This window comes from Rhizobium sp. TRM95796, from assembly GCF_025779995.1.
Lineage (GTDB): Bacteria > Pseudomonadota > Alphaproteobacteria > Rhizobiales > Rhizobiaceae > Rhizobium_E.
The window spans coordinates 283,970-340,508 of the sequence record NZ_JAOXHE010000006.1 but is presented as its reverse complement, the minus strand read 5'-3'; the positions used below and the strand labels follow the sequence as shown (position 1 = coordinate 340,508).

Genomic DNA, 56,539 nt, shown 5'->3' with positions numbered 1-56,539 from the left:
GCCGGCCGGCATACATCGTCGCGCGAGGGCCGCGGGTGAAGGGCGCGAAGCCGGGCAGGGAGCCAAGATGGCCGAGATTTTCGACATCCGCTTCGGTGTAGAGCGGCTTGACGTCGATGCCCTCGGGCGTCTTCCAGGTCAGCGTCTCGGGCGAGGTCTTGAGTTCGCGCTCGGCGAGTTTTGCCCAGTCGGTAAGCGTCTTGGTGTCGGTCATTGGGCGATCCTCTTTGTCAGTGGAGTCAGGCATATGCCTGAAATACGTCTGGAATTGACCGCGATGCTACCGAGTAGTACTCTGCGGCTCTAGCAGGAGGGCATTCCCATGGCGGTAAAAGCGTCCGTGTCGATTTCCGAACAGCAGGAAAAGTTTGCCCGTCGTCTTGTCGCCGAAGGTCGCTATGCGAGCCTGAGCGCCGTTGTTCAAAAGGGGTTAGAGCTTCTTCGCGAAGAGGCTGAACAGAAAGAGGCCGACCTCGTCGCGCTGCGAGCCTTGATCGCCGAGCGGGAAGCCGATGAATTCCTGGATTTGGAACAAAGCGATCGGCAGATCGAGAAGATGATCGCCGCCAAGAAGGCCTCTTATGGCCTATAGACTTGTCCGGTCCCGCAAAAGCATCAGGGATCTCGACGCAATCTTTGATCACCTGATCGAGTCCTACGTCAATCTTGGCGACGCCCCGGTGGATGCCGCAAGCCGAGCAGCCAGCAGGATCTGGGCGATCAGAACATCTATGAACGCCATCGCAGCTGCGCCGCATCAGGGAACACGTGTTGAGAAGATTGCCGCAGGTTTGCGTTGCGTGACCAAAGAGCGGGCGATATTTTACTTCAAGGTTGACGATGAAGCGAAGGTCGTTCGAATTCTGGCGATCTTCTTCAGCGGGCAGGATCATCAGCGGCATATCCTGAGGCGCCTCGGCATAGATCTTTGAATTAAACGGCGCCGTCAGCCTCGTCATCCGAAATCCCATCTCACTCGAACTCCATGATCACCTCGTCGACGGCCAGACTCTGGCCGACCGACGCCTTCACCGCCTTGACCACGGCCCGGCGCTCCGCCTTCAGCACATTCTCCATCTTCATCGCTTCGACGGTGGCGAGGCTCTGGCCGGCTTCCACCGTGTCGCCGTCTTTCACCAGCACCTGGGTGATGACGCCCGGCATCGGGCAGAGCAACTGCTTGGAGGTGTCGGCGGCTTTCTTGACCGGCATGAATTGCGAGAGTTCGAAGACGCGCGGCGTCATCACCTGATGCACGAGATCGATGCCGCGGAAGCGCAGCCGCCAGCCGGTGGAGGACTTGGCGATCTTAACGCCATAGGACTGGCCGTTGATGAAAAAGCGGCCATGCTGGTCGCCAGGCGTCCAGTCCGATTGCACCGTGAAGGCGACGTCGTCGTCGAAACTCAGCGCCATCACGCCGGCCTCGAGGCTGGCGCCCACCGGCCAGTAATATTTGCCGCCGGTGGCGACGAAGCTCGTCCCCATGGCGCGGCTGTGGTTGGCGAGCGCGCCGGAGATCTTCGTCTTGCGCTGTTCGTCGGTGAGATGGGCGAAGGTGGCGATGGCCGCGAGGATGCGGGCCTGATCCATGTTGGGCTCGACGCCCTGGAAACCTTCAGGCCATTCCTCTGCGATGAAGGCGGTGGTGATGTTGCCGGAATAGAAGCGCGGATGCGCCATCACCGCCGACAGGAAGGGCAGGTTGTGGCCGATGCCCTCGACCTCGAAATCGTCGAGCGCCCGGGCCATGGCCTCGATCGCCTCGCCGCGGTTCGGCGCCCAGGTGCAGAGCTTGGCGATCATCGGATCATAATACATCGAGATCTCGCCGCCTTCGAACACGCCGGTGTCGTTGCGGGTGATCGTGCCGTCGGCGAGATGGCCCTCCTGCGGCGGGCGGTAGCGGCTGAGCCGGCCTATCGACGGCAGGAAGCCGCGATAGGGATCTTCGGCATAGAGCCGGCTTTCAATCGCCCAACCGTTGAGCGTCACGTCCTCCTGGGTCAGCCGCAGCTTTTCGCCATTGGCGACGCGGATCATTTCCTCGACCAGATCGATGCCGGTGATCAGTTCGGTGACCGGGTGTTCGACCTGCAGGCGGGTGTTCATCTCGAGGAAGTAGAAATTGCGCTGGCCGTCGACGATGAACTCGACGGTGCCGGCCGAATGGTAGCCCACGGCTTTCGCAAGCGCGACCGCCTGTTCGCCCATCGCCCGGCGGGTCGTCTCGTCGAGGAAGGAGGAGGGGGCCTCTTCGACGACTTTCTGGTTGCGGCGCTGGATCGAGCATTCGCGCTCACCGAGATAGATCACCTCGCCATGCTTGTCGCCCAGCACCTGGATTTCGATATGGCGCGGCTGGTCGACGAATTTCTCGATGAAGATACGGTCGTCGCCGAAGGAATTGCGCGCCTCGTTCTTCGAGGATTGGAAGCCTTCCCGCGCCTCTGCCTCGTTCCAGGCGATGCGCATGCCCTTGCCGCCGCCGCCGGCGGAGGCCTTGATCATCACGGGATAGCCGATCTCGTTGGAGATCTTCACCGCCTCGTCGGCGTCGGCGATCAGGCCCATATAGCCGGGAACAGTGGAGACGCCGGCTTCGGCGGCGAGCTTCTTGGAGGTGATCTTGTCGCCCATCGCCTCGATCGCGCCGACCGGCGGGCCGATGAAGGTCACGCCCTCTTTCTCAAGCCGTTCGGCGAAGGCGCGGTTTTCCGACAGGAAGCCGTAGCCCGGATGCACGGCGTCTGCTCCGGTCGCCTTGATCGCTTCGATGATCTTGTCGATGACGAGATAAGATTGGGCGGACGGCGCTGCGCCGATATGCACCGCCTCATCCGCCTGCTTCACATGCATGGCGTCGCGATCGACGTGGGAATAGACGGCGACGGTGGCGATGCCGAGCTTCTTGGCCGTGCGGATGACGCGGCAGGCGATCTCGCCGCGGTTGGCGATGAGGATTTTCTTGATCATGCGTCTTCGTCTCCCTCGCCGCGGCCGGGCTTGTTGTCGTTTTCCGCGCGAAATTTGCTGTCATAGGGCATCATCCAGATGGCCGAAGCGGTGACCGCCGCGCCGAAGGTTAGCGCGAGCGGCACGGCGATGAGGATGATGGGCAGGATGGGCGTCTCGGCGCGCGCGATGCGGCTGCCGATCCCGCCGATATCGAGCAGAATGAGAAGGGCCGCGATCATCAGGCCCAGAAAGACGCCGAAAGCGGCGTTCAGGCCCATGAAACGCAGCATGCGCCAGTGATCGGCGCGGGCTTCCGTGGGTGTGAGTTTCGGCTTGATGCCCATGATGGCGGTCCTCATCGCGACCCGCCTTGCGGTGCGCCGTCAGAAGGGGTCCCGGCCGGTTTCGCGTTCCTGATATTTCGCTTCATAGGGCAGCACCCAGATGGCGATGCAGACCGCCACGGCCCCGAAGGTGAGGCCCATGGGAACCGCGATCAGAAATACCGGAATGATTGGATCCGAAGCGCGCGCGAGCCGCGAGCCCAGGCCGCCGACATCCAACAGGAAAATCGAACTCGCGCAGATCAGGCCGAACAACAGTCCCAGCCCAAACCGCATCGCCATGAAGCGCAGCATCGCCTCGTGGTCCTTTCGCGCCTCCTCGCGCGTCAGGATTTTTCTCTCCGCCATCGCCATCCTCCCGAAAGCAGCAGGCGGACAGTGTGCGGCGGATTGTCGCTGCTGTAAAGCGTTCGCTTAAAAAACTTTGAGGCGCATCAAAGGCTTGACGCTTGTCAATTCTGCTGCGCGAAAGGCGGGGCTGGCTCATCGGGCTGATCCCTCAGAGCGGCATCGTGTCGTGCTTGCGCCAATGGCTCTCCTGCTTCTTGGAGCGCAGCATGGCGAAAGCGCGGGCGATGCGTTTGCGCGAGGAATGCGGCCAGATCACCTCGTCGATGAAGCCGCGCTCGGCGGCGACGAAGGGATTGGCGAACCGCTCTTCATAGGCGCGGGTGCGCTCGGCGATCTTTTCGGCGTCGCCGAGTTCGGCGCGATAGAGGATCTCGGTCGCGCCCTTGGCGCCCATCACGGCGATTTCGGCGGTCGGCCAGGCATAATTGACATCGGCGCCGATATGTTTGGAGGCCATGACGTCATAGGCGCCGCCATAGGCCTTGCGGGTGATCAGCGTCACCATCGGCACGGTGGCCTGGCTATAGGCGAACAGGAGTTTCGCGCCATGCTTGATAATGCCGTTATATTCCTGGGCCGTGCCCGGCAGGAAGCCCGGCACATCGACCAGCGTCAGCAGCGGAATGTTGAAAGCGTCGCAGAAGCGCACGAATTTTGCCGCCTTGCGCGAGGCGTCGATATCGAGGCAGCCGGCCAGCACCATCGGCTGATTGGCGACCACGCCGACCGTCTGCCCCTCAAGGCGGATGAAGCCGGTGAGGATATTGCGGGCGAATGCCTCGCCGATCTCGTGGAAATCGCCTTCGTCGGCGATCGCCAGGATCAGTTCGCGCATGTCATAGGGCTTGGCCGCGCTGTCGGGGATCAGCGTGTCCAGCCGCGCTTCCAGCCGGCTCGGATCGTCGTGGAAGGGCCGCACCGGCGGCTTTTCGCGGTTGTTGAGCGGCAGGAAATCGAAGAGATCGCGGATCTTGAGCAGCGCCTCGATATCGTTGTCGAAGGCGCCGTCGGCGACGGAGGATTTCGACGTATGGGTTTTGGCGCCGCCGAGATCTTCCGCCGTGACGATTTCGTTGGTGACGGTCTTCACCACATCGGGGCCGGTCACGAACATGTAGGAGCTGTCGCGCACCATGAAGATGAAGTCGGTCATGGCGGGCGAATAGACAGCGCCGCCGGCGCAGGGACCCATGATCACCGAAATCTGCGGAATGACGCCGGAGACTTCGGCGTTGCGGCGGAACACTTCGGCGTAACCGGCGAGCGAATCTACACCTTCCTGGATGCGCGCGCCGCCGGAATCGTTGAGCCCGATCATCGGCGCGCCGTTGCGGGCGGCCATGTCCATGATCTTGCAGATCTTCTGGGCATGCGTTTCCGACAGCGAGCCGCCGAACACGGTGAAATCCTGGCTGAAGACATAGACGAGGCGGCCATTGATGGTGCCCCAGCCGGTGACGACGCCATCGCCGGGGATCTTGTCCTGCTCCATGCCGAATTCGACGCAGCGATGGGTGACATACATGTCGTATTCTTCGAAGGAGCCTTCGTCGAGCAGCACGTCCAGCCGCTCGCGCGCGGTCAGCTTGCCCTTGGAATGCTGGGTGGCGATGCGACGCTCGCCGCCGCCCAACTTTGCAGCGGCCCGTCTGTCTTCCAGCTGTTCGAGAATCTCGCGCATGTGGCTCCCACCCTTCCCGCTCGGCATGTTCGTTTTCCTTTACGTCCGAACCGCGCCTGCTCCTAGAGTTGAACAGGCGAACTTGCGCTGTTTGCAATACGACGAACTGAGAATTGCGAATTTGCGAAAAATGCGCAAGTCTGACGACGACAATGGCGGAGAGATGCGACAATGGCGATCGGAAAACTCTATATCGGCCGCAAGGTTCGGGAGTTGCGGCAGATCAACAAGGCTACCCAGGCGCAATTCGCCGAGCGAATCGGCATCTCCGTCAGCTATCTCAACCAGATCGAAAACAACCAGCGCCCGGTCTCCGCCGCGGTGCTGATTGCGCTGGCGGAGAAATTCCGCGTGGATCTCTCCGATCTTTCGGCGGGGGAAGGCGACCGGTTGCTCTCGGCGCTGACCGAGGCGCTCAACGATCCCCTCTTCGAGGCGCAATCCGCGAGCCTGCAGGAGTTGAAGCTGGTTGCGCAGAATGCGCCTGGCGTCGCGCATGCGCTGATCGCCTGTCATCGCGCCTACCGGCACAATTCCGAACAGCTCGCCAGCATCGACGACACGCTGGGACGGTCGCCGGGCATCGCCGAGAACACGCCCTATGAGGAAGTGCGCGACTTCTTTCACTTCGTCGACAATTACATCCATGATCTCGATAGCGCCGCCGAACGTCTGGCCGCAGAGATCGGGCTCGGCGAAGCCGATCCGAGCGCGCCGCTTGCCGCTTTTCTGGAGCGGGCGCATGGCGTGCGCATTCGCAAGGCGCTCACCGAAGACGACATGATCCGCAGCTATGACCGGCAGGCCAAGATCATGACGCTCAACGCCTATCTGCCCGCCGCCACCCGCGATTTCCAGATGGCGCTGCAGATCGCGCAACTCGCGCTGCCCGACATGATCGACCAGATCGCCCGCAATGCCGGCTTCCGCACCACGGAAGCTTTCGAAATCTGTCGCATCGGCCTGCAGAACTATGTCGCCGGCGCGCTGATCCTGCCCTATCGGGTGTTCATGGAGGCCGCGCGGGCGCTCAGGCATGATCTCGATCTGCTGGCCATGCGCTTCGGCGCCAGCCTGGAGCAGGTCTGTCATCGCCTGTCCACGCTGCAACGGCCCGGCGCCAAGGGCGTGCCGATCTTCTTCGCCCGCATCGACCGGGCCGGCAACATCACCAAGCGGCATTCCGCCGCCAAGCTGCAATTCGCCCGTTTCGGCGCAGCCTGTCCGCTATGGAATGCGCATCAGGCTTTCGAACAGCCGGGCCGGATCATAAGGCAGCTGGCGGAGACGCCCGACGGTGTCCGCTATCTCTGTTTCGCCACGCAGATTTCCAAGGGCGGCCGCGGCTTCCGCAAGCCGCAGCAGCATTACGCGCTCGCGCTGGGTTGTGAGATTTCCTATGCCGACAGCTTCGTCTATGCTGACGATCTCGATCTGGACAACCGCGCCGCCTTCGATCCGATCGGCATCTCCTGCCGGATCTGCGAGCGCGGCCAGTGTCCCAGCCGCGCCATGCCGCCGCTCAAGGGGCGGCTGGTGATCGATCACGACCGCCGCGCCGCGCTGCCTTACGCGCTCAGGGAGAATTGAAGGTCTCTCACCTTCAATGCGCCTCGTCCCAGTTCTTCGCGGCGCGGGCGTCGACGGCGAGCGGCACGCTCATTTCGATGGCCGGGAAGGCGGCGTTTTCCATCACCTCGCGGATGACCGGGATGGCGCGGTCGGCCTCGTCCTCGGTGGTCTCGAAGATCAGTTCGTCATGCACCTGCAGCAGCATGCGCGCCTTGAGTTTCGCCGCGTCCAGCGCCGGCTCCATCTTGATCATGGCGCGGCGGATGACGTCGGCCGCCGAGCCCTGGATCGGCGCATTGATCGCGGCGCGTTCGTTGAAGGCGCGAACGGACGGATTGGACGAGCGGATCTCCGGATAGTGGATGCGACGGCCGAAGATGGTTTCGACATAGCCCAGCTCGCGCGCCTTGGCCTTGGCCTCTTCCATATAGGCCTTGATGCCGGGGAAGCGCTCGAAATAGCGCTTGATGTAATCGCCGGCTTCCGACCGCTCGATGCTGAGCTGATTGGCGAGGCCGAAGGCGGAGATGCCATAGATGATGCCGAAATTGATCGCCTTGGCGCGGCGGCGCACATCCGACGGCATGCCCTCGACCGGCACGCCGAACATTTCCGACGCCGTCATCGCGTGAATGTCGATGCCTTCGGCGAACGCTCGCGTCAGCTGCGGGATATCGGCGACATGGGCAAGCACGCGCAGTTCGATCTGGCTATAGTCGGCCGAGATGAGAACATGACCCGGCTCGGCCACGAAGGCGGTGCGAATCTTGCGGCCCTCGGCGGTGCGGACCGGGATGTTCTGCAGATTGGGTTCCGACGATGACAGCCGCCCCGTGGTGGTGGCGGCCATGGCGTAGGAGGTGTGCACCCGCTTGGTCTCGGGGTTCACGTAAGACGGCAGCGCATCGGTATAGGTGCTCTTGAGCTTGGTGATCTGGCGCCAGTCGACGATCTTGCGCGGCAGGTCATGGCCTGCGGCTGCGAGATCTTCCAGCACCTGCGCCGAGGTCGACCATTGGCCGGTCTTGGTCTTGCCGCCGCCGGAATCCAGACCCATCTTGCCGAACAGGATTTCCCCAAGCTGCTTGGGCGAGCCGATATTGAATCGCTCGCCGGCGAGCTGATAGATTTCGTCCTCGATGCGGGCGGCGGACTGGGCGAGTTCGCCCGAGAGACGCGAGAGAATCTGCCGGTCGATGGAAATGCCGCGCGCTTCCATGCTGGCGAGCACGGTGGCTAGCGGTCGCTCCAGCCGTTCATAGACGCTTGTCAGGCTCTTGGCGGCGAGCTGCGGCTTCAGTACGTGCCAGAGGCGCAGCGTCACATCGGCGTCCTCGGCGGCGTAAGCCGTTGCTTTGTCGATATCGACCATATCGAAGGTCACGGCGCTCTTGCCGGAGCCGGTCACGTCCTTATAGGCGATCGGCTTGTGGCCGAGCCAGCGCTCCGACAGCGTGTCCATGTTGTGCAGCGTCGCGCCGGCGTCGAGCACATAGGACATCAGCATCGTGTCGTCGTAACGGGCGACCTCGATGCCGTGGCGCTTCATCATCAGCCAGTCATATTTGATGTTCTGGGCGACGACGAGGATCGCCGGATCCTCCAGCATCGGCTTCAAGATAGCGAGCGCGTCGCGCAGCGGGATCTGGCCCTCGGCGATGCCGCCGCCGAGCAGATCGCCACGGCCGGATTTGTGGCCGAGCGGGATATAGCAGGCGCGGATCGCGGCGCCCGAGGGATCGGCGGCATTGTCGGCCACGGCGAGCGAGACGCCGCACAGTTCCGCCTGCATCGGATCGAGCGAGGTCGTCTCGGTGTCGAAGGCGACGAGGCCGGTGTCGCGGGCGAGCGTCACCCAGGCGTCCAGTCGGGCCGTGTCGCGCACGGTCTCATAGGTAGACGGATCGATCGGGCTCGAGGCGAAAGCCTGGACGCGGGCATCCGCCAGCGCCTTCGGGGTGAAGACGGGGTCGCCGCCGACGCCTGTGGCCGACGCATCGCCCGCAGGCTTGGCCGCAGTGGAGGTCTTGGCGGGCTTGCCGTCTGTGGCGGCCGTATCGAGATCCGGGCCGTGGGCTGCGCCGCTCCATTCGATCTTGACCGAGGCGGGCTCGATTTCGGCCGCGTCCGCGCCGGTTGCTTCGGCGACGCGGCGGGTCAGTGTGGTGAATTCCATCGTCTTGAGGAATGCAACGAGGCGCGGGCCGTCTTGCGGATGCAGCACGAGATCCTCGAGCGGCGCGAGATCGGGCACATCGGTCTTCAGCGTCACCAGCTGGCGCGACACCTGGATGAGGTCGCGGGCGGCGAGAATGCTTTCGCGGCGCTTCTCCTGCTTGATCTCGGCGGCGCGGGCGAGCAGCGTGTCGAGATCGCCGAACTGTTCGAGGAGAGACGCGGCCGTCTTCGGGCCGATGCCGGGCACGCCGGGGACATTGTCGGTGGAATCGCCGGTCAGCGCCTGTAGGTCGATCATCTTCTCGGGCGGCACGCCCCATTTCTCGATCACTTCCGGGATCGAGATCTGCTTGTCTTTCATCGCGTCATACATATGCACGCGCGGGGTCACGAGCTGCATCAGATCCTTGTCGGAGGAGATGATGGTGGTCTCGGCGCCGAGCGCCTCGGCCTGGCGGGCATAGGTGGCGATGATGTCGTCGGCCTCATAGCCCTCGGTCTCGATGCAGGGCAGGTTGAAGGCGCGCGTCGCCTCGCGGATCAGGCCGAATTGCGGGATCAGATCCTCGGGCGGCGCGGAACGGTTGGCCTTGTAGTCGGGATAGATCTCTTTGCGGAAGGTGGCGGAGGAATAGTCGAAGATCACCGCGAAATGGGTGGGCGTGACGCCGACATCGGTGTTGCGCGCATCGACGAGCAGCTTCCACAACATGTTGCAGAAGCCCGACACCGCGCCCACCGGCAGTTTGTCCGACTTGCGGGTCAGCGCCGGCAGCGCATGGAAGGCCCGGAAGATGAAGCCGGACCCGTCGACGAGGAAAAGATGATCACCGTTTTTCATGGGTCTGCTGTTAGCATGCGGCGGAAGAGTCGGAAAGACGAAGCGGTCGGCAGGGCGGAGAAATGGGCGCTTGCGTGATGCGCTGCGCTCTTGCCCGCGTCATCAGGTGTGCTATGTCCTTGCCCATCGAAAAAGGGGAAGACGCATGGCCTTCGCACCGCAGGCGGGACTGGTTCGCACGATCGCCGAGACGGTCGGAGACTATCGCTCGGGCTCGCCCGCCCTGGTGAAATTCGCCATGGAATGCGGCATCGCGCTCAACCGCCAGCCTATTATCAGCAAGGTCACGGTCAAGCCGACCATGCGCGACGAGCGCTTCCAGATCGGCGACGAGGCCTATAAGGGCAAATTCGCCTCCGACCGCGACGCCTTCTTCGCGGCCTTCGACGCCTTCATGGCCAATGGCGAGTTTCTCGCCTGGAACGGCCGCGCGCCCATCGCCCGCGGCGTGCCGCCGATGAAGGCGCTGAGCGAGAATTTCGCTCATCCCACTTTCCAGATCGACATGACCAGCCGCCGGCGTGGCGAGCCCAAGGAAACCCGCTACGCCATGTTGTTCGTCGGCTTTTCCGATGACGAGGCGGCCAAAGCCTATGCGGACAGGCTCGCCCATCTGGTGATGTGATCAGGCTTGACGATTTCTCGTAAATGGGATTATTTCTCGTTTATGGAAGAAATTGATCCCCTCGACGCCCAACTTGCCCAACGATTGAAAGCGCTGCGCGCCGAGCGCGGCTGGTCGCTCGACGACCTCGCGCAAAGAAGCGGGGTCAGTCGCGCCACGCTGTCCCGCCTCGAAAAGGCCGAGGTCAGCCCGACCGCCAATGTGCTCGGCCGTCTCTGCGGCGCCTATGGCATGCCGATGTCGCGGCTGATGCGCATGGTGGAGGACGCGTTTACGCCTCTGGTCCGGCCGGAAAACCAGCCTGTCTGGACCGACGCCAGCCTCGGCTTCGAGCGCCGTTCGGTCTCGCCGCCGGCGGCGAGCCTGTCGGGGGAGGCGGTGGAATGCCGGCTGAAGCCGGGAGCCCGCATCGATTACCAACTGCCGCCGCGCCCCGGCCTCGAACATCACCTGATCATGATTGCGGGCGGCCTGGCGCTGACCATCGAAGGCCGGACCTATGACATCGGGCCCGGCGATTGCCTGCGCTACAAGATATCAGGCCCCTCCAGCTTCCGCGCTTCGGACACGGACGGCGCGCATTATCTCCTGTTCATCGTCTGAGGTTTTGATATGAGCATTGTCCACCTCTCCGCCGCCGATATCGAGGCGCGTATCGCCGAATTGTCGGACCTCCTGCATGCCTGCGTGATGGACGGCGCGAGCGTCAATTTCGTGATGCCCTATGCGATGGAGGACGCCGAGCGCTTCTGGCGCAAGAAGGTGCTGGCGCGGATGGACGACGGCTTGCTGACCGTGCTCGGCTGGATGGAGGGCGGCCGCGTGGTCGGCTCGGTGCAGCTCGACGCCGACACGCCGCCCAACCAGGCCCATCGCGCCGACGTCAAGAAGATGCTGGTGCATCCCGCCTACCAGCGCCGCGGCATCGGCAAGGCGCTGATGGCGGCGGTGGAGCAGGTCGCGCGCGACAAGGGGCTCACGCTGCTGACGCTCGACACCCGCTCCGGCGACAAGGGCGAACCGCTCTATCGCGCCTCGGGTTTCGAGGTCGTTGGCGTCATTCCCGGCTATAGCCGCGATCCTTTCGCGGATGTCTATGACGCCTGCACGTATATGTACAAGCAGCTCGCCTGACATCTCGGACTATAAAACGCGCACAATGGATGCGCGTAAGCTCCTCTTGTTTTGTCGAAATTATAGCGCATGATGCCGCCACACAATAATCTACGGAGGAACATCCATGCGTCAGATCGGACATTTCATCGGCGGCAAGCAGGTCGCCGGAACTTCGGGCCGCAAGCAGGGCGTCTTCAACCCCGCCACCGGCGAAATCCAGGCTGAAGTCTCGCTCGCCAGCGCCGAAGAACTGAACGCCGCAGTCGAGAACGCCAAGGCCGCGCAGCCCAAATGGGCCGCCACCAATCCGCAGCGCCGCGCCCGCGTCTTCATGAAATTCGTGCAGCTGCTCAACGACAACATGGATGAGCTCGCCGCTCTGCTCTCTTCCGAGCATGGCAAGACGATCGAAGACGCCAAGGGCGACATCGTCCGCGGCCTCGAAGTCTGCGAATTCGTCATCGGCATTCCGCATCTGTCCAAGAGCGAATTCACCGAAGGCGCCGGCCCGAACATCGACATGTATTCGATCCGCCAGGCTGTCGGCGTGGGCGCAGGCATCACGCCGTTCAACTTCCCGGCCATGATCCCGATGTGGATGTTCGCGCCGGCCATCGCTTGCGGCAACGCCTTCATCCTCAAGCCGTCCGAGCGTGACCCGTCCGTGCCGATCCGTTTGGCCGAACTGATGATCGAAGCCGGCCTGCCGGCGGGCATCCTCAACGTCGTCAACGGCGACAAGTCGGCCGTCGATGGCCTGCTGACCCATCCCGATATTGGCGCGATTTCGTTTGTCGGCTCGACCCCGATCGCCCGTTATGTCTATGGCACGGCGGCGATGAACGGCAAGCGCGCCCAGTGCTTCGGCGGCGCCAAGAACCACATGATCATCATGCCGGACGCCGATCTCGACCAGGCGGCGCAGGCGCTGATGGGCGCGGGCTACGGCTCGGCCGGCGAGCGCTGCATGGCGATTTCTGTGGCTGTGCCGGTCGGTGAAGACACCGCCAACCGCCTGATCGAAAAGCTGACGCCGATGGTCGAATCCTTGCGCATCGGTCCCTATACCGATGACAAGGCCGATATGGGTCCCGTCGTCACTAAGGAAGCGCGCGACCGCATTCTCGGCCTGATCGACAGCGGCGTCGAAGCCGGCGCCAAGCTCGTCGTCGACGGCCGTAATTTCAAGCTGCAGGGCTATGAAAACGGCTATTTCGTCGGCGGCTGCCTGTTTGACCATGTCACGCCCGACATGGACATCTACAAGACCGAAATCTTCGGACCCGTCCTTTCGGTCGTGCGCGCCAAGACCTATGAAGAAGCGCTCGACCTGCCGATGAAACATGAATACGGCAATGGTGTCGCGATCTACACGCGCGACGGCGACGCCGCCCGCGATTTCGCATCCCGCATCAATATCGGCATGGTCGGCGTCAACGTGCCGATCCCGGTTCCGCTCGCCTACCACTCCTTCGGCGGCTGGAAGTCGTCGTCCTTCGGCGATCTCAACCAGCACGGCACTGACTCCATCAAGTTCTGGACCCGCACCAAGACGGTTACCTCGCGTTGGCCGTCGGGCATCAAGGACGGCGCCGAATTCGTCATGCCGACGATGAAGTAAGCGCAGCCGCGTAAATCAGACAAACCCGCCGGAAGCCCTGTTTCCGGCGGGTTTTTAATTTGAAGTTTTCTGGAGCTTGGGTTTACAATCTAGACGGGATGTGATTCCACTTCAACGGAGCTGGGAACAGTCATTCGCATGCGCATTTTTGATGAGGCGGAAGTTGCGGGGACTGTCCTTTTGGACAAACTGCCTACTTCAATGGATTGCGCATGACGTCAAAAGACTTGCAGCCGGCCGAAACGTCGCCGCTGCTCAAATTTGAATTCCGCGGATCGGCACGCGAATATTTTGGCATCTGGATCGTCAATGTTCTGCTGACCATCGTGACCCTCGGCATCTATTCTGCATGGGCGAAAGTCAGGCGGTTGCGCTATTTTTATGGCAACACGGTGCTTGACGGCTTCGGCTTCGATTATCATGCGAGAGGCAAGCAGATCCTGATCGGGCGCCTGATCACATTCGCCTATCTGGTCGCCTACAACGTCGCGATCAATCTCTCGCCTATTGTCGGCGGCCTTCTCGGGCTCGGATTTCTGGTGTTCCTGCCTTGGATCATCGTTCGCAGCCTGCGCTTCAACGCGCGGGTCACGAGTTATCGAAATCTTCGCTTCGACTTTGTCGGCGGCGCCTGGGGCGCCCTTCGTTCCTTTTTCCTTGGCGGGCTCGTTGCCGGACTTTCGCTCGGAATTCTCGCGCCCTTCGCCAGCCGCTGGGCCTATCGCTATGTCATCAACAATCTGCGTTATGGCGGCAAGTCGTTCTCGACCGATGTGAGGCTGGGCGAGATCTATCGCGGCTGGCTTTTGCCCGCCCTGATGTTCGCCCTCGGGATCGCGCTCCTCGGAGTGATCGGCGCTTTTGCTGTTTTCCCTTACATCGCCGAGGTCAAGCAAAGCCTTGCGGATGCGGATCAGAACCGCCGGGTGGCTGTCGTCGTCGGCCTCTTCTATCTGGCGATGTTGCCGGTGCTGCTTCTCTACATCGTCGCCGGGATTGTCTATCGCATCGGTGTGCGCAACATCGTTCTCTCCCGCAGCGAAATCGAGGGGGGGCACCGGCTGTCGAGCGCCGTGCCGAGATTCGGCTATGCCTGGGTGGCCATCTCCAACGTGTTCGTGACCTTGGCGACCCTGAGCCTTATGCGCCCCTGGGCGGCGGTGCGTGAATGGCGCTATGTCGTCGAGCACACGGGACTGCAGCCGAATGGTGAACTCACCACCGTCGTGACAGGCTTGCAAAGCGAAGGCTCGGCCGTAAGCTCCGAACTTCTGGACATCGAGGGCTTCGACTTTGGCTTCTGACGTCGTTCGACTGTCCGGTCACTGGCATCCGCCCGGCGCCAATTTGGCGACGCCGGCGGAGCTAAACGGCGGGACGGATCGCCTTGAGGTCAAGACCGACGACGGCGCGGTGCAGGCGGTCGCGCCGCTGGGCGACGTGCGCGTGTCTGACCGGATCGGGTCGGTTCCCCGCCGCTTTGCCTTCATCAATGGCGGTCTGTTCGAAACACCTGACAATGAAGGCGTGGATGTCTTCCTCAGAGCCGCGCGGGCCGATCGCAGCGGCTGGATTCATGGCCTGGAACGGTCTCGCCCCCGCCTGGCGTTCTTCGCCCTGGCCATCATTCTGCTGGCGTTCGGGATCTATCGCTATGGTTTGCCGGCGTTGGTCGAGGTTGCCGTCCGGGTGACGCCGCCTGTTGTCAACGATCTGCTGGCGGAGGGCGCGCTGCAATCCCTCGATCGGACCTTGCTATCCCAAAGCGCGCTGTCGGAAGACAGGCAAGACGAGATTCTGGAAGAATTTTATGAACTCGCGGCGAATGGCGATCGCGGCGTCGGCGGTTACAATCTTGAATTCCGCGACGGCGGCTATATCGGTCCCAACGCTTTCGCCCTGCCAAACGGCGTCATCGTGCTGACGGATCAACTGGTTGAGCTCGCCAGGGGCGACAACGATATGATTCTCGGCGTGCTGGCGCATGAGATCGGTCACGTCGACCACAAGCATTCCCTGAGACAGGTTTACCGCGTGGCTGGCACTGCGGCGTTGATCACGCTGATCGCCGGCGACATCGGCAGCGCCTCCGAAGATATGCTAACCAACGGCGCGGCGCTGCTGACGCTTTCGAATTCACGCGCTGCGGAGGAGGAGGCGGACCGGACGTCCGTCGAGCTGATGAAGAAAGCAGGACGCGATCCTGCGGCGATCGGACGGTTTTTCGCGATTCTCGAAGCTAATTTTGGCGATAGCGAGGGACCTAACATGCTGTCCACCCATCCCGCCACGCCGGAGCGGCGCAAGGCCGTCGAGGCTTACGCCCGTGAATTGAACAGCAAGAAATAAAGAAGGCGACCGGTTGCCCGGTCGCCTGGTTTCATCGCTCGACTTACTGCGACGGGCCGTCGTTGAAGCCGACTTTGTCGACGAGTTCGGACGCCTGCTTGCGGTATTTGGCGACGTCGGTCAGCGGCATCTGGTCGGGCTTGATGGTCCCGAAGCTCTTGACCACGGCCGACGGCTCGGCGCCCGGCAGCACCGGATATTCATAGACCTGCTCGGCATAGATTTCCTGGGCGGGTTTGGACGACAGGAATTCCATCAGCTTGATGGCGTTGTCCTTGTTGGGGGCGTATTTCGCCAGCGCCATGCCGGAAATGTTGACATGCGTGCCGCGATCGCCGGCATTGGGGAAGAGCACCTTCATCGCCTTCACCCATTCCTTCTGTTCCGGCTCCTTGTCGTTGGTCATCATGACGCCGACATAATAGGTGTTGCCGAGCGCGATGTCGCATTCGCCAGCGGCGATCGATTTCGCCTGGCTGCGATCCGAGCCGTTGGGCTTGCGGGCAAGATTGTTCTTGAGGCCGGTCAGCCAGGTCTCGGTGAACTCGGCGCCGTGATGGGCGATCATCGAGGCGAACAGGCCGATATTGTAGGAATGCTGGCCGTCGCGGATGCAGATCTTGCCCTTCCACTTGGGATCGGCGAGCTCCTCATAGGTGATGTCGTTCTGGGCGACGCGATCCTTGGAGGCATAGACGACGCGGCCGCGGGTGGTGAGGCCGAACCATTGATTGTCGGCGTCGCGATACTTGACGGGAATATCCTTGTTGATCGTCTCGTCGACCACCGCTTGGGTCACGCCGCCTTCCTTGGCTTCGGTCAGGCGGGCGATGTCAACGGTGAGGATGACGTCGGCCGGCGAGTTTTCGCCTTCCGCCTGGATGCGCTCGACCAGGCCCTTGTCGAGGAAAAGCACATTGGTGGCGATGCCGGTTTCCTTGGTAAAGGCGTCGAGCAGCGGCTGGATCAGCTCCGGCTGGCGATAGGAATAGATATTGACCTCGCCATCGGCATAGGCAGCGCCGGCGCTGAGCGCCACTGCAAAAGCCGCGAATACACCGGTCAGTTTCGATTTCCCGCGCAAGGCTTCCTCCTAAAGTTGACTATTTGCGTTTATTTTAGCAAGCTTCGGTAAAGGCTGGCGACGCAATATGTCAATACGTCGAAAAGTCTATAACATGATTGTGATTTTCACGTTTTTGGAATTGTTCCAAACTACGCGAAGGTCTATATAGGCTGAGAAACCAGCCAGGGAGCCTTTCGCATGCGGCTGACCAAGCAGACCAATTACGCGGTGCGCATCATGATGTACTGCGCCGCCAATGACCCCAATCTGAGCCGCATTCCGGAGATCGCGCGGGCCTACAACGTCTCCGAACTGTTTCTCTTCAAGATCCTGCAGCCGCTGCATAAGGCCGGATTGGTCGAGACATTGCGGGGCCGCAATGGCGGCGTTCGCCTGGGGCGCGCCGCAGACAAGATCACGTTGCTCGATGTCGTCCGCGTGACCGAAGAGAATTTTTCCATGGCGGAATGCTTCGACGACGGCGCGGCTGATTGTCCGTTGATCGACAGCTGCGGGCTGAATTCGGCGTTGCGTCGCGCGCTCAACGCCTTTTTCGAGGTGCTGTCGGAATACACCATCGACGACCTCGTCAAGGCGCGGCCGCAGATCAACTTCCTGCTCGGCCTGGAAGAAATGCCGCCCGCCAACGCCGCGGCCTGAGCAAATACCCAGTTGATGAGCAAATGCCAGAATCCAGGTCCGAAGGATCTGGATTTTTTTTGCGCGGTCATCTAAATCGTTTGAAGTGTTAGCGCGACCTTGGGAGGGACGAGAGATGATCCTGTGCTGCGGAGAAGCCCTGATCGACATGCTGCCGAGGCAGTCGACGCTGGGAGAAAACGCTTACGCCCCCTATGCGGGCGGCGCGATCTTCAACACGGCGATCGCGCTCGGACGGCTGGGCATCGAGACCGCCTTCTTCACCGGTCTCTCCAACGACATGCTGGGCGACGTGCTGCGCGAGACGCTGACGGCGTCGAAAGTGGATTTCAGCCTCTGCGCGCTGTCGGACCGACCGACCACGGTCGCCTTCGTCAAGCTGGTCAACGGTTCGGCCACTTACGCCTTCTATGACGAGAACACCGCCGGGCGCATGTTGTCGGTCGACGATCTGCCGATGCTGGGTGAGGATTGCGAGGCGCTGCATTTCGGCGCGATCAGCCTGATCCCCGATCCCTGCGGAGCGGCCTATGAGGCTTTGTTGATGCGGGAGGCCGATTCCCGCGTGATCTCGCTCGACCCGAACATCCGCCCCGGCTTCATCAACGACAAGCAGCACCATATGGCGCGCATCCTGCGCATGGCGGCGAAATCCGACATTCTGAAATTTTCGGACGAGGATCTCGACTGGTTCGGCATGCCCGGCGACCACGACATGCTCGCCAAGGAATGGATCGCCATGGGCGCCAAGCTGGTGGTGATCACCAAGGGCGCCGACGGCGCGGTGGGTTACACCGACACGCTTAAGGTGGAGGTTCCCAGCGAGAAGGTCACGGTGGTCGACACGATCGGCGCGGGCGACACGTTCGACGCGGGCGTTCTCGCCTCGCTTAAGCGCGACGGCCTGCTGACCAAGGCGTCGGTCGCCAATCTCTCGGAGCAGGCGGTGCGCAACGCGCTGGCGCTGGGCGCCAAGACGGCGGCGGTGACCGTGTCGCGCGCCGGCGCCAATCCGCCCTGGGCGCATGAAATCGGTCTCTGACCGGTAAGAAGTCCGAGACGCCCTCGCGGCGTCTCAGAACTCGACTTCGAGTTCGATGATCTCGTCGGCTTCCGCCCGGGCGCCCTCGATCCATTCCTTCACCAGCGGCCAGTCCATCACCCGGTCGCGATAGGCGGCGAGAGCGGGTTCCAACTCCACCGCATAAGTGAGAAAACGCGAGCAGACCGGCGCATACATGGCGTCGGCCATGGTCGGCTTGTCGCCGAACAGCCAGGGGCCGCCATAGGCGGCGAGACACTCCGTCCAGATCGCCTTTATCCGCTCGATATCGGGGCGCGCGCCGGCGAACACCTTGAAACGCTCGTGACGGGCCTTGATGTTCATCGGCAGCGCCGAGCGGAGATTGTGAAAGCCGGAATGCATTTCGCCGGAGACGGCGCGGCAATGGGCGCGGGCGGCGACATCCTTGGGCAGCAGCCCCGCCTTCGGCTTGATCTCGGCGAGATATTCGCCGATCGCCAGCGTATCCCAGACGCTGACCGTATTGTGGTTGAGCCGCGGCACGAGCACGGAGGGCGACAGGAGCAGCAATTCGCGCCGCGCGCCTTCGTCGATGTCGACGGGCCGCTCCTGAAACTCCAGGCCCGCCATGCGGCAGAGAAGCCAGCCGCGCATGGACCAGGAGGAATAATTCTTAGAGGATATCGTCAGAGTCGTTTCGCTCATCACGGCCTCCCGCCCGTGCAAGTCTGCACGCAGTATTTGCTGGTCTTGCCCGTAAAAATGCACTAGTTTTTTGCAATGCACAATGGCTTTCACAGCCGAAGCAGAGGTGTGGCGATGCTCTATCAGGCCTACCAGTTCCAGGACGACATGGTCGCGCCGCTGAGGACGATGGCGCGGGGATGGATGGACTGGTTCTCCGCCAATTTCCCCATCCGCGATCATGCGCTCGGCCGGCACTGGCTGGCGGCGCTGGAAATGGTGTCGCGCTACGAACTCAGCCACACCCGGCCGCCTTTCGACATTCGCCGCGTGCCGGCCGGAAATGCGGAGGCTTCGGTGACCGAGGAGGTCGCTCTCAGCCTGCCTTTCGGCGACCTCCTGCATTTCCGCAAGGACATCGACATGCCGCAGCCGAAGGTGCTGGTGATCGCGCCGCTGTCCGGCCACTTCTCCACCCTGCTGCGCGGCACTGTGGAAACGCTGCTGCGCGATCACGACGTCTACATCACCGACTGGAAGAACGCCCGCGACGTGCCGATCAACGCCGGCTCCTTCGGGGTGGAGGATTATATCGCCTATGTGATCCGCTTTCTCGAGGAGATCGGGCCGGGCGGCCATATCCTCGCGGTTTGTCAGCCCTGCGTGCAGGGGCTGGCGGCGGTGGCTGTGATGTCGGAGGACAACAATCCCGCCACGCCGCGCTCGATGACGCTGATGGCCGGGCCGATCGATCCGCGCGAAAGCCCGACCGAGGTCAATGAATTCGCCGTGTCGAAGTCGCTGGCCTGGTTCGAGCAGTCGGTGATATCGCCGGTGCCCTACCGCTATGGCGGGGGAGGGCGGCGGGTCTATCCCGGTTTTCTGCAATTGACCGCCTTCATGGCGATGAACATGGACCGCCACAAGACGGCGCATCAGAAGCTCTACGACCACCTCGCCGCCGGCGAGATCGAGGCGGCCGAGAAGATCAAGGCGTTTTACGACGAGTATTTCGCGGTGCTGGATCTGACCGAGGAATTCTACATCGAAACCATCGACCGCATTTTCCACCGCGCCGAACTGGCGACCGGCCAGTTCCAGTATCGCGGCCGTAAAATCGATCCCGGCAAGATTCGCCGCACGGCGTTGTTGACGGTCGAAGGCGGCCGCGACGACATCTGCGCGCTCGGCCAGACGGCTGCGGCGCATGATCTCTGTGCGTCGCTTCGTCCGCATCTCAAGCGCCATCACCTGCAGGCCAATGTCGGCCATTACGGCGTCTTCAACGGCCAGCGCTGGGACAACGAGATCTATCCCGTCGTCCGCAACCATATCCTGATGATGGAATAGGCTTGCCGCAAGCCGCGTTACTGCCACACCACGATGCGGGCGTGATAGGGAACGCGCTCGTAGAGATCGATGACGTCCTGATTGATCAGCCGCACGCAGCCCGACGATACGGCCTTGCCGATCGAGCGCCATTCGGGATTGCCATGCAGGCGGTAGAGCGTGTCCTGCCCGTTCTGGAAGATGTACAGGGCACGGGCGCCGAGCGGGTTCTTGAGACCCGGCTCCATGCCGCCGTTCTCGATGGAATATCGCTCGAGCTCCGGCTGGCGCGCCACCATTTCCCGCGGCGGCTTCCAGCGTGGCCATGCCTGGCGCCAATGGATGACGCCTTCGCCCTGCCAGGCGAAACCCTCGCGGCCGATGCCGACGCCGTAGCGCATGGCGGTGCCGCCGGGTTCGACGACATAGAGGAAGCGTTTGGGCGTATCGACAATCACCGTGCCAGGCGCTTCGCCGGTGGGGTCGACGACACGCTGGCGATAGAATTTCGGGTCCATCTGCCGGTAGGGGATGGCCGGGATCAGGAAGCCGCCGTCGGACACCGGTCCGTACATCACCGCCAGTTCGGCGTCGGAGGGGGCGGTGACCGGACGCGTAACCGGCTGCGGCGCCGGGGGATTGGCGATCCGCGAACGCTCGGTGGCGCAGCCGGCCAGGACGGCCGTGGCCGAGGCCATGCCGAACAGCATGCTGCGGCGTGTAGTGACGATATTTGTAGACATAACGACTCGATTCAATTTCCGGGGAGGAAGAACGTCTCCTGTCTAGCGCCCCGCTTTCGCCGGCGTCCCGGAGACGGCCATCACATTTGCGGCATTGAGTCTGTTCCGCGTCGGGCTGTTACATCATCGCGACAGCGATCGTCGCGACGAGCCATGATCGGGATCGACGAGTCGCTGGCCGACGCCTCCGAGCTCTCGCCGCTCCATCGCCAGAACAGGTCGCGCCATTTCGATGCGGCGCCGATCGGGGCTCGATCAGGCGCGGCGCGGCAGCACGCGGTCGGGCGGGCGGTGGCCGTCGAAATAGGTGCGGATGTTGATGATCACCTTCTCGCCCATGTCGATGCGGCCTTCGATGGTCGCCGAGCTCATATGCGGCAGCAGCACCACCTTGTTCTCATGGGCGAGCTTCAGGAGCTTCGGATTGACGACCGGCTCGTTCTCGAACACGTCGAGACCGGCGCCGGCGATCTTGCCCTCGCGGATGCATTTGATCAGCGCCGTCTCGTCCACCACGCCGCCGCGGGCGGTGTTGACCAGATAGCTGGTCGGCTGCATCAGCGCCAGCCGCCGCGCCGACATCAGGTGATAGGTGGCGGGCGTCGAGGGACAATTGACCGAAACGATGTCGACGCGAGCCAGCATCTGGTCGAGACTGTCCCAATAGGTGGCTTCGAGCGACGCCTCTGTCTGCGGGCTGACCCGGTGGCGATTGTGGTAATGAATGGCGAGGCCGAAGGCCTTGGCGCGCCGCGCCACCGCCGTGCCGATGCGGCCCATGCCGATGATGCCCAGCCGCTTGCCCCAGATCCGGTGCCCGAGCATCCAGGTGGGCGACCAGCCTTCCCAGTCGCCCTTGCGGTCGGTCAGCACGCGCGCGCCTTCGGCGAGCCGGCGCGGCACGGAGAGGATCAGCGCCATCGCCATGTCGGCGGTGTCTTCGGTGAGCACATTCGGCGTGTTGGTGACGGTGATGCCCTTGCGGGCGGCGGCCTCGACATCGATATGGTCGATGCCGTTGGAAAAGCTGGCGATCAGCTTGAGCTGCGGCCCGGCGGCCTCGATCAGCTCCGCGTCGATTCGGTCGGTGACGGTGGGGACAAGGACATCCACCCGTTCCATGGCGGCGACGAGCTCCGCCCGCGATCGCGGCTTATCGTCGATATTGAGCTCGGCCTCGAACAATTCGCGCATCCGGGTTTCCACCGGATCGGGCAGCTTGCGGGTAATGTAGACCAGAGGCTTTTTCTTGTTCGACATGCGAGCTTCCGCGATCCTGTTGACGGCCCGTTAACCAAGTTGGGCGATGCTCCCGGCGGTAAGCATAGTCTTAATCAGACCCGCCTGTGAAAACAATCGCTTCCTTCTCCGAGGGCGGCGTCCGGCCCTGTTCTTCCCCGGCATGTGGTCTGGCCGGAGTGTCCATATGACAAAGCGCAAATCAGCAGTTTTCATCGTCGCCCTGCTCGCTCTCTCCGCCGGTCTTGCGGCGCCGATGGAGGCGTTCGCCCAGGCGGCCAAGGGGTCGACCGGCCTGCCATTGCCGCGTTTCGTGTCGCTCAAGGCCAGAAAGGTCAATCTGCGCGTCGGGCCGGGGCAGGACTATGCGGTCTCCTGGCTCTACACCAAGTCGGGCCTGCCGGTGGAGGTGATCCAGGAATATGACAATTGGCGGCGCATTCGCGACGCCGAGGGCGCCGAAGGCTGGGTGTTTCATTCTCTGCTGTCGGGCGACCGCAGCGCGCTCGCGGCCCCCTGGATGCGCAACAAGGGCGCTGATGTGTTCGTCAACATGCGCGGCGATTCGCGTGACAGCGCCGGCGTCGTCGCCCGGCTGCAGCCGGGCGTGGTCATCAAGATCGACGAATGCAATGGTCAATGGTGCCACGGCGAGGCCCAGGGCGTCGAGGGCTGGGTGAGCCAGGCCGAAATCTGGGGCGCCTATCCGGGCGAAGCCTTTACAAAATAAAGCCGGCGTCCAGCGCGGCCTGGCGCAGAGACCTTTGCACGCGCGGTCCGATATGCTGGATCACCAGGCCCGCGGCGAGGCTGCCCAGGCGACCGCAATCCGGCAGGCCGAAACCGTTGGTGTAGCCGAACAGGAACCCCGCCGCATAGAGATCGCCCGCGCCGGTCGTATCCACCACCGTGTCCACCTTCAGCGGCTCAACCGGAATGCGCTCGCCCTTGGCGACGATGATCGAGCCTTCTTCGCTCAGCGTCACCGCGGCGAGGTCGCAATCCCGAGCAATCATGTCGAGCGCGCCGTCGAAATCCGAGGTCTGGTAGAGCGCCAGCAGTTCGGCGCGATTGGCGAAGACGATGTCGACGGTCTGCGAGCGCATCAGGTCGAGGAATTCGTCGCGCCAGCGATCGACGCAGAAACTGTCCGACATCGTCATCGACACTTCGCGGCCGTTTTCATGGGCGATGCGGGCGCATTCGCGGATCGCCTGCTTGGCGCGCGGCGGATCCCAGAGATAGCCTTCGAAATAGGTGACCTTGGACTTGGCGACCACCTCCGGCTCGACGTCCTCGACGCCCAGTTCGACGCAGGCGCCGAGATAGGTGTTCATCGAGCGTTCGCCGTCGGGGGTGATGAAGATCATCGAGCTCGCGGTGGGCGGCGTGCCGCCGAGCGGCGGCGTGGCGAAATGCACGCCCTGCGCCTTCATGTCGTGAGCGAAAATCTCGCCGAGCTTATCGCGGCTGGTCTTGCCGAAATAGGCCGCCTTGCCGCCGAAGCTCGCGACGCCCGACGCGGTGTTGCCGGCGCTGCCGCCCGAGGCTTCGATCGCCGGCCCCATGCGCGAATAGAGCAGCGCCGACCGTTCGGCGTCGATGAGATTCATCGCGCCTTTGGCGATCTCGTTGTCGACCAGAAAATCTTCTTCGCAGCGGGAGAGAATGTCGACGATCGCATTGCCGATCGTGAGCACATCGAAAGCGGTCATTGCCAAGCCTTGCAAGGTTCTTTTTCATGCAAGCTATGGCTTATTTCCGATGTCCGGAAAAGGGCGGAAGGCGGCGAGAAACGCCGCCCTCCGCAAAAATGTCACTCTGTCAGCCGTTGGTGGCCAGCACGACCACCTGATCGCCCTCGGAGAACGTCACCTTCTGGGTCTTGACCGGATTGATCTTGACGCCGCCGAGGCGGCGGTCGTCGGCGGCAACGCCGCGCTGGCGATAGCCGATCACGGTTTCGCCGCGCATCAGGCCGGCCAGCGTCAACTGATAGAAATCCACCGTCGCGCCTGGTTGCACGTAATTGGACGCCGGGCGGAGATAGAGTTCCGCACCCTCTTCATCGAGCAGGCTGCCGAAAATGCGCGCCATGAACTCGTTCTCGGCCGCCTGCGCGAGCATCAAGCTGACCAGTTTGTTGCTGACCACGAAGTCGTCGGCCTTGGAAACTTCGGCCAGTTCGCGGTTGCGCACGTCGATCATTTCGGAGACGACGCTGGAGCGGCGACCGGCTTCCTCGGCGATCTGGCGCAGATGCAGCAGCGTGACCAGCGTGCGCGTGTCGGCCGGCTGCGGATCGAGATCCTCGTTGTAGCCGAGCACCAGAATGTGATCGTAGGACAGCGGATCGAGGGCGCGGATTACAGCCCGTGAGGACGAATTGGCGTGGCGAATGTCGAGGGTGAGATTGTCGGAAGCGAGACGAATCCCCGCGGTCTTGCCGGCGAGATCAGGCGTATCGGCGACGATCGTCAGCACCGAGCCGGGCGCCACGAAGCGCGACAGTTCCGTGGCGATCAACGGCGCGCGGCGATTCCAGCCGAGAAGCAGCGTGCGCTCGGGCTTGATCGCATCGGTTCGGGCGGCGTTGAACATCGACGTGTCGATGCCGCCCTGCAGGCCTTTGACTTCGATGGCGTCGTCGTCTTCGGCGATGACGATCAGGCGTTCGTCCGTGAGGATCTTGCGGTCTTTCGCCGGATTGAGCTCGACCTTGCCGTCGGCGGTGACGAGACCGATCAGGGTCGACGTCTCGAACGCCAGGCAACCCTGGCCATAGAAGCGGCCGGCGAGCGGTTCGGCGTCGATCGTATAGATTTCCGATCCGTCGAAATCGAGCAGTTCGGTGTAGACGGCGCTGAGGCCAGGCTGACGGCTGGAGTGAACGACGATGCGCGAGATCAGGTCGTCGGCCAGCACCAGTTGCGTTTCGTCTCCGCCGACGATCGCGCCGAGTTCGGCATTGTCGATGTCGCGGATCTCAGCCGCGACCCGGTATTTCTCGGTGCGGCGATGCGGATTTTGCGTGATGGCGAGAATGGTCTTGATGACGCTGGAATCGGGATCGGCGGCATCCGGAGACAGGATGACGATCGAGCGCGATGCATTGGGGTTGACGATCGCGAGATCGGTGAGATCGGTGGGATCGCCCGAGCGGCAGATCACCTTGGTGTTCTTGAGGTCGTCGATCTTGGCGGAGATTTCGTCTTCCATCTCCACCTTGTCGCGATCGGCCATGATGACGATGCGCGGATTGCGGCGGCTCTCATTGGCGATCACGAGTTCGGAGATCACGTCGAAGATCGACGGCGACCAGTTGAGGATGATCGTGTGCTCTTCTTCCAGCACCTGCGACCGGCCCTTGCGCAGCTCGTCGAGCTTGTTTTCGATGCCGGAGGACAGGATGCCGATCAGGGTCGAGACGACGAAGATGCCGGCCAGCGTGACGAGCAGCATCACGAAACGGAACACCCAGCCGGTGTCGCCGCCCATCGTGCCTGCGTCCAGCGTGCGCATCAGCGATTCCCACATGGCCTCGGCGAAAGTCAGCGCCTCGCCGTCCGCCTGGGTGAGGCCGGTCAGCGAGATGATCGCGCCGAACACCATGATGATGACCAGTGAGATGATGCCGAGCCAGCCGATCAGCGCGCCTGTGCCGGCCGCCATGGTCTGGTCGAACCAATAGCGAAGTTTGCTGGTGAATTTGACGTTGTTTTTCACGCGTGCCCCCGAGAACCGCTGCGGCTTTCGCCGGCGTTACAGCACTATCGCCGACGAAAGCGCAAGACTTTTGAAACCATACCCAAAAATGACGGTTAATAGGCGTAGTTTATTCGTCGGCTAATGGCCTGCCGACCGCTGAATGACCCTCACCAGGCGCCTTTTTCCTCGCGCACGATCTCATGCAGGAAGTCCGCGACGATACGGACACGGGCGAGATCGCGGACGCTTTCATGAAAGATCGTCCAGTAGCTGCGGGTGATCGAAACGTCAGGCAGCACCCGAACGAGATCTCCATGCTGGCGGGCGATGTAATTATGAAGGATGCAGACGCCTGCGCCGGCCCTGACGGCCTCGGTCTGGCCGATCGCCGAGGAGATCTCGAAGCCCGCCGACCAGTTGCGCATCACTTCGCCGGTGAAGTTCAGCGATTGCGAGAAGATCAGGTCCTCGACATAGCCGATGCGCCGGTGCGATTTGAGGTCCTCGCCGTCGACGGGCATGCCGAAGCGCTCGATATAGCCGCGCGATGCGTAGAGGCCGAGCGTGTAGTCGGTGAGCTTCGACGAGACGAGCCGGCCCTGTTCCGGCCGTTCGAGCGTCACCGCGATATCGGCTTCGCGGCTCGACAGCGAAAAGGACCGCGGCACCGGCACGAGCTGGATGCGCAATTCCGGATGCCGCTCGATCAGCCGGCCCATGCGGGGCGCGAGGAAGGACACGCCGAAACCGTCGGGCGCGCCGATGCGCACCGTGCCGGCGATGGCCGCGTCTGTGCGGCCGAGGCGGGCCTGCGCCTCCAGCATTTCGTTTTCCATCCGCTCGGCGGAGAGAAGGAAGGTCTCGCCTTCGGCGGTGAGTTCGCAGCCATTGGTGCGGCGGATGAACAGTCGGGTTTCCAGCGCCTCTTCCAGCGATGTCAGCCGTCGCGACAGCGTCGCATGATTGAGGCCGAGACGGCGTGAGGCGGCGAGGATCTGGCCGGTGCGGGCGACGGCGAGAAAGATGCGGATGTCGTCCCAGTTCATCGGCGCTCACCGAAGTGGCGCGGGAACAGGATGCTCCCGCGCATGATCATGATCAGGACAGAGCGGCGACGAGGCCGGCGGTCGAGGAATCCAGGCCCTCGGTCCCCTTCTTGCCCTGCACCACCGGCAGAAGGCCGGTCGCGAGCTCCTTGCCGAGCTCGACGCCCCACTGGTCGAAGGAGTTGATGCCGAACAGCACGCCTTCGACGAAGACGCGATGTTCATAGAGCGCGATCAGGCGGCCGAGCGCAAAGGGCGTCAGACGGTCATAGACGAAGGTGATCGACGGGCGGTTGCCGGTGAAGACGCGATGCGGCGCGATATGGTCGATCTTGGCCTGATCCCAGCCCATGCCGGAAAGCTGCGCCTTGGCTTCCTCCAGCGTACGGCCCTTCAGCAGCGCCTGCGACTGCGCCAGGCAATTCGACATCAGCAACTCGTGCTGATAGCGCAGCTCCGGCTCGAAGCCGGTCTTGGCTATCATGAATTCGACCGGGATCGTGTCGGTGCCCTGATGCAGGAGCTGGAAGAAAGCGTGCTGGCCGTTCGTGCCGGGCTCGCCCCAGACGACGGGGCCGGAGGAGCCGTTCACGGGGTTGCCGTCCATGGTCACGCCCTTGCCGTTGGATTCCATGTCGAGCTGCTGCAGATAGGCCGGGAAGCGGCTGAGGCGCTGGTCATAGGGAATGACGGCGCGCGAGGTGTAGCCGAGAATATTGCGCTGGTAGAAGCCGATCAGGCCGAGGATCATCGGCAGGTTCTTGTTGAGCGGCGCCGAGCGGAAATGATTGTCCATCGCATGCGCGCCGTCGAGGAATTCTCCAAAGGCTTTTTCGCCGATGGCGATCATCAGCGGCAGGCCGATCGCCGACCAGATCGAATAGCGGCCGCCGACCCAGTCCCAGAAACCGAAGACGCGGCTGGGATCGATGCCGAAGGCGGCGACCTTGTCGAGCGCGGTGGAGACGGCGGCGAAATGATGCTGCACCGCGCCTTCGCCGAGCGCCTTGGCGATGAAGGCGCGCGCCGTCTGCGCATTGGTCATCGTCTCGATGGTGGTGAAGGTCTTGGACGCCACGATGAACAGCGAGGTCTCGGGATCGAGAAGCTTCAACGTGTCGGCGATATGGGCGGCGTCGATATTGGAGACGTAATGCAGGCGCGGGCCGTCGTGGTAGGGGGCGAGCGCCAGCGTCGTCATCACCGGGCCGAGGTCGGAGCCGCCGATGCCGATATTGACGACATCGGTGATCTTCTTGCCGGTCGCGCCTGTGATCGCGCCCGAGCGCACGCCTTCGGCAAACTTGCCCATGGCGGCGATGACGGCGTTGACGTCGCCCATCACATCCCGGCCGTCGACGAGCACGGGGGCGTTGGATCGGTTGCGCAGCGCTGTGTGGAGCACAGCGCGGCCCTCGGTGAAATTGATGATCTCGCCCTTGAACATCGCCTCGCGATTGCCGGCGACATCGGCGGCTGCGGCGAGTTCGGTGAGCAGCGCCATGATCTCGGTGTTCACCGCCGTCTTCGAATAATCCATCAGCAGGTCTTCGAACCAGGCGTGATAGGCGTCGAATCGACCGGAATCGGCGGCGAAGGCGGCGCGGATATCGGTGGCCTTCGTGGCTTGGGCGGCGTCCTTCAACTTGGCGAGGATAGTGTGCACGGTCTTCTCCCGGTGTTCATGCTGGCCGGAAACTAGCCATTTCAATCGATTATATCAAGGCTGCGTCGCGCGCTTGGTCTTGGCGGCCGCAGCTGCCTCGGCGGGACGGATGCGCAGGCGGGTGACGCGGTTCTTCAACCGCTTCATCACGATAAAGCGCTTGCCGTGAAAGGTGAAGGCCTGACGTTCGTCAGGAATGGAGCGGGACTCGTGGATGACGAGGCCGGCGATGGTGGTGGCCTCGCTGTCGGGCAGGCTCCAGCCCATGGCGCGGTTGAGATCGCGGACGGTGACGGCGCCGTCGACGACGATGGATCCGTCGGCCTCCTTGCGCACCCCCTGCAGGCCGATGTCGCGATCGTCGGTCATGTCGCCGAGCACGTCTTCGAGAATGTCCTGCATGGTGACCATGCCCTGCATGTCGCCATATTCGTCGACGACGATGGCGAAATGCGTGTTGCGCTTGAGGAAAGCGCCGAGCTGGTCGCGCAGGCTGGTGGTCTCGGGAACGAACCAGGGCTTGTCGGCGATCCTGACGATATCCAGCGTCTCGGCGGTCGCGCCGGGTTCGGCGAGCGCCCTGAGCAGGTCTTTGGAATGCAAGACGCCGATGATGTTGTCGATCGAGCCGCGCCACACCGGCATGCGGGTGAAGGGGCTGTCGAGGATCGCCCTTATATTGACCTCGGGCGGATCGTCGGCGTTGAGCGCCTTCATCCGGGTGCGGTGGATGAGGATGTCGGCGATTTCGCGTTCGTCGAGTTCGGCCCAGCCCTGCGGTTTCTCGCGGCCGTTTTGCGCGCCATTGCGCCCGTTCTGCGGCGCGGGAGCGCTGTCGTCATGGCCTTCGGCCTCTGTGACAGGGTCGGGCCGCCCGATCAGGGACAGCCAGAGACGTCGCCAGAAGCCGGTCTCGCGCATGGCTCAGCCTCGCTTTTCCCGGAGAAACGACAGGACTTCGGAGGCCGGCACGTCGTCGGCGACGAAGCTTTCGCCCAAGCCCCGCGTCAGGATGAAGGTGAGCTTGCCGCCCTTGACCTTCTTATCCTGGGTGATGGCCTCCAGCAGCGCTTCCGCCGGCGGCAGTTCGCCGGGGATTTCGTCCATGCGCGTCGGCAGGCCGACCGCCCTGAGATGCGCCTCGACGCGGGCGGCGAGATCGGGGCTAGCCAGATTCATGCGCGCCGAGAACTGATGGGCGAGCACCATGCCGATCGACACGCCTTCGCCATGCACCAGCCGGGCGGAATCGTAAGCGGTGGCGGCTTCCAGCGCATGGCCGAACGTGTGGCCGAGATTGAGCAGCGCGCGCAGGCCGTTTTCCCGCTCGTCCGCGGCCACGACATCCGCCTTGGCCTGGCAGGACACGGCGATGGCCTGGATGCGGGCGTCGCCGCCGGCAAAGACGTCGCGCCAATTTTTCTCCAGCCATTCGAAGAAATCGGGCTTGTCGATCAGGCCGTATTTGGCGACTTCGGCATAGCCGGCGCGGAATTCCCGCGGCGAGAGCGTCGTCAGCGTGTCGCTGTCGGCCAGCACGAGATCGGGCTGGTGGAAGACGCCGATGAGGTTCTTGCCCTGGCGGGCATTGATGCCGGTCTTGCCGCCGACGGAGGAATCGACCTGAGCCAGCAGCGAGGTCGGGATCTGGATGAAGCGGGTTCCGCGGCGGACGATACCGGCGGCAAAGCCGGTGAGATCGCCGATCACGCCGCCGCCGAGCGCGATCACCGCGTCGTTTCGCTCGATCTTGGCGTCGAGCACGTGGTCGGTGACCGCCATCAGATGTTCATAGCTCTTGGTCTTCTCGCCGGCGGGCAAGGTCAGCGGATGAACCGAGATGCCCTGGGCAGCCAAGCTGTCGGTCAGCGGGCCGAGATAGATCGCGCCGACATGTTCGTCGGTGATCACCGCCATGCGCTTGCCCTTGAGGCGGCTGGCGATGGCGTCCCCCGCCTTGGCGATCAGGCCGGGCCCGATCAGAATGTCGTAGGCGCGGTCGCCGAGATCGACATGGACGGTGCGGGCGGCCTCAATGCTCATGGGTCTTTTCCATTCTCGGGCTCAGGAAGGGTTCCAGCGATCGCCGCGATCACCTCGTCCGCCACCTGTTCTTTCTTCACGTCGCGCGATTTCACCTTCAGATGCGCCTCGGCATAGGTCGGGTAGCGGGCGATCATCAGGTCTTCGAGCGTCTTTTTGGGATTTTCCGTGCGCAATAGCGGCCGCGTGTCGCGCTTGTTCACCCGCTCCCACAGCGTGTCGAGATCGGCGTCGAGCCAGAGCGACAGTCCGTTGTTGCGGATGGCGTCGCGGGTCTCCGCCGTCATGAAGGCGCCGCCGCCGGTCGACAGCACGCGCGGACCGGTGCGGAGCAGCCGACGGATTACCCGGCTTTCGAGCTTGCGAAATTCCGGTTCGCCATAGGCGGCGAAGAGTTCGGAGATCGTCATGCGCGACACGCGCTCGATTTCATGGTCGGAATCGACGAAGGGAATGTTGAGTTCATGGGCGACGATCTTGCCGATCGCCGACTTTCCCGCACCCATCAGCCCGACGAGAACGAGATTGCGCTTGCCGAGCGCCCGGCGTGCGCGTTCGGCGCTGTCGTCGCCGGCGTGGCTGAACACGTCCATCTGACCCTTTCCCCGGCCGCGGCCGTCATCATCTTTGGTTCCTATCGGAAAAACTCGCGCTTGCGTCAAGCGGCGGCGGGAAGGACCTCCGGGATTTGCTCAATTTCGAAGGACTCTGTAAAGAGTTGGGGAACTAGTTTCGCGGTCTGTCTGCAAGTCCGCCGGATGTCGAGGCCCATGCCCACCCTTTTCAGATTTCTTTATTGGTGCGCCATTCTCATCGGGTTCGTCTACGCCATCCTGTTTTCGCTCGCTTATCTGGTGGAGCCGCGCGAACGGCCGGCGGTGATCGAAATCCCGGCCGCCCGCACCAATCCCGCGCCATGAGGGAAAAATCATGAACGATCTTTCCGCGGCGCATGCGGAAGCCTTTCTGGAGATGATGAGCGCCGAGCGCGGCGCGGCGCACAACACGCTCGTTTCCTATGAAAAGGACCTCGACGAAGTCCGCGCTTTCCTGAAAACGCGCGGCGCCACTTTGTTGACGGCGAGTTCGGACGATCTGAAGGCCTTTCTCTCCCATATGACCCAGGAGGGCTACAAGGCCTCCTCGCAGGCGCGCCGGCTGTCGGCCATCCGTCAGTTCTATAAGTTCCTCTATGCCGAAAATCTGCGCGGCGACGACCCGACCGGCATTCTCGACGCCCCAAAGAAGGGTCGCGCCCTTCCCAAGACGCTGAGCGAGAACGACGTCAACAAGCTCTTGGCGCTGGCCGCCGAAGAGGCGAAGGCGGAAGGGCCGGGCAGGCTCGACCGTCTCAGGCTGCTCGCGCTCGTCGAACTCTGCTACGCCACCGGCATGCGCGTCAGCGAACTCGTCTCGCTGCCGGCCCGCGTGCTGGCCGAGGAAGGGCGCTTCCTGATCATCAAGGGCAAAGGAAACAAGGATCGGCTGGTTCCGCTGACCCGGGCGGCGATCGCGGCGCTGGCAGCCTTCGGGGAAGAGCTTCGGCGCATCCATGGCGACCGCGAGTTCGACTTCCTGTTTCCCGCCGACAGCGCCTCGGGCCATCTCGCCCGCCAGGTCTTCGCGCGCGATCTCAAGGCGCTTGGCGCCCGCGCCGGCATCTCGGCCGACAGACTGTCGCCGCATGTAATCCGCCACGCTTTCGCTAGCCATCTGCTCGCCCATGGCGCGGATCTCCGCGTGGTTCAGGAACTGTTGGGACATTCCGACATTTCCACGACACAAATCTATACCCATGTATTGGATGAAAAGCTCAGGGAACTGGTGGAAACGCATCACCCTCTTGCCAAACAGGCCAAAAACAGGGATTAGACCCGCAAAACCCACGGCCAGACGCTGAACTGGAAAGCCGGAACGGAAGCTGATGTACAATTATCTCGATTTCGAAAAACCGATCTCCGATCTCGAAGGCAAAATTCTCGAACTCAAGAATATCGCGACCGAGAACGAGAGCATCGACACGTCGGAAGAGATCGGACGGCTGGAAGCCCGCGCCCGCGACGCCATGGCCGACATCTATTCCAAGCTGACGCCGTGGCAGAAGACCCAGGTTGCGCGCCATCCGCAGCGGCCGCATTTCGTCGAATATCAGAAGGCGCTGTTCACCGAGTTCACGCCGCTGGCAGGCGATCGCAAATTCGCCAATGACGACGCCATCCAGGCCGGCTTCGCCCGCTTCCGCGGCCAGCCGGTGGCGCTGATCGGCCAGGAAAAAGGCAGCGACACCAAATCGCGCCTCAAACACAATTTCGGCTCGGCCCGTCCGGAAGGCTATCGCAAGGCGATCCGCATCATGGAGCTCGCCGACCGCTTCAACATGCCGATCGTGACGCTGGTCGACACCGCGGGCGCCTATCCCGGCGTCGGCGCGGAAGAGCGCGGCCAGGCCGAAGCCATCGCCCGCTCCACCGAAACATGCCTGAACGCGCGCGTGCCGATCGTCTCGGTTGTGATCGGAGAAGGCGGCTCGGGCGGCGCCATCGCCATCGCCACCGGCAATCGCGTCTACATGCTCGAACATGCGATCTATTCGGTGATCTCGCCGGAAGGCGCGGCCTCCATTCTCTGGCGCGATTCCGCCCGCGCCAAGGAAGCCGCCTCCAACATGAAGATCACCGCCGAGGACCTGAAAGCGCTCGGCGTCATCGATGGAATCATCCCGGAGCCGGTAGGCGGCGCCCATCGCGATCCGGAGCGCGTCATCGCCGCCACCGGCGACGTGATCGCTTCGGCTCTGACGGAACTGGCGCAGAAAAATGATCTGCGCGCCGAGCGCCGGCAGAAATTTCTCGAAATGGGACGTAATCTGTAAGCTTTTCGCGCTTCGTCGCCAAAACTCGGCCATATTCGCGCCGCTCTCTTGCCGCGTCGCCGAAAGCGCGCCCGTGTCAGAGCTAGGGCTTTGATATGATTAACGGGATGTGAATATTCCGTTAACGGTTTCTGCTCTATAAGGCGTAGCTGACGTGATTCCCGGCCTGCTCAGGGGCCCTTTATGTGATGGCGGACATGGTTGCAAAGCGTATCGGCATGGGTTTGGCGATGGTTCTCGCTCTCGGAGCGTTGGCTGGTTGCACCCAGGACACGCTCGAAATCGTCGCGGTCAACAATCGCGTCGAGCATCCTCTGCCGGCCAAGATGCAGCAGAAGCTCCGTAAGCTGAACATTTCCACCTCCTCCCCGATCATGATGCGCATCTTCAAGGAAGAAGAGGTGATGGAGATCTGGAAGGCGGATGTGAACAACCGCTACCAGCTCGTCGCCACCTATCCGATCTGCGCCTGGTCGGGCCAGCTGGGGCCGAAGAAGAAGGAAGGCGACCGCCAGGCGCCGGAAGGCTTCTATACCGTCGCGCCCGGCCAGATGAACCCGAATTCCAGCTATTACCTGTCGTTCAACATCGGCTATCCCAACAAATATGATCGCGCCTATGGACGCTCGGGAAGCAATCTGATGGTGCATGGCGCCTGCTCGTCGTCGGGCTGCTATTCGATGTCGGACGCCGCCGTGTTGCAGATCTACGCTTTCGCGCGCGACTCCTTCCGCGGCGGGCAGAAGGCGTTTCAGATCCAGGCTTTCCCCTTCCGCATGACGGCCGACAACATGGCCAAGCACCGTTCGTCAGAGCATTTTCCGTTCTGGCAGAACCTAAAGACCGGCTACGACTATTTCGAGATCACCAAGCGGCCCCCGGAAGTCGAGGTCTGCGAGAAGAAATATGTCTTCAACCAGACGGGCGGGCGTTTCAGCGCCGCGGGCAAGTGCCCGGCCGACTCCACGCCGCAGGCGCTGCTGAGCGCCTACGCCTCCTATGACAAGACCTACCAGACCGAATTCGCCAAGGCCTCGGCCAAGTGGGGTCCGAACGACTGGAAGGACGTGGCCGAATTCGATCGTAAGGCGCAGGAACGTCTCGAGCGTCGGATGGGCAAGAAGAAGAACATTCCGAACGACGCCGAATATGTGCTCGTCGACCCCTCCGCCAAGCTGACCCCGACCTCGGACACCGTCACCAGCTATTCGGCGGCTTACGCCAAGGTCGAGGCGATCAAGAACAACGAGCCGCCGAAGGTCGAGTATATCTCGGTCGCCGAACTCGAAGCGCGCAAGAAGGCTGCGGACGCCAAGCGCAAGGAAGAGGAACGGCTGGCCAAGGCCCAGGGACGCGTCAAGGCGCCGATCCCCGAGCCCAATCCGATCAAGCCGGTCATGCAGGCCGCCGCTCAGCCGGCTGCGCAGGACGACACGTCCGTCTGGTCCTTCTTCCGCCGCAAGCCGCCGCAAAGCGCGCCGACACAGCAGGCCAGCGCAGATCCCGCCGCCGCCATGCCGCAGGCCGCAACAGCGTCTGCGCCGGCTGAAAAAGCCGCCAGAGCGGCGACGGCCAAGTCCCCCGCCGTCGCTCCCAAGCCTGCGACGCCGGCCGGACAGCTCGCCTCTGCGGAACAGCCCACGGCGCCCTTGCAGACCGCCCCCGCGCCCGAGCAGAAAAAGCCGTTCTGGAAAGTCTGGTGATGCTTCCGGGCGAGCCCGATCTCGTGCTCGATCTCAAGGGTCTAAAATGCCCTTTGCCGGTGTTGAAGTCGCGAAAGGCGATGGCCTCGCTGTCAAGCGGCGCGCTGCTGCGCGTCCTGACGACCGATCCTTTGGCGGGGCTGGACATTCCGCATTTCTGCCGTGAGGACGGTCATACGCTGATTGCCCAGGAGCGCGGCGAACAAGGGCATGTCTTCCTCATTCGCCGCGGCTGACGGCGTCAGACCAGTTTCTGCTTCAGGAATTCGACGGTGCGCGACCAGGCGAGATCGGCGGCCTTCTTGTCGTAGCGCGCCGCCGACGCATCATTGTTGAAGGCGTGGTTGACGCCGTCATAGATGAAAATCTGAAAATCCTTCTTGTCGGCGTCCAGCGCCTGCTTAAAGGCGTCGATGCCTTTGTTGATGCGGTCGTCGAGGCCGGCGTAATGCAAGAGAAGCGCCGCCTTGATTTTCGGCACATCCTCGACCGGCGGCTGCGCGCCGTAATAGGCGACGGCGGCTTTGAGTTCCGGCGCGGCGGCGGCGAGCAGATTGACCTGCTTGCCGCCCCAGCAGAAGCCGACCGCGCCGATCGCGCCAGTGGAGCGCGGATGGGTCCTCAGGAACGCCATGGCGGCGATCAGGTTGGAGGTGGTCATCGGCTGGTCGAGCTTGGAAATGTCTTCCCGCGCCTGATCCTCGTTGGCGGGCGTGCCGCCCGAGGGCGACAGGAGGTCGGGCGCGATCGCCAGGAAGCCTTCGAGCGCCATCCGCCGGGTCACATCCCTGATATGATCGTTGAGACCGCGATTTTCGTGGATCACGATCACGGTCGGCAGTTTGCCCGGCCTGTTCTTGGGCGCGGCGATATAGGCCGAGATTTCGCCGGGCGCGCCGCGATAGGTGGTCGTGGCGGTTTCCAGCCGGTTGTCGTCGGGAGCGATGATTTCCGCCTGTGCGGCGCTCGCTCCGATCAGCGGGGCAATGGCGGCGGCCGCGCCGGCGGAGCCCGCCAACAGCTGCAGCTTGCGCATGAAATCGCGCCGGTCGAGCGTCAGATGGGTGTATTCGTCATAGGCGTCGATCATCGCCTGGGTGATTTTCGGCTTGTCCATGGCGGCCTCCTTCATGGCTGAAGGCGACAATGACCCGGACAAGGCGCGAAAATCGAGGCGAAAGCGCCGGAGAATGCCGACGCTCTCGTCAAAACAATGTGATGGAACCGGTGAGGGCTCCAGCCCGTTTCCCGGGGTTATTCGATGTGCCAGCCATGGCTGACGATCACCGACTGGCCGGTCAGCGCATTGGTCTCGAAACCCGCGAAGAACAGCGCCACTTCGGCGACGTCTTCGATCGTGGTGAACTCGCCGTCGACCGTTTGCCCCAGCATCACCTTCTTGACCACCTCGTCCTCGGAAATGCCGAGCGTCTTGGCCTGTTCCGGGATCTGCTTTTCGACCAGCGGCGTGCGCACGAAGCCCGGGCAGATGACGTTGGAGCGGATCTTGAAAGGGCCGCCTTCCTTGGCCACCGAGCGGGCGAGGCCGAGCAGGCCGTGCTTGGCGGTGACATAGGCGGCCTTCAGTGGCGACGCCTCCTTGGAATGCACCGAGCCCATATAGATGATCGCGCCGCCGCCTTGCTTCTGCATCAGCGGAATGCAGGCCTTGGTAGTGAGAAAGGCGCCGTCGAGATGGATGGCGAGCATTTTCTTCCAGTCGGCGAAGGGAAATTCCTCGATCTTGTGGACGATCTGGATGCCGGCATTGGAGACGAGGATGTCGACGCGGCCCCAGGTCTCAGCCACCTTGGCGACGCCGGCATTGACCGCGTCCTCATTGGTCACGTCCATCTCCACGCCGATGGCTTCGCCAGGGCCCAGTTTGGTGAGTTCGGCGGCTGCGGCGTTGGCGGCGTCGATCTTGAGATCGGCGATGGCGACGCGCGCGCCTTCCTCGACATAGCGCTTGGCGATGCCGTAGCCGAGGCCGCTGGCGGCGCCGGTGACGATGGCGACTTTGTCCTTCAGTGTCATGGCTTTCTCCTCATGCTTGCGGCGCGTTACGCCCAGCTCTTCCAATGATCGATGGCGACGAAGCCATCTTGGGGAATCTGACGATGTCTCCAACTCTCGCAGGACAGCGTTTCCATGACGTCGTCATAGCCCGCCTTCCAATGCTCCTCCATGGTCAGCCGCGAGAACTCGTTGTCCATGGAATGGGTCTCATAGGCTTTTCGCCGGTAGATCAGGTGCACGACGGTCACCGCGCCCATATCCTCCTGGCGGCGCAGGAATTTGACGTCGGGGTCGTCGGCGAGGTTGGCGGGCAGCTTCTTGAGCAGCCGGCGGATGGCTTTGTCGATCCGCTCGTTACGGGCCGCCTCGTTGGTGTTCATGCGGGTGCGGCTCGAAAAGCGGATTTCCTTTTCGCGCGCCAGCACGTCGGAAATATCCTGCGGCATGCGGCCGCGCGCCGAAAACAGGTCGACTTGGAAGATGCAGAGATCGTCGGACGTCTTGCGCTGGTCCATCACCCATTGCAACGGCGTGTTGGAGACGAGACCGCCGTCCCAATAGAAGTTGCCGTCGATCTCCACGGGCGGAAATCCCGGCGGCAGCGCGCCGGAGGCGGCGATGTGGCGGGCGGTGATCCTGTCCTGGAAATTGTCGAAATAGGCGAAGTTGCCGTTGACCACATTGACCGCGCCGACCGACAGCCGGACCTTGCGGCGGTTGATCAGGTCGAAATCCACGAGCTCATCCAGCGTGTCGATCAACGGCGTCGTGTCATACAGGCTGATCCGCGCCTCGGGCTTGGTCAGGTATTGCAAAGGCAGAAAAGCCTGCGGCAGATAGAAGCCATTGACGCCCGTCAGCGCATTGAGCGCGGCTGAATATTCGTTGAACCATTTGCGCGCCGGCTGGTCGAGCATGAAGGGCAGGGCGGACGGGCCGGAGGAGACTTTTTCCCAGAACTGCCTGAGATGCTCGACGCGCTTCTCCACCGGACTGCCTGTGATGATGGCGGAATTGATCGACCCGATCGAAATGCCGGCGATCCATTCCGGCCTGACGCCGCTGACATGCAGCGCTTCATAGGCGCCCGCCTGATACGCGCCGAGCGCGCCGCCGCCCTGCAGCACCAGGATCTTCTTGTCGTGTCCATTCTCCATGCTCGGTCCTTCCAGTCGTCGACGACAGCGACGTTACCTGGAGCATATGGAAATTCGATGTGCGCTGCACAAATTAAATTGTCGCAAGGCGGAGTTTCGAAATTCGCCAATTGAAAAGGGCGGCCTTGTGAGCCGCCCCCTCGGAAATGTGATTGGGTCGAGCTCACGCCCCGCCGGGATAGTTCGGGCTTTCGCGGGTGATGGTCACGCCGTGGGTGTGGCTCTCGCGCAGGCCCGCGCCGGAGATACGCACGAAGGTCGCCTTGTCCTGAAAGTCGGGAATGGTCTCGCCGCCGACATAGCCCATGGCGGCGCGCAGGCCGCCTGCGAGCTGGTGGAGCACGGCGGAAACCGGTCCCTTATAGGGAACCTGGCCTTCGATGCCTTCGGGCACCAGCTTCAGCGTGTCGCGCACTTCAGCCTGGAAATAACGGTCGGCCGAGCCCCGCGCCATGGCGCCCACCGAACCCATGCCGCGATAGGCCTTGAAGGAGCGGCCCTGGTAGAGATAGGTCTCGCCCGGGCTCTCGTCGGTGCCGGCCAGCAGCGAGCCGATCATGCAGGCCGAAGCGCCGGCGGCGATGGCTTTGGCGAGGTCGCCCGAGAACTTGATGCCGCCGTCGGCGATCACCGGGATGCCGGCCTTGCGGGCCACGTCGACCGCGCCCATGATGGCGGCGAGCTGCGGCACGCCGACGCCCGCGACGATGCGGGTGGTGCAGATCGAGCCCGGGCCGATGCCCACTTTCACCGCGTCCGCGCCGGCGTCGATCAGCGCCTGCGTGCCGGCGGGCGTTGCGACATTGCCGGCCATGATGCGCACGGAATTGGAGATCTTCTTGGCGCGGGTCACGGCGTCGAGCACGCGCTGGGAATGGCCATGCGCGGTGTCGATGACGAGCAGGTCGACGCCGGCGTCGATCAGGCGCTCGGCGCGCTCGAAGCCATCTTCGCCGACCGAGGTGGCGGCGGCGGCGCGCAGGCGGCCCTGGGCGTCCTTCGAGGCGTTCGGATTGAGCTGCGACTTTTCGATGTCCTTGACGGTGATGAGGCCGATGCAATGGCCGGCGTCGTCCACCACCAGGAGCTTTTCGATGCGGTGGTGATGCAGCAGCCGCTTGGCTTCGGCCTGATCGACGTTTTCCCGCACCGTGATCAGGTTCTCCCGCGTCATCAGCTCATAGATCTTCTGATTGGGATTGCTGGCGAAGCGGACGTCGCGATTGGTGAGAATGCCGACGAGGCGGCCGGTGCGGCCGCTATTGTGGTTTTCGACCACCGGAATGCCGGAAATGCCGTGCGCCTTCATCAGGCCGAGCGCTTCGGCGAGCGTGGCGTCGGGGCCGATGGTGACGGGATTGACCACCATGCCGCTCTCGAACTTCTTGACCTGGCGGACCTGTTCGGCCTGTTCTTCGGGCGAGAGATTGCGATGGATGACGCCGAGGCCGCCGGATTGCGCCATGGCGATGGCGAGACGGGCTTCGGTGACCGTGTCCATCGCCGCCGACAGCAGCGGCAGGTTCAGTTCGATGTCCTGGGCGATTGTGGTGGTGATGTTGGTCTGGCCCGGCATGACCTCGGAATGTCCGGGCTGCAAGAGCACATCGTCGAAGGTGAGGGCCTCTAGGCCGGTGATGGTCTCAATGATGCGGGCCATGCCATGTTCCTTATACCTGGCCGATGCGGCCGGGACGCCGCAAGCGGGAAAACCTTTCGGAAGATGACGAGGGCTGCTAACACGGAAAATGCGGGAAGGGAACTGCCTCCCGCATGAAAGTTCCATGAATTTTCGCAGGCGCGAAGAGCTGATTACTGATCGAGCGGTCGCGCCCGGGGAATGGGAGCGGGGCCGATCAGAGCAAAAGCCGAGAAGTCGTCTCCGGCGGATGGAGCCGCGGCATAGGCCGCCAGCGGAACCGGATCGGCTGCGGGCCCACCCGTCGAAGGCTCATACTCGGCCCCTGCGGCCGCCCCGACCGAGGGCGCGCCGAGCACCATGGCGCAGGCCTTGGGAAGATTGGCGAGCGTCAGCTGGCGCGGCTTCACCGGCTTGGCAGGTTTCTTCGGCGGCGTTTTCGGCTTGTTGTTGCCCCAGGGCTCGTCGGTGAACCACCAGGCGAGCGGCTTGCCGCAGCCGTCGCCATCGGGCGGATCGGCCTGGTCGGTGCAGCCTTTGGCCCCCGGCGGGCATTTCATGCGAATATGGAAGTGATAGTGGTGGCCGTAGATCGGCCGGACCTTGGAGAGCAGCGTGCGATCGCCGCGCCATGTCTCGCAGAGCTTCTTCTTGATGCCGGGATGGACGAAGACCCGCTCGACTTCCGGATAGCTGGCCGCCGTCATGATGATGCGGGCATGCGCCGGCGTCCATTTGTTGGGATCGACCGTCAGCGCGCCTTTGCGCAGCACCGAATTTTCCGGAAACGTCTCGCGCTCCTGATAGGAAAGCTGCCGGTTCGGCATCGGCGTCAGCCAGATGTCGGCGTCCAGCCCGATCTGGTGGGAGGCGTGCCCCGTCAGCATGGGGCCGCCGCGCGGCTGCGAGATGTCGCCGACCAGGAGACCGGACCAGCCGGCCTTTTCCTGGCCGTCATAGGAGAGCCGCTCGAGCAGCGCGATCATGCGCGGATTGCCCCAGCGCCGATTGCGCGACAGATGCAACACCTGCCAGGCCGGCCCGTCGACCGGAATGGCGACGCCGCCCGACAGGCAGCCTTTGGCGTAGAAGCCGATCGACGCCGCTTGCCCCCGCGACGGCAGCGTGACCTTGCCAAACAATTGCTTGGCGGGCGTGGTCTCGTCCGCGACGGCGCCGAGCGCGCTCGCCGCTATCAAAATCGCGCCCAGCCACGCCTTCATGATCTTCCGCATCAATGACGCATCCTTCCTTTGCCGTAGCGACCGCCGCAGCCGGCAGGTGATTTGCGGATCAGAATACATCAAACTTGGCTGAAATTGGCCGTCGCGCCGATTTGCGGGGAAAAGGACGCGTTGGAATGGCAAATTTGCCACGATCATTTTTTCACATAAGATAATAAGCAAGATTCGAACATCGAACAGCAGGCGTTTTTCATGGGCTTTTTCGCACGTTTGGGAATACTCACCCCGGCCATCGCGCTGATTGCGGGGCTGGCCGCAGCGCCGGCCTCTGCCGAGGAAGGGTTCTGGACCAACGGCGTTTCCAGCCTGGGAGAGTTGAAATACAAGCCGGGCTTCAGCCGCTTCGATTACGTCAATCCCGATGCGCCCAAGCGGGGCGTGCTGCGCATGTCGGAATTCGGCGTGTTCGATTCGCTCAATCCGATCCCCAACAAGGGTAACCTCGCTTTGCCGGCCGCGGCGCTGGTCTATGAAACCCTGATGAAGCCTTCGCTCGACGAACCCTTGTCGACCTATGGGCTGATCGCCGAAAGCGTCTCCTATCCCGAGGACTATTCCTCGGTCTCGTATCGTCTCCATCCCAAGGCTGCCTGGGCCGACGGCAAGCCCATCACCGTCGAGGATGTGATCTTCTCCTTCGACAAGGTGAAGGAATTCGATCCCGCCAAGGCGTTCTATTACCAGCATGTGATCAAGGCCGAGAAGACCGGCGAGCGCGAGGTGAAGTTCACCTTCGACGAAAAGAACAATCGCGACCTCGTCGCCACCGTCGGGCAGTTGACCATCGTGCCGAAACATTGGTGGGAGGGAACCGACGCCCGCGGCGTCAAGCGCAACGTCGCCGCCACCACGCTGGAGCCGGTGATGGGCTCCGGCCCCTACAAGCTCGTGGCGATCTCCCCCGGCTCGACGCTGACCTTCGAGCTTCGCGACGATTATTGGGGCAAGGACCTGCCGGTGAATATCGGCTACAACAATTTCAAAAGGATCGAATACACCTATTACGCTGATATCGACGTCGAGTTCGAAGCCTTCCGCAGCGGCGACAGCGACTTCTGGGCCGAGAACGAAGCCAAGCGTTGGGCGACCGCCTATGATTTCCCGGCCGTGCAACAGGGCAAGGTCAAGAAAGAAGAGCTGCCCAACGACTACCGCTCATCCGGCGTGATGGTCGGCTTCATCCCCAATCTTCGTCGCGAGCAATTCCAGGATGCGCGGGTCCGCGAGGCGTTGAACTACGCTTTCGATTTCGAGACGCTGAAGCGAACGATCTTCTATGGTCAGTATAGCCGCATCAATTCCTATTTCTTCGGCTCGGAGCTGGCCTCGTCGGGACTGCCGCAGGGCAAGGAGCTCGACCTTCTTACAGCGCTCAAGGACAAGGTGCCGCCGAGCGTCTTCACCACGCCCTATTCCAATCCTGTCGCGGGCGACGAAGGCAAGCTCAGGCAGAATCTGCGCAAGGCGCTCGGTCTGTTCAAAGAGGCCGGCTGGGAGCTGAAAGGCGGCCGCATGGTCAACGCCCGAACCGGCAAACCCTTCCAGTTCGAGATCCTGCTCAGCTCCAACATCATCGAGCGCGTGGCGTTGCCCTTCGCCACCAATCTCAAAAAGATCGGCGTGACCGCGACGGTGCGCTCCGTCGACGCCTCGCAATTCACCGAGCGCTGGCGCAAGCGCGACTTCGACGTGATGTATCAGGGCTGGGCGCAGAGCCTCAATCCCGGCTCCGAGCAGGCCGAATACTGGGGCTCGAAAGCCGCCGCCGCCGAGGGCACGCAGAACTATGCCGGCATCGCCAATCCCGCCATCGACGCGCTGATCCGCAAGATCATCTTTGCGCCCGATCGCGACAACCAGGTAGCCGCCGTCAAAGCGCTCGACCGTATTCTCCTGCACAATCATTACATCGTCCCGTCCTATACGCTGCGAACCAGCCGCATCGCCTATTGGGACAAGTTCGAGCGCCCCGAGGAATTGCCGCATTATTCCTCGGGCTTTCCCTCGATCTGGTGGGCCAAGGGCCGATGAAGCCTCGCGAAAGCCTGTGAGGCTAATGCAAGCGCGATATCTGACCAATCCCGTCATGGAGACCTCGTTGCAGATCTTGACAGTCACGCCGCTTCGCGGCGGCCCGAACCGGGAGAGCTGAGATGGCCGCTTATATTCTGAGGCGACTTCTGCTGATCATCCCCACGCTGCTCGGCATCCTGCTTCTGTCCTTCATCATCGTGCAATTCGCCCCCGGCGGACCGGTGGAACAGATGATCGCCGATCTGACCGACCAGAACGGCGGCGACCGTCTCTCGGGCGGCGGCAACGAATTGTCCTTCAATGAAGCGTCCGACAGTTCCGGACGGTATCGCGGCGCTCAAGGGCTCGATCCGGAGCTTATCGCCAAGCTGGAAAAGCAGTTCGGCTTCGACAAGCCAGCTTGGCAACGCTTCGGCGAGATGGTGTGGAATTACGCTCGTTTCGATTTCGGCCAGAGCTTCTTCCGCGACGAGAGCGTCGTCAATCTGATCGTCGAGAAGCTGCCGGTGTCGATTTCGCTGGGCGTCTGGGTGCTCCTGCTCTCTTACGCGATTTCAATTCCGCTCGGCATTCGCAAGGCGGTGTCGGACGGATCGAGCTTCGATGTCTGGACGTCTGGCGTGGTGATCATCGGCTATGCGGTGCCGGGTTTCCTGTTCGGCATTCTGCTGGTGGTGCTGTTCGCCGGAGGGTCCTTCTTGGACTGGTTTCCGTTGCGCGGCCTGACCTCGGACAATTTCGACCAGATGAGCATCGGCGGCAAGATCGTCGACTATATCTGGCATCTGACGCTGCCGATCTCGGCGTTGCTGATCTCTTCCTTCGCCACCACCACGCTGCTGACCAAGAATTCCTTCATCGACGAGATCAAGAAGCAATATGTCGTGACGGCCCGCGCCAAGGGGCTGACTGAACATCGGGTTCTCTATGGTCATGTGTTCCGCAACGCGATGCTGATCGTGATCGCCGGTTTTCCGGCCGCCTTCATCTCGGCCTTCTTCACCGGCTCGCTGTTGATCGAGAACCTGTTCTCGCTCGATGGCCTGGGACGCATGGGCTATGAGGCAATCATCAAGCGCGACTATCCGATCGTGTTCGGCACGCTCTACATCTTCTCGCTGCTCGGACTGGTCGTCGGTCTTCTCTCCGACCTGATCTACACCTGGGTCGATCCCCGCATCGATTTCGAAAAGCGGGAGGTGTGATCATGGCCGAGACCGTCAAAAAGCCCCGGCTGTCGCCGGTCAACCAGCGCCGCCTCGCCAATTTCAAGGCGAACCGCCGCGGCTACTGGTCGTTCTGGATCTTCATGCTGATCTTCGGCCTGTCGTTGTTCGCCGAAGTCATCGCCAATGACAAGCCGATCCTCGTTTCGTTCAAGGGCCAGTTATATGCGCCCATTATGAAGGATTACGAGGAGGCGACCTTTCTCGGTGAGGAAGGCTTCTTGCCGACCACCGATTACAAGACCGATCTGGTGCGGGAAAAGATCGAGGAAAACGGCTGGATGATCTGGCCGCCGATCCGCTATTCCTATCTGACCGCCAACACCTATGTGCCGACATCGGCCCCGACCAAACCCTTCTGGCTGATGCCGGAGGAGCAGCGTTGTTCGGCCTATCCGCTCGGCGACAAGGATCCCAACTGCACGCTCGGCAACATGAATTGGCTGGGCACCGACGATCAGGCGCGCGACGTGTTCGCCCGGATCATCTACGGCTTCCGGCTGTCGGTGGTGTTCGGCCTGGCGCTGACGGCGGCTTCGGCCGTGTTCGGCGTGACGATCGGCGCGATCCAAGGCTATTTCGGCGGCATGACCGACCTGATCGGCCAGCGCTTCATCGAGATCTGGTCGTCGATGCCGGTGCTCTACATCCTGCTGATCATGGCCTCGATCCTGCCGCCCGGCTTTTTCGTGCTGCTCGGTATTCTCTTGCTGTTTTCCTGGACGAGTTTCGTCGGCATCGTCCGGGCGGAATTCTTCCGCGCCCGCAATTTCGAATATGTCCGGGCTGCCCGCGCGCTCGGCGTCGGCAATGCCGTCATTATGTGGCGGCATCTTCTGCCCAACGCCATGGTGGCGACGCTGACCTTCCTGCCCTTCATCCTGTCGGGCTCGATCAGCACGCTGACGGCGCTGGATTTCCTCGGTCTCGGCATGCCGCCCGGCTCGCCCTCGCTGGGGGAAATGGTCGGACAGGCCAAGTCGAACCTGCAGGCGCCCTGGCTGGGCTTCACCGCCTTCTTCACGCTCGCCGCCATGCTGTCGCTGCTGATCTTCATCGGCGAAGCGGTGCGCGACGCTTTCGACCCGAGAAAGACCTTCGGATGAGCAACTCTCGCTTTCCGATGGTTTTGGCTTTAGTGTCGGGGTGGTCCAGATCAGGAGGCCGCCGATGAACAAGATCGTGCGCGAGCACTATCCCGTTTCGCAATTGCCCGAGGATCTGCGCGCGCAGTTTCCCGGCGTGGAGACGGTGCGGCTGGTGATCGAGGAGGGCGCTGCTCGACAGGCGGAGAATGCCCCGTTGGGTCGCAGCGAAGGTGAGGATTTCTGGGCGACGCTGCAGCAAGCAAGAGCCTCGCTGAAGAAACCCAGGTCTCTAGGAGACGCGGTGGCTGACATCAGAGCCCTGCGCGATGAATGGGATGAGGAATGACCTTGTTCCCGCTGGTGTATCTCGACACCAACATCTTGATCGCCTTCCTCGAAGACGAATCCGAGAAGGGCGAGGCTTTGCGCAGGATGATCGCAGGGCATCGCCGATCGGAAACCGCTCCCCGGTTTCTTACCAGCGCCCTGACTTTTTTGGAACTGCTGGTGAAGCCCTATCGAGAACGCGCACTTGCAGCGGCCAAGTTTTATGCAGGACTGAGGTCGGGCAGTTACTGGCTCTCGGTCGTTCCAGTTTCCGAGCAGGTTCTCGATCTCGCCGCCGCTCTCCGCGCCGCCCGCCGGTCGCTCAAGCTGCCCGACGCCATTCACGTCGCAACCGCCATGCAGGCGGGCTGTTCGCATCTCTTGACGCAGGACGAAGGCATCAACGCCGGCGAGCCCGCCATTCATCCCCTAACTGGCGTCGCGCTGACGCCCGCGCCGGTGATCCGGCCCGATGCGCCGACTTTGGCCGCCATTCTCGAGGATCTCACACGATGACTGAGCCGCTGATTTCCATTCGCGATCTCTCCGTCGCCTTTCACCAGGGCGGCAATACGTCGATGGCCGTCGATCATGTCAGCTTCGACATCGCCAGGGGTGAAGTGGTCGCGCTGGTGGGCGAATCCGGCTCCGGCAAATCGGTGACAGCCAATTCGATCCTGAAACTGCTGCCCTATCCTTCGGCCTCGCATCCGTCCGGCCAGATCCTGTTCAAGGGGCAGGATCTCCTCAACGCCCAGCCGGAAGCGCTGCGCAAGGTGCGCGGCGACGACATCACCATGATCTTCCAGGAGCCGATGACCTCGCTCAATCCGCTGCATTCGATCGAGCGGCAGATCGGCGAGATCCTGGAGTTGCACCAGCCGATCCGCGGCGCGGCCACCCGCGCCCGCGTCATCGAACTGTTGACCCAGGTCGGCATCCGCGAGCCGGAAAAGCGGTTGACGGCCTATCCGCATGAATTGTCCGGCGGGCAGCGCCAGCGCGTGATGATCGCCATGGCGCTCGCCAACCGGCCGGAACTGCTGATCGCCGACGAGCCGACCACCGCGCTCGACGTGACCGTGCAGGCGCAGATCCTCGAATTGCTCGGCACGCTCAAGAGCGAGCATGGCATGTCGATCCTGTTCATCACCCACGACTTGGGCATCGTGCGCAAGATCGCCGATCGCGTCTGCGTGATGACCAAGGGCAAGATCGTCGAGATGGGGCCGACCGCCGAGATCTTCGCCAATCCCCAGCATGGTTACACCCGCAAGCTCCTGGCCGCCGAACCCAAGGGCGAGCCGCCGCCGACAGACGCCGACAAGCCGATCGTGATCGAAGCCGACGATGTCAAAGTGTGGTTCCCCATCAAGACCGGCTTCCTGCGGCGCGTGACCGATCATGTGAAGGCGGTGGATGGCGTCGATCTCACGCTGAAGGCCGGCCATACGCTTGGGATCGTCGGAGAGAGCGGTTCGGGCAAGACGACGCTTGGGTTGGCGCTCACCCGGCTGATTTCGTCGCAGGGCCGCATCGCCTTTGTCGGCCAGGACATCCAGGGGCGCGGTTTCGCCGAGATGCGGCCGCTGCGACGCCAGATGCAGATCGTCTTTCAGGACCCCTATGGATCGCTGAGCCCGCGCATGTCGGTGGCCGATATCGTCGGCGAAGGGCTTCTTGTGCATGAACCGCAATTGACGGCCGAGGAGCGCGATCGCACGGTCGCCGAGGCGCTCGCCGAGACCGGGCTCGATCCCGAGACGCGCCACCGATATCCGCATGAATTCTCCGGCGGCCAGCGACAGCGCATCGCCATCGCCCGCGCCATGGTGCTGAAGCCGAAATTCGTGATGCTCGACGAGCCGACTTCGGCGCTCGACATGAGCGTGCAGGCGCAGGTGGTCGATCTCTTGCGCGACCTGCAGGTCAAGCATCAGCTCGCTTATCTGTTCATCTCCCACGACCTCAAGGTCGTCCGGGCGCTGGCCAACGACATCATCGTGATGCGCAATGGCCAGGTGGTGGAAAAAGGCCCGGCCGGGGACTTGTTCGCCAATCCGCGCGAGGAGTACACCAAGGCCCTTCTCGCCGCCGCCTTCAACATCGAGGCGGTCAAGACCGCCGCCATCCGCCAGTGACAGGTTTCGCATGACCACCAAAAGCCCCATCATCGTCGATCTCCGCTTTCATCCCGATCAGGTCGCGGAGGGGTTGAAGACAGCTTTCCCGGGCCGAGAAGTGATCAACCGCGCCGACCCCGCCCAGCGTGACCGCGATCTCTCCGGCATTTCCTACGCTCTGCTATGGAAGCCGCTCGACGATCTCTTCGCGCGCGCCAAGGATCTCAAAGTGCTGTTTTCCGGCGGGGCGGGCGTCGATCATGTTCTGACGCTGCCCGGCCTGCCCGACCTGCCGCTGGTGCGCTTCGTCGACCACACCCTGACCACGCGCATGAGCGAATGGGTGGTGATGCAGTGCCTGATGCATCTGCGCCAACACCTCGCTTACGACGGCCAGCAGCGCGCGGGCGTCTGGAAGCCGCTGGCGCAGCCTGAGGCGGCCGATCTCACGGTGGGCATCATGGGCATGGGTGTGCTCGGGTCTGACGCCGCGCGCAAGCTGAAGGCCATGGGCTTCAATGTCATCGGCTGGTCAAAGAGCGGCAAGCCGGTGGATGGTGTTCCCATGCATGCAGAGGCCGATCTCGACCGCTTTCTCGGCCAGTCCGACATGCTCGTCGGCCTCCTTCCGCTGACGGCGGAGACGCGCGGCATTTACAACCGTGATCTGTTTTCCAAGCTCAAGCGTGACGGCGCGCTCGGCGGCCCGGTCTTCATAAATGCCGGCCGCGGCGGCAGCCAGGTCGAGACCGATCTCGTCGAGGCGCTGCAGTCGGGCCTGCTCAAAGCCGCCTCGCTCGATGTGTTCGAGGTCGAGCCGCTGCCGGAGGCCTCGCCGATCTGGACGCTGCCCAATGTGATCGTGACGCCGCATTCGGCGGCGGATTCGGATGTCTCGGCTCTGTTTGCCCATGTCGAACAGCAGATCGACCGTTTCGAGCGCGGCGAGGCGCTGGAGCATGTGGTGGCGCGAGGCGCAGGTTACTGAGGATTGACGAACAGCATGTCGAGCGGGGCTTTCACCGGGATCACCGCGGTCGGCTCCGCTGACAGTTTCCCCTCGGCGAAGTCCCAGTCGAACAAGGCCACGGCATCGATTTTCTGATTGGCGACCGCGAGGCGCCGGGCGGCCCGATCGAAACGGATGGCGCGCGGAAATCCGCCGCCGCACTCATACTCCGCCTTCAGTGTCGGCAGGCCGCTTTGCGGATCGATCCAGAACACCGCGATCGTATCGGCGCCGCGATTGGCGACCAGCAGATGATGGCCGTCGGGCGTCACGAGAACGCCCGAGGGGTAGTTCCGGCTTTTGGGCTTGCGATGCGTGGCGGGCAGGCTGGCCGCCAGTCGAAGTCCTTCATCGTTGACCGACAGGGCGAGAACAGTCGAATCCAGCTCTCCCGTGACATAGAGCATGCGGCCATTGGGATGAAACACGGCATGGCGTGGACCGGCGCCCGCACGGGTTTCCGTCTCGCCTTCGACCGTCAGGCGTCCCGCGCGACTGTCGAAACGATAGGTAAACAATCTGTCCGCGCCGAGATCGGCGGCGACGAGGCGGCGATTGTCGGGGCTGATGGCGACCGAATGGCAGTGTGGACTTTCCTGGCGCGCATGGTCGGGGCCGCTTCCTCGATGCGTGAAACGCGCGATCGCATCGGCCAGGTCTCCGCTGTCGGTCAAGGCAAAGACGGCGAGCGAGGCGTCGCCGGACGCGGGCATGGCTTGGTAATTGGCGACGAACAGAAAGCGCTCCGTCCTGTCGAGGCAGAGATGCACGGCGGCGTGTCCGCCTGTCGACTGCGACCTCAGAGCCGCGAAGGTTTTGTTCTCGAAGCGTAGGGCCGTCGCCAGCCCCGGTCCCTCCGGTCTCTCGCTGGCCACATAGATGGTCCGGGTCTTGCTTGACGCCGCCAGAAAGGACGGGTTGGGGGCAGCCGAAAATTCTGTCGTCGCGCCGCCGAGGCGATGGATCGCGAGCGCGCCCGCGCCTGGCGCGGCGCAGCAGATCAACAGATGGGATTCCGGACTCATCAGCTTTTCCGATCGTGAAACGCGAGCGCCTGTCAGCTACGCGTTGACGTTTACGTCAATGTCAACTAGTCTTTGCTTGCGTGAGGAGCAAAGGCGATTAACATTCTGTCGAGGAGAGCGCAGGATGTCAAAAATGCGCTGGGAGGAAACAATGAACGCATTCGATTCGAGCTTGCAGCCGATGCCCGGCGACAGGCCGTGGCTCAAGTCCTATCCCGAGGGCGTTCCGTCCGAAATCCAGCCCCTGAAGCACGCCTCGCTCGGCGAGTTGTTCGAGGACGTCGTCAGCCGCAACGGCCATAAGCCGGCCTTCACCTGCATGGGCAAGACGCTGAGTTTCGGCGATATCGACGTGATGTCGCGACAGGTAGCGGCCTGGCTGCAACAGAAAGGGCTGAAGCGCGGCGATCGCGTCGCCATTATGTTTCCCAATATCCTGCAATTTCCCGTGGTCGCGCTCGCGGTGCTTCGCGCGGGCTTCGTCGCCGTCAATGTCAACCCGCTCTACACGCCGCGCGAACTGAATTATCAGCTCAAGGACGCCGGCGCGAAACTTCTGTTTACGCTCGAGAATTTCGCCGCCACCGTACAGCAGTCTCTGCCGGGCACCGGCGTGGAGACGGTCGTTGTCGCCACCATGGGCGATCTCCTCGGCCTCAAGGGCCATCTCGTCAATTTCGTGGTGCGCAAGGTCAAGAAGCTGGTGCCGCTCTGGACGCTGCCGGGCCATGTGCCGTTCAAGAGCCTGATGGCAGAGGCGCAGACGATGCGTTTTCGCGCGGAAAACGTCTCCGCCTCCGATGTCGCCTTCCTGCAATACACCGGCGGCACGACCGGCGTCGCCAAGGGCGCGGTGCTGACCCATGGCAATATTCTCGCCAATGCGGAGCAGACGTCGGTCTGGTTGTCCGTGCTCTACCGGCGGGCCGGGAAGCCCGAGGATTTCACCTTCATCTGCCCCCTGCCGCTTTACCATATCTTCGCGCTGACTGTGAATCTGGTGATGGGCATGAAGGAGGTCGCGCGCAATGTGCTGATCCCCAATCCGCGCGATATTCCCGCCTTCGTCAAGGTGCTGCGATCGGAGAAGATCCATGTCTTCCCCGGCCTCAACACGCTCTTCAATGCGTTGGTGAACAACGAGGAGTTCAAGAAACTCGATTTTTCCAAGCTCATTCTCAGCCTGGCGGGCGGCATGGCCTGCCAGAGGCCGGTGGCCGAGCGCTGGCAGGCGGTGACCGGTTGCCCGATTTCCGAAGGCTACGGCCTGTCCGAGACTTCGCCGATCGCCACGGTCAACCGTCTCGACGCGGGCTCCTTCACGGGCACGATCGGCCTGCCGCTGCCCTCGACCGATATCCAGATCCAGGATGACGACGGCAGGCAGGTTCCGCTCGGCGTGGTCGGAGAGATCTGCATCCGCGGCCCGCAGGTCATGTCCGGCTATTGGAACAAGCCCGATGAAACCGCCAAGGTGATGACGCCGGACGGCTTCTTCCGCTCGGGCGACATGGGCGTGATGGACGAGAACGGTTATATCCGCATCGTCGACCGAAAGAAGGACATGGTGATCGTCTCGGGCTTCAACGTCTATCCCAACGAGGTTGAAGAAGTGGTGGCGTCCCATCCCGGCGTGATGGAGGCGGCGGTGATCGGCGTGCCCGACGAACATTCCGGCGAGGCGGTGAAACTGTTCGTGGTGCGCAAGAATCCGGATCTCACCGCGGCGGAAATCAAGGAATATTGTGCGTCGAGACTTACCAACTACAAGCGTCCGAGGCATATCGAATTCAGGGACAGCCTGCCGAAATCGAATGTCGGCAAGATCCTGAGAAAGGAATTGCGCACCTAGCCCGACCAGCGATAGCGACTGGATACGTCGATGAATCGTACCGGTCCGCCCGGAGCACGATCGTCGAACACCGCCGCCGTCAGGCGATCGCCGAACACGCAGCCGCTGTCGATATTGCTGCGCCCGCCGCGCGTGACGGGATTTTCGTCACGCGGCGTATGGCCGTGGCAGAGATGACGGCCGAAAAAATCGCCGTGGTCGTCCTCGGGTTGTGGCCTGCGCCAGATCAGCGTGTTCTCGTCCTGGTCTTCGAGAGACTTGCTCCGGTCGAGGCCGGCATGAGCGAAAACACGGAATGAATCGACATGCAGCAGCGGACGCTGCTCGAGCCAAAGGCGATGCGTCTGCGAAACCTCGCCGCGATAGGATTGCAGCGTTTCCTCGCCGCCGTTGCGCAGCCAGAAGCCTTTAGGGTCTCGACCTTCGAGCGCTTCGAGCATCATGCGCTCGTGATTGCCCAGCAATGCGATCCAGCGCCAGTCGCGGGAGCGTGGCCCGGCCATAACGCGTTCGATCACCCCGGCGCTGTCGGGGCCGCGATCGACATAGTCGCCGAGAAAGACCACCGTGCCTTTGTCATAGGCGAGGTCGATGATGTCCAGAAGGCTGGCGAGCTCATTCAGGCAGCCATGGATGTCGCCGATGGCGATGGTGACGCTCATGATGATCTTTCGGGCCAATCAGCCGGGTGGCAGCGGCGTCCAGTCTTCCACGATCTCTCCGCCCGAGTAAACCGCGATCGGGCCGAATTGCTGCAGCACCGCTTCGCTCTGGCTCGGGCGGAGAAAGGTGAAATCGCCTTCCCGCGCCGTGGAGCCGTTCGGCAGCGCCATGAATTGCTGGTTGGAGCTTTGCCCCCAAAGCGCATTCTCCCGCATCCCATCGGGATGAACGGCGGTCGCCATCCATTTGCCGCCATAGAGAAAGCAGCCCTCGCGCGGAAACCTGCCGAGCGTCTGCATCAGGCTGGTTAAAAAGGACGGGCCGGGCAGTTGCGCCTTGACCCGCTTGAGGATCGGCGTGGCGATGAACAGGGCCGGCAAGAGATCGATGAGCTCCACGCTGTCGAAATCGGTCGGCTTGAGAAAGGCCGAACCCATGGAAATCTCGTTGGCGAGATCAGGTCCATAGCCGAGCGCGGTGTTGCTGCCGCCGATATTGAGGATACCGCGTTCTCCCGGCGCCAACGCATCGACGAATGTTCTATAGCGCTCGAGCACGCGGGCGCGCTCGCCTGCGGGGCCGCCGGCGAAGCCCGGCAGTTTCGGAATATGGGCCTCGTAGCCCATCACGCCTACCAGATGCAGGCGAGAGAATTGAGGTCCGGAAAAGGCGGATTTCATCTCCGCCGCCGAAGCGAAGCCGCCGCGATGCATGCCGACATCGATTTCGGCCGCGACGCGCAGATCGAGGTCGAACGCGGCGGCGATCTCCGCATAGGCTTTCGCACGCTCGGCGCTGTCGACGAGATGGACGGTGCGGCGGGTCAGCGCCTGCCGTTCCTCGGCGCCCGCCTGCCGCAGCGCCTGTTTCAGGGCGGCAGCCGGCATCGGCTTGCCGAACAGGATTTCGGCGTCGGGATGGGCGGTCAGGACAGCGCGGGTGATCGGCAGGTGGAAACTCATCACCCGCTGTGTCCCGAGACGCGTCATCAGGCGCGCCAGAAGCGCGGGAACGGCGAGCGACTTGTCGACCAGGCGCAGGCCATGACTTTGCGGCTTCTTGCGCGCTGCGATATCGGCGTTGGCGTCCAGCCGGTCGCGATCGATGACGAGCGTCGGCTGAAACCGGCCGGCCTCGACCAGCGCCCGGCCGAGCGCGCCGAAATAGGATGCGCTGCTCATGCCTCGAGCAGCCGCTTGATATACGGGGTGACAAAGCGTCCATCCGGGTCGAGCATGCGCCGCACCTCCATCGCGTCCTTCCAGCGGGGATAGAGTTTGGCGAAGTCGGCGCCGGTCAACGTATGCATCTTGCCCCAATGCGGACGGCCGCCATAGCGGCGGAAGATCGGTTCGGCGGCGCGCTGGAAGGCGATGGGGTCTTCCGCCGCGTCGTGATGAATGGCGATCGAGCAGGTCTGTCGCTTGTAGAAAGGACTGAGCCAGATCTCGTCGGCGGCCACTGTGCGCACTTCCATCGGGAAATAGACTTCCGGAAAGCGCTTTTCTGTAAGTTCGATGATTTCGGCCAAGGCCTTGGGACCCTCTTCGACGGGCAGATGGTATTCCATTTCGTTGAAACGGGTCTGCCGGTCGCTGGTATACACTTTGAGCCAATTCTCGACATAGTCTTCGCGCGGCAATTTGCGCATCGCATCCGAAATCAACCTGCGGCGCAGCCAGGGAAACCACTTCAAGAGATTGCGCGCCAATTTCAGTGTCTTCAGTCCGTCTTCGTCATCCTCCGGCGGTCTCGAGGTCACCGGCTCGTCGGTGATGTCGCTGGCGAGGAACATCGCTTGGCCGGAATAGGGGACGAAATAGAACTCTGCCGAGCGGTGGGCGGTCATCATCGAATGGAAATTGGCGATCATGTCGCCGATCGGCAGCACCCAGCGGCGCTTGCGCATCCGATAGGTCGGCAGATTGTTGAGCGTCACGGCGCTGACGATGCCGAAGGCTCCGAGGCTGACGCCGACGGCGTTCATCATCTCGCCATCCGCCTCACGGGTGAAGAGGAGTTTTTCACCCTTGCCGTCTATGAGCTCCATATGCTGCAGCAGCGTGTGATAGGCGCCGAGCGTCGAGCCCGTGCCATGGGTGGCGGTGCCCAACGCGCCGCCGATCGATTGTTTGTCGATGTCGCCCATATTGGCCAGCGCCTGGCCGACGCCGTCGAGAATCCTGGTGAGATTGCCGAGTTTGGTGCCGGCGCGGACCGTGGCGCGGCAGTTATCGTCGTCGTGGGTCACCAGGCCTTCGATATGATCGAGCGACAGGATCGTGCCGTCGCTCGGAACCAGCGGCGTGAAGGAGTGGCCGGAGCCGACGACGCGGATAGGACCGGGCGCCGATTTCACGATTTCCTGCAGCGCCTCGACCGTCTCGGGCGTGTCGAAACGCTGTGGACGCGCGGTGACATAGCCCGACCAGTTCGACCAGATTTGCGGCGCATTCATCCTGTCATATTCCTCTGCGTCTGGATCGTGCGAAGCCGAAAGACAGCGTCAGCGCCAGACTGACCAGAGCCGATGCGCCGGCGAACACGGCGATCGGCCTGTAGTCGCTCCCGGTGACGAAAAACGAAGCTCCGGCGGGTCCGAGCGCGCCGCCGAACAATTGTGCGGCGGGCGTGAGCAGCGCGGTTCGCCGCGTGCCGTCCGCCGCCACCGTCATGGCGATCTGCCAGGGGGTGACGAACAACAACAGGAAGCCCGAAGTCAGCGACAGCAGCCAGAAAAAGGGCAGCGAAACCTCTCGGGTGAAAGCGGCTCCGATGCCGACCGCGACCAGCGCCGAGAGCGTCAGCATGCCGACGAAGGGGATCTTCGGCTCCAGAGCGGTGGCGGCGACGGCTCCGGCGACCTGGGCCAGGAGCGACACCGACACGATCAGGCCGACCGTCGCCGAAGGGACATCGTTCTGCGCGCCGAGCGGCTCGAGAAACGCCCAGATCGATCCTGTGAACATATAGAGGGTGAAGATGGAGAGAAGCGCCAGGGCCGGACGAAGCGCGAGCATCGCATGGGGGCGAAGCGCAGCGTCCGCCGAGAGCGGACCATAGTCGTCGAGCAGGCGCGGCGCGATCAGGAGGCCGGCGAGAGTGACGCCGGTCAGGAAGACGAAGCTGCCGGTGGAGCCCCAGACCGGCGCGATCGCCAGCGCGATGACCGCCGCGGCGAGGCTCTGGGCCAGTGTCTGGACGATGATGAACCAGCCGCCATTGCGGCCGGGCGACGGGCTTCGGGCGATGAGTTCGATCGCGATCGCGATCAGCCCGCCTTGCGTGAACCCCGCAAAGACCCGGATCAGGATGAGCCACAGGGGGCTAGGTGCGAAGGCTGTCGCGGCGTAAGCGGTAGCCGTCAGGACCAAAAGAACGGACGCCTTCAGCCGCATCGACCCAGGCCCGCCGATCAGGTTCAGCATGGCTGATCCAAGGCCGATCGCCAGCATTTCCAATGTAGCGAGAATGGCGATCTCATCGAATGTCGCCCGTCCCTCGGTGAAGAGCCCTCCGAGCAGAACCGGCTGCAACCCCAGCGACAGGGCGCCCAGAGAGCCGACGGCCATGGATGATGCGAGGTCGCTTCGACGCCATGACGTCAGTTCTCGGCGCATGGATGCGCCATTACCCATCTGCACGCCCATCCCCCCGCTTGCTTTTTCTTGCGGATTGCTCAATTGGTTTTGTTTATATTCCCCTTATAAAGAA

General features: G+C 62.8%; 52 protein-coding genes and 2 pseudogenes (1 of these 54 only partly in view). 26 read left to right on the top strand and 28 right to left on the bottom strand.

Annotated elements, in window-relative coordinates; genetic code table 11:
• On the bottom strand, positions 1–214 hold the beginning of the coding sequence (scpA, locus tag OCK01_RS15695) for a methylmalonyl-CoA mutase (protein WP_263824736.1). It extends 1,928 nt beyond the left edge of the window; only the first 214 of its 2,142 coding nucleotides appear in the window; its start codon is at positions 212–214; the stop codon falls past the left edge of the window.
• A gap of 108 nt (positions 215–322) precedes the next feature.
• Here scpA and OCK01_RS15690 point away from each other — a divergent pair, with 108 nt between their 5' ends.
• Both OCK01_RS15690 and OCK01_RS15685 read left to right on the top strand, forming a co-directional pair.
• Positions 323–592, top strand: a complete 270-nt coding sequence (locus OCK01_RS15690; RefSeq protein WP_263824735.1) for a type II toxin-antitoxin system ParD family antitoxin — start codon at positions 323–325, stop codon at positions 590–592.
• Positions 582–932, top strand: coding sequence for a type II toxin-antitoxin system RelE/ParE family toxin (locus OCK01_RS15685; RefSeq protein ID WP_263824734.1), 351 nt, complete (start codon positions 582–584; stop codon positions 930–932). Before OCK01_RS15690 ends, OCK01_RS15685 begins: the two co-directional genes overlap by 11 nt.
• A 40-nt stretch (positions 933–972) precedes the next feature.
• Here the strand turns inward: OCK01_RS15685 and OCK01_RS26575 are convergent, their stop codons facing one another.
• From OCK01_RS26575 to OCK01_RS15665, 5 genes and pseudogenes are all read right to left on the bottom strand, one after another.
• Positions 973–1,164 carry a biotin/lipoyl-containing protein gene (locus OCK01_RS26575; RefSeq protein WP_412179021.1) on the bottom strand — a complete coding sequence of 64 codons (192 nt, stop codon included), beginning with the start codon at positions 1,162–1,164 and terminating at the stop codon, positions 973–975.
• A gap of 96 nt (positions 1,165–1,260) precedes the next feature.
• Positions 1,261–2,976, bottom strand: a pseudogene (locus OCK01_RS15680) (acetyl-CoA carboxylase biotin carboxylase subunit); the annotation flags it as partial.
• Positions 2,973–3,317 carry a hypothetical protein gene (locus tag OCK01_RS15675; protein ID WP_263824732.1) on the bottom strand — a complete coding sequence of 115 codons (345 nt, stop codon included), beginning with the start codon at positions 3,315–3,317 and terminating at the stop codon, positions 2,973–2,975. The pseudogene OCK01_RS15680 and the gene OCK01_RS15675, both read right to left, overlap by 4 nt.
• Before the next feature lie 24 nt (positions 3,318–3,341).
• Positions 3,342–3,650, bottom strand: a complete 309-nt coding sequence (locus OCK01_RS15670; protein ID WP_263824731.1) for a hypothetical protein — start codon at positions 3,648–3,650, stop codon at positions 3,342–3,344.
• Between the two features lie 151 nt (positions 3,651–3,801).
• Positions 3,802–5,334: an acyl-CoA carboxylase subunit beta gene (locus tag OCK01_RS15665; RefSeq protein ID WP_263824861.1), complete on the bottom strand. Its 1,533-nt coding sequence runs from the start codon at positions 5,332–5,334 to the stop codon at positions 3,802–3,804.
• 171 nt (positions 5,335–5,505) lie between these two features.
• On the opposite strand from OCK01_RS15665, the gene OCK01_RS15660 reads away from it, so the two are divergent.
• A complete protein-coding gene (locus OCK01_RS15660) occupies positions 5,506–6,924 on the top strand; it encodes a helix-turn-helix domain-containing protein (protein WP_263824730.1) in 1,419 nt (472 codons plus the stop codon).
• A 13-nt stretch (positions 6,925–6,937) separates the two neighbouring features.
• Here the strand turns inward: OCK01_RS15660 and polA are convergent, their stop codons facing one another.
• Entirely contained in the window at positions 6,938–9,925 is a 2,988-nt protein-coding gene (gene polA / locus OCK01_RS15655) for a DNA polymerase I (protein ID WP_263824729.1), read from the bottom strand.
• A 145-nt stretch (positions 9,926–10,070) separates the two neighbouring features.
• Here polA and OCK01_RS15650 point away from each other — a divergent pair, with 145 nt between their 5' ends.
• The 6 genes from OCK01_RS15650 (at position 10,071) to OCK01_RS15625 (ending at position 15,636) form a co-directional block, all read left to right on the top strand.
• The gene (locus tag OCK01_RS15650; protein WP_263824728.1) at positions 10,071–10,550 is read left to right on the top strand and encodes a hypothetical protein; all 480 of its coding nucleotides are present in this window, start codon (positions 10,071–10,073) and stop codon (positions 10,548–10,550) included.
• A 42-nt stretch (positions 10,551–10,592) separates the two neighbouring features.
• A complete protein-coding gene (locus OCK01_RS15645) occupies positions 10,593–11,153 on the top strand; it encodes a helix-turn-helix domain-containing protein (RefSeq protein ID WP_263824727.1) in 561 nt (186 codons plus the stop codon).
• A gap of 9 nt (positions 11,154–11,162) precedes the next feature.
• Positions 11,163–11,684, top strand: a complete 522-nt coding sequence (locus tag OCK01_RS15640) for a GNAT family N-acetyltransferase (protein WP_263824726.1) — start codon at positions 11,163–11,165, stop codon at positions 11,682–11,684.
• 106 nt (positions 11,685–11,790) lie between these two features.
• Positions 11,791–13,287 (top strand): CoA-acylating methylmalonate-semialdehyde dehydrogenase, encoded by a 1,497-nt coding sequence (locus OCK01_RS15635; RefSeq protein WP_263824725.1) that lies wholly within the window; start codon positions 11,791–11,793, stop codon positions 13,285–13,287.
• A 227-nt stretch (positions 13,288–13,514) separates the two neighbouring features.
• Positions 13,515–14,591, top strand: a complete 1,077-nt coding sequence (locus OCK01_RS15630) for a YjgN family protein (protein ID WP_263824724.1) — start codon at positions 13,515–13,517, stop codon at positions 14,589–14,591.
• The gene (locus tag OCK01_RS15625) at positions 14,581–15,636 is read left to right on the top strand and encodes a M48 family metallopeptidase (protein WP_263824723.1); all 1,056 of its coding nucleotides are present in this window, start codon (positions 14,581–14,583) and stop codon (positions 15,634–15,636) included. The genes OCK01_RS15630 and OCK01_RS15625 overlap by 11 nt, the downstream gene beginning before the upstream one ends.
• A gap of 43 nt (positions 15,637–15,679) precedes the next feature.
• Here OCK01_RS15625 and OCK01_RS15620 read toward each other — a convergent pair whose 3' ends face one another.
• Positions 15,680–16,702, bottom strand: a complete 1,023-nt coding sequence (locus OCK01_RS15620) for a Fe(3+) ABC transporter substrate-binding protein (protein ID WP_263824860.1) — start codon at positions 16,700–16,702, stop codon at positions 15,680–15,682.
• 198 nt (positions 16,703–16,900) lie between these two features.
• On the opposite strand from OCK01_RS15620, the gene rirA reads away from it, so the two are divergent.
• Together rirA and OCK01_RS15610 are read left to right on the top strand one after the other, a co-directional pair.
• Positions 16,901–17,362 carry an iron-responsive transcriptional regulator RirA gene (gene rirA / locus OCK01_RS15615; protein WP_263824722.1) on the top strand — a complete coding sequence of 154 codons (462 nt, stop codon included), beginning with the start codon at positions 16,901–16,903 and terminating at the stop codon, positions 17,360–17,362.
• Positions 17,363–17,477: 115 nt separating this feature from the next.
• Positions 17,478–18,404 (top strand): carbohydrate kinase family protein, encoded by a 927-nt coding sequence (locus OCK01_RS15610; RefSeq protein ID WP_263824721.1) that lies wholly within the window; start codon positions 17,478–17,480, stop codon positions 18,402–18,404.
• Between the two features lie 33 nt (positions 18,405–18,437).
• On the opposite strand, the gene OCK01_RS15605 is transcribed toward OCK01_RS15610, so the two are convergent.
• Positions 18,438–19,091 (bottom strand): glutathione S-transferase, encoded by a 654-nt coding sequence (locus tag OCK01_RS15605; RefSeq protein ID WP_263824720.1) that lies wholly within the window; start codon positions 19,089–19,091, stop codon positions 18,438–18,440.
• Between the two features lie 114 nt (positions 19,092–19,205).
• Between OCK01_RS15605 and OCK01_RS15600 the strand changes: the two genes are divergently transcribed.
• A complete protein-coding gene (locus OCK01_RS15600) occupies positions 19,206–20,420 on the top strand; it encodes a polyhydroxyalkanoate depolymerase (RefSeq protein ID WP_263824719.1) in 1,215 nt (404 codons plus the stop codon).
• Between the two features lie 17 nt (positions 20,421–20,437).
• On the opposite strand, the gene OCK01_RS15595 is transcribed toward OCK01_RS15600, so the two are convergent.
• Positions 20,438–21,142, bottom strand: coding sequence for a L,D-transpeptidase (locus tag OCK01_RS15595; protein WP_263824718.1), 705 nt, complete (start codon positions 21,140–21,142; stop codon positions 20,438–20,440).
• A 255-nt stretch (positions 21,143–21,397) separates the two neighbouring features.
• Positions 21,398–22,402: a 2-hydroxyacid dehydrogenase gene (locus tag OCK01_RS15590; RefSeq protein ID WP_182827549.1), complete on the bottom strand. Its 1,005-nt coding sequence runs from the start codon at positions 22,400–22,402 to the stop codon at positions 21,398–21,400.
• 166 nt (positions 22,403–22,568) lie between these two features.
• On the opposite strand from OCK01_RS15590, the gene OCK01_RS15585 reads away from it, so the two are divergent.
• Positions 22,569–23,111: an SH3 domain-containing protein gene (locus tag OCK01_RS15585; RefSeq protein ID WP_263824717.1), complete on the top strand. Its 543-nt coding sequence runs from the start codon at positions 22,569–22,571 to the stop codon at positions 23,109–23,111.
• On the opposite strand, the gene OCK01_RS15580 is transcribed toward OCK01_RS15585, so the two are convergent.
• The 7 genes and pseudogenes from OCK01_RS15580 to OCK01_RS15550 all read right to left on the bottom strand — a co-directional run bounded on the left by OCK01_RS15580 (position 23,101) and on the right by OCK01_RS15550 (position 31,437).
• Entirely contained in the window at positions 23,101–24,096 is a 996-nt protein-coding gene (locus OCK01_RS15580; RefSeq protein WP_263824716.1) for an adenosine kinase, read from the bottom strand. The genes OCK01_RS15585 and OCK01_RS15580 overlap by 11 nt on opposite strands.
• A gap of 109 nt (positions 24,097–24,205) precedes the next feature.
• Positions 24,206–26,107 (bottom strand): CASTOR/POLLUX-related putative ion channel, encoded by a 1,902-nt coding sequence (locus OCK01_RS15575; RefSeq protein WP_263824715.1) that lies wholly within the window; start codon positions 26,105–26,107, stop codon positions 24,206–24,208.
• 149 nt (positions 26,108–26,256) lie between these two features.
• Positions 26,257–27,135 carry a LysR family transcriptional regulator gene (locus tag OCK01_RS15570; RefSeq protein WP_182827546.1) on the bottom strand — a complete coding sequence of 293 codons (879 nt, stop codon included), beginning with the start codon at positions 27,133–27,135 and terminating at the stop codon, positions 26,257–26,259.
• A gap of 52 nt (positions 27,136–27,187) precedes the next feature.
• On the bottom strand, positions 27,188–28,801 hold the full coding sequence (pgi, locus tag OCK01_RS15565; RefSeq protein WP_263824714.1) for a glucose-6-phosphate isomerase: 1,614 nt from the start codon (positions 28,799–28,801) through the stop codon (positions 27,188–27,190).
• Between the two features lie 54 nt (positions 28,802–28,855).
• Positions 28,856–29,563: pseudogene (locus tag OCK01_RS15560) on the bottom strand (transporter associated domain-containing protein); the annotation flags it as partial.
• A gap of 162 nt (positions 29,564–29,725) precedes the next feature.
• Entirely contained in the window at positions 29,726–30,844 is a 1,119-nt protein-coding gene (gene aroB / locus OCK01_RS15555) for a 3-dehydroquinate synthase (RefSeq protein WP_263824713.1), read from the bottom strand.
• Positions 30,841–31,437 (bottom strand): shikimate kinase, encoded by a 597-nt coding sequence (locus OCK01_RS15550; RefSeq protein WP_263824712.1) that lies wholly within the window; start codon positions 31,435–31,437, stop codon positions 30,841–30,843. The genes aroB and OCK01_RS15550 overlap by 4 nt, the downstream gene beginning before the upstream one ends.
• 177 nt (positions 31,438–31,614) lie before the next feature.
• Here OCK01_RS15550 and OCK01_RS15545 point away from each other — a divergent pair, with 177 nt between their 5' ends.
• The 5 genes from OCK01_RS15545 to OCK01_RS15525 all read left to right on the top strand — a co-directional run bounded on the left by OCK01_RS15545 (position 31,615) and on the right by OCK01_RS15525 (position 35,655).
• The gene (locus OCK01_RS15545) at positions 31,615–31,764 is read left to right on the top strand and encodes a hypothetical protein (protein WP_182827541.1); all 150 of its coding nucleotides are present in this window, start codon (positions 31,615–31,617) and stop codon (positions 31,762–31,764) included.
• A gap of 10 nt (positions 31,765–31,774) precedes the next feature.
• On the top strand, positions 31,775–32,716 hold the full coding sequence (locus OCK01_RS15540) for a site-specific tyrosine recombinase XerD (RefSeq protein ID WP_263824711.1): 942 nt from the start codon (positions 31,775–31,777) through the stop codon (positions 32,714–32,716).
• A gap of 52 nt (positions 32,717–32,768) precedes the next feature.
• Positions 32,769–33,716 carry an acetyl-CoA carboxylase carboxyltransferase subunit alpha gene (locus tag OCK01_RS15535; RefSeq protein WP_182827539.1) on the top strand — a complete coding sequence of 316 codons (948 nt, stop codon included), beginning with the start codon at positions 32,769–32,771 and terminating at the stop codon, positions 33,714–33,716.
• 197 nt (positions 33,717–33,913) lie between these two features.
• A complete protein-coding gene (locus OCK01_RS15530; RefSeq protein ID WP_263824859.1) occupies positions 33,914–35,419 on the top strand; it encodes a L,D-transpeptidase family protein in 1,506 nt (501 codons plus the stop codon).
• Complete coding sequence (locus tag OCK01_RS15525) at positions 35,419–35,655, top strand: sulfurtransferase TusA family protein (protein WP_182829327.1); 237 nt, start codon at positions 35,419–35,421, stop codon at positions 35,653–35,655. The genes OCK01_RS15530 and OCK01_RS15525 overlap by 1 nt, the downstream gene beginning before the upstream one ends.
• Before the next feature lie 5 nt (positions 35,656–35,660).
• Here the strand turns inward: OCK01_RS15525 and OCK01_RS15520 are convergent, their stop codons facing one another.
• The 5 genes from OCK01_RS15520 to mepA form a co-directional block, all read right to left on the bottom strand.
• Positions 35,661–36,536, bottom strand: coding sequence for a dienelactone hydrolase family protein (locus OCK01_RS15520; RefSeq protein ID WP_263824710.1), 876 nt, complete (start codon positions 36,534–36,536; stop codon positions 35,661–35,663).
• A 137-nt stretch (positions 36,537–36,673) separates the two neighbouring features.
• Complete coding sequence (locus OCK01_RS15515; RefSeq protein ID WP_263824709.1) at positions 36,674–37,456, bottom strand: 3-hydroxybutyrate dehydrogenase; 783 nt, start codon at positions 37,454–37,456, stop codon at positions 36,674–36,676.
• Positions 37,457–37,482: 26 nt separating this feature from the next.
• A complete protein-coding gene (locus tag OCK01_RS15510; RefSeq protein WP_263824708.1) occupies positions 37,483–38,595 on the bottom strand; it encodes a patatin-like phospholipase family protein in 1,113 nt (370 codons plus the stop codon).
• 163 nt (positions 38,596–38,758) lie between these two features.
• Entirely contained in the window at positions 38,759–40,255 is a 1,497-nt protein-coding gene (gene guaB, locus OCK01_RS15505) for an IMP dehydrogenase (protein ID WP_182827530.1), read from the bottom strand.
• 152 nt (positions 40,256–40,407) lie between these two features.
• Positions 40,408–41,469 carry a penicillin-insensitive murein endopeptidase gene (gene mepA, locus OCK01_RS15500; protein ID WP_412179017.1) on the bottom strand — a complete coding sequence of 354 codons (1,062 nt, stop codon included), beginning with the start codon at positions 41,467–41,469 and terminating at the stop codon, positions 40,408–40,410.
• 201 nt (positions 41,470–41,670) lie between these two features.
• Here mepA and OCK01_RS15495 point away from each other — a divergent pair, with 201 nt between their 5' ends.
• The 7 genes from OCK01_RS15495 to OCK01_RS15465 all read left to right on the top strand — a co-directional run bounded on the left by OCK01_RS15495 (position 41,671) and on the right by OCK01_RS15465 (position 49,264).
• Positions 41,671–43,509 carry an extracellular solute-binding protein gene (locus OCK01_RS15495; RefSeq protein ID WP_263824707.1) on the top strand — a complete coding sequence of 613 codons (1,839 nt, stop codon included), beginning with the start codon at positions 41,671–41,673 and terminating at the stop codon, positions 43,507–43,509.
• A gap of 122 nt (positions 43,510–43,631) precedes the next feature.
• A complete protein-coding gene (locus OCK01_RS15490) occupies positions 43,632–44,717 on the top strand; it encodes a microcin C ABC transporter permease YejB (protein ID WP_263824706.1) in 1,086 nt (361 codons plus the stop codon).
• A gap of 2 nt (positions 44,718–44,719) precedes the next feature.
• A complete protein-coding gene (locus OCK01_RS15485; RefSeq protein ID WP_263824705.1) occupies positions 44,720–45,844 on the top strand; it encodes an ABC transporter permease in 1,125 nt (374 codons plus the stop codon).
• 64 nt (positions 45,845–45,908) lie between these two features.
• Positions 45,909–46,172 carry a hypothetical protein gene (locus OCK01_RS15480; RefSeq protein ID WP_263824704.1) on the top strand — a complete coding sequence of 88 codons (264 nt, stop codon included), beginning with the start codon at positions 45,909–45,911 and terminating at the stop codon, positions 46,170–46,172.
• Positions 46,169–46,669 carry a type II toxin-antitoxin system VapC family toxin gene (locus tag OCK01_RS15475; protein WP_263824703.1) on the top strand — a complete coding sequence of 167 codons (501 nt, stop codon included), beginning with the start codon at positions 46,169–46,171 and terminating at the stop codon, positions 46,667–46,669. The genes OCK01_RS15480 and OCK01_RS15475 overlap by 4 nt, the downstream gene beginning before the upstream one ends.
• A complete protein-coding gene (locus OCK01_RS15470; protein ID WP_263824702.1) occupies positions 46,666–48,294 on the top strand; it encodes an ABC transporter ATP-binding protein in 1,629 nt (542 codons plus the stop codon). Before OCK01_RS15475 ends, OCK01_RS15470 begins: the two co-directional genes overlap by 4 nt.
• Before the next feature lie 10 nt (positions 48,295–48,304).
• The gene (locus OCK01_RS15465) at positions 48,305–49,264 is read left to right on the top strand and encodes a 2-hydroxyacid dehydrogenase (protein WP_263824701.1); all 960 of its coding nucleotides are present in this window, start codon (positions 48,305–48,307) and stop codon (positions 49,262–49,264) included.
• On the opposite strand, the gene OCK01_RS15460 is transcribed toward OCK01_RS15465, so the two are convergent.
• Complete coding sequence (locus OCK01_RS15460) at positions 49,258–50,310, bottom strand: lactonase family protein (protein ID WP_263824700.1); 1,053 nt, start codon at positions 50,308–50,310, stop codon at positions 49,258–49,260. The genes OCK01_RS15465 and OCK01_RS15460 overlap by 7 nt on opposite strands.
• A gap of 151 nt (positions 50,311–50,461) precedes the next feature.
• On the opposite strand from OCK01_RS15460, the gene OCK01_RS15455 reads away from it, so the two are divergent.
• Complete coding sequence (locus tag OCK01_RS15455) at positions 50,462–52,162, top strand: long-chain-fatty-acid--CoA ligase (RefSeq protein WP_263824699.1); 1,701 nt, start codon at positions 50,462–50,464, stop codon at positions 52,160–52,162.
• Here the strand turns inward: OCK01_RS15455 and OCK01_RS15450 are convergent.
• From OCK01_RS15450 to OCK01_RS15435, 4 genes are read right to left on the bottom strand one after another with little or no spacing between them, the layout of a single operon-like run.
• The gene (locus OCK01_RS15450) at positions 52,159–52,824 is read right to left on the bottom strand and encodes a metallophosphoesterase family protein (protein ID WP_263824698.1); all 666 of its coding nucleotides are present in this window, start codon (positions 52,822–52,824) and stop codon (positions 52,159–52,161) included. The two genes, OCK01_RS15455 and OCK01_RS15450, sit on opposite strands and share 4 nt — an antisense overlap.
• Before the next feature lie 18 nt (positions 52,825–52,842).
• A complete protein-coding gene (locus OCK01_RS15445; protein WP_263824697.1) occupies positions 52,843–54,006 on the bottom strand; it encodes an alanine racemase in 1,164 nt (387 codons plus the stop codon).
• A complete protein-coding gene (locus tag OCK01_RS15440) occupies positions 54,003–55,283 on the bottom strand; it encodes a D-arabinono-1,4-lactone oxidase (protein WP_263824696.1) in 1,281 nt (426 codons plus the stop codon). The genes OCK01_RS15445 and OCK01_RS15440 overlap by 4 nt, the downstream gene beginning before the upstream one ends.
• 4 nt (positions 55,284–55,287) lie before the next feature.
• The gene (locus OCK01_RS15435) at positions 55,288–56,469 is read right to left on the bottom strand and encodes an MFS transporter (RefSeq protein ID WP_263824695.1); all 1,182 of its coding nucleotides are present in this window, start codon (positions 56,467–56,469) and stop codon (positions 55,288–55,290) included.
• Positions 56,470–56,539 lie beyond the last annotated feature (70 nt).

Bases quoted from the DNA above. Each gene is read 5' to 3' on its own strand.
- OCK01_RS15690 (WP_263824735.1), top strand. From the start codon at position 323: ATGGCGGTAAAAGCGTCCGTGTCGATTTCCGAACAGCAGGAAAAGTTT.
- OCK01_RS15685 (WP_263824734.1), top strand. From the start codon at position 582: ATGGCCTATAGACTTGTCCGGTCCCGCAAAAGCATCAGGGATCTCGAC.
- OCK01_RS26575 (WP_412179021.1), bottom strand. From the start codon at position 1,164: ATGCCGGGCGTCATCACCCAGGTGCTGGTGAAAGACGGCGACACGGTG.
- OCK01_RS15675 (WP_263824732.1), bottom strand. From the start codon at position 3,317: ATGAGGACCGCCATCATGGGCATCAAGCCGAAACTCACACCCACGGAA.
- OCK01_RS15670 (WP_263824731.1), bottom strand. From the start codon at position 3,650: ATGGCGGAGAGAAAAATCCTGACGCGCGAGGAGGCGCGAAAGGACCAC.
- OCK01_RS15665 (WP_263824861.1), bottom strand. From the start codon at position 5,334: ATGCGCGAGATTCTCGAACAGCTGGAAGACAGACGGGCCGCTGCAAAG.
- OCK01_RS15660 (WP_263824730.1), top strand. From the start codon at position 5,506: ATGGCGATCGGAAAACTCTATATCGGCCGCAAGGTTCGGGAGTTGCGG.
- polA (WP_263824729.1), bottom strand. From the start codon at position 9,925: ATGAAAAACGGTGATCATCTTTTCCTCGTCGACGGGTCCGGCTTCATC.
- OCK01_RS15650 (WP_263824728.1), top strand. From the start codon at position 10,071: ATGGCCTTCGCACCGCAGGCGGGACTGGTTCGCACGATCGCCGAGACG.
- OCK01_RS15645 (WP_263824727.1), top strand. From the start codon at position 10,593: ATGGAAGAAATTGATCCCCTCGACGCCCAACTTGCCCAACGATTGAAA.
- OCK01_RS15640 (WP_263824726.1), top strand. From the start codon at position 11,163: ATGAGCATTGTCCACCTCTCCGCCGCCGATATCGAGGCGCGTATCGCC.
- OCK01_RS15635 (WP_263824725.1), top strand. From the start codon at position 11,791: ATGCGTCAGATCGGACATTTCATCGGCGGCAAGCAGGTCGCCGGAACT.
- rirA (WP_263824722.1), top strand. From the start codon at position 16,901: ATGCGGCTGACCAAGCAGACCAATTACGCGGTGCGCATCATGATGTAC.
- OCK01_RS15610 (WP_263824721.1), top strand. From the start codon at position 17,478: ATGATCCTGTGCTGCGGAGAAGCCCTGATCGACATGCTGCCGAGGCAG.
- OCK01_RS15605 (WP_263824720.1), bottom strand. From the start codon at position 19,091: ATGAGCGAAACGACTCTGACGATATCCTCTAAGAATTATTCCTCCTGG.
- OCK01_RS15600 (WP_263824719.1), top strand. From the start codon at position 19,206: ATGCTCTATCAGGCCTACCAGTTCCAGGACGACATGGTCGCGCCGCTG.
- OCK01_RS15595 (WP_263824718.1), bottom strand. From the start codon at position 21,142: ATGTCTACAAATATCGTCACTACACGCCGCAGCATGCTGTTCGGCATG.
- OCK01_RS15590 (WP_182827549.1), bottom strand. From the start codon at position 22,402: ATGTCGAACAAGAAAAAGCCTCTGGTCTACATTACCCGCAAGCTGCCC.
- OCK01_RS15585 (WP_263824717.1), top strand. From the start codon at position 22,569: ATGACAAAGCGCAAATCAGCAGTTTTCATCGTCGCCCTGCTCGCTCTC.
- OCK01_RS15580 (WP_263824716.1), bottom strand. From the start codon at position 24,096: ATGACCGCTTTCGATGTGCTCACGATCGGCAATGCGATCGTCGACATT.
- OCK01_RS15570 (WP_182827546.1), bottom strand. From the start codon at position 27,135: ATGAACTGGGACGACATCCGCATCTTTCTCGCCGTCGCCCGCACCGGC.
- aroB (WP_263824713.1), bottom strand. From the start codon at position 30,844: ATGAGCATTGAGGCCGCCCGCACCGTCCATGTCGATCTCGGCGACCGC.
- OCK01_RS15550 (WP_263824712.1), bottom strand. From the start codon at position 31,437: ATGGACGTGTTCAGCCACGCCGGCGACGACAGCGCCGAACGCGCACGC.
- OCK01_RS15545 (WP_182827541.1), top strand. From the start codon at position 31,615: ATGCCCACCCTTTTCAGATTTCTTTATTGGTGCGCCATTCTCATCGGG.
- OCK01_RS15540 (WP_263824711.1), top strand. From the start codon at position 31,775: ATGAACGATCTTTCCGCGGCGCATGCGGAAGCCTTTCTGGAGATGATG.
- OCK01_RS15535 (WP_182827539.1), top strand. From the start codon at position 32,769: ATGTACAATTATCTCGATTTCGAAAAACCGATCTCCGATCTCGAAGGC.
- OCK01_RS15530 (WP_263824859.1), top strand. From the start codon at position 33,914: ATGGTTGCAAAGCGTATCGGCATGGGTTTGGCGATGGTTCTCGCTCTC.
- OCK01_RS15525 (WP_182829327.1), top strand. From the start codon at position 35,419: ATGCTTCCGGGCGAGCCCGATCTCGTGCTCGATCTCAAGGGTCTAAAA.
- OCK01_RS15520 (WP_263824710.1), bottom strand. From the start codon at position 36,536: ATGGACAAGCCGAAAATCACCCAGGCGATGATCGACGCCTATGACGAA.
- OCK01_RS15515 (WP_263824709.1), bottom strand. From the start codon at position 37,456: ATGACACTGAAGGACAAAGTCGCCATCGTCACCGGCGCCGCCAGCGGC.
- OCK01_RS15510 (WP_263824708.1), bottom strand. From the start codon at position 38,595: ATGGAGAATGGACACGACAAGAAGATCCTGGTGCTGCAGGGCGGCGGC.
- guaB (WP_182827530.1), bottom strand. From the start codon at position 40,255: ATGGCCCGCATCATTGAGACCATCACCGGCCTAGAGGCCCTCACCTTC.
- mepA (WP_412179017.1), bottom strand. From the start codon at position 41,469: ATGCGGAAGATCATGAAGGCGTGGCTGGGCGCGATTTTGATAGCGGCG.
- OCK01_RS15495 (WP_263824707.1), top strand. From the start codon at position 41,671: ATGGGCTTTTTCGCACGTTTGGGAATACTCACCCCGGCCATCGCGCTG.
- OCK01_RS15490 (WP_263824706.1), top strand. From the start codon at position 43,632: ATGGCCGCTTATATTCTGAGGCGACTTCTGCTGATCATCCCCACGCTG.
- OCK01_RS15485 (WP_263824705.1), top strand. From the start codon at position 44,720: ATGGCCGAGACCGTCAAAAAGCCCCGGCTGTCGCCGGTCAACCAGCGC.
- OCK01_RS15480 (WP_263824704.1), top strand. From the start codon at position 45,909: ATGAACAAGATCGTGCGCGAGCACTATCCCGTTTCGCAATTGCCCGAG.
- OCK01_RS15475 (WP_263824703.1), top strand. From the start codon at position 46,169: ATGACCTTGTTCCCGCTGGTGTATCTCGACACCAACATCTTGATCGCC.
- OCK01_RS15470 (WP_263824702.1), top strand. From the start codon at position 46,666: ATGACTGAGCCGCTGATTTCCATTCGCGATCTCTCCGTCGCCTTTCAC.
- OCK01_RS15465 (WP_263824701.1), top strand. From the start codon at position 48,305: ATGACCACCAAAAGCCCCATCATCGTCGATCTCCGCTTTCATCCCGAT.
- OCK01_RS15460 (WP_263824700.1), bottom strand. From the start codon at position 50,310: ATGAGTCCGGAATCCCATCTGTTGATCTGCTGCGCCGCGCCAGGCGCG.
- OCK01_RS15455 (WP_263824699.1), top strand. From the start codon at position 50,462: ATGAACGCATTCGATTCGAGCTTGCAGCCGATGCCCGGCGACAGGCCG.
- OCK01_RS15450 (WP_263824698.1), bottom strand. From the start codon at position 52,824: ATGAGCGTCACCATCGCCATCGGCGACATCCATGGCTGCCTGAATGAG.
- OCK01_RS15445 (WP_263824697.1), bottom strand. From the start codon at position 54,006: ATGAGCAGCGCATCCTATTTCGGCGCGCTCGGCCGGGCGCTGGTCGAG.
- OCK01_RS15440 (WP_263824696.1), bottom strand. From the start codon at position 55,283: ATGAATGCGCCGCAAATCTGGTCGAACTGGTCGGGCTATGTCACCGCG.